Annotated in this window: 56 protein-coding genes (1 of these 56 cut by a window edge); 33 read left to right on the top strand and 23 right to left on the bottom strand. The window is 64.5% G+C overall.

Annotation, left to right across the window (positions count from 1 at the left end; all coding sequences use genetic code 11):
• The 5 genes from leuS to QSV36_RS03260 all read left to right on the top strand — a co-directional run.
• On the top strand, positions 1-136 hold the final stretch of the coding sequence (gene leuS, locus QSV36_RS03280; RefSeq protein ID WP_289129798.1) for a leucine--tRNA ligase. 2,471 nt of this gene lie to the left of the window's left edge; 136 of the gene's 2,607 nt are visible here — the last part of the coding sequence; the start codon falls outside the window, past its left edge; it ends in the stop codon at positions 134-136.
• 61 nt (positions 137-197) lie between these two features.
• The gene (locus QSV36_RS03275) at positions 198-803 is read left to right on the top strand and encodes an LPS-assembly lipoprotein LptE (protein WP_289129796.1); all 606 of its coding nucleotides are present in this window, start codon (positions 198-200) and stop codon (positions 801-803) included.
• A gap of 39 nt (positions 804-842) precedes the next feature.
• Positions 843-1,880 carry a DNA polymerase III subunit delta gene (gene holA / locus QSV36_RS03270; RefSeq protein WP_289129793.1) on the top strand — a complete coding sequence of 346 codons (1,038 nt, stop codon included), beginning with the start codon at positions 843-845 and terminating at the stop codon, positions 1,878-1,880.
• Positions 1,881-2,084: 204 nt separating this feature from the next.
• Positions 2,085-2,249: an alternative ribosome rescue factor ArfA gene (gene arfA / locus QSV36_RS03265; protein ID WP_016489355.1), complete on the top strand. Its 165-nt coding sequence runs from the start codon at positions 2,085-2,087 to the stop codon at positions 2,247-2,249.
• Between the two features lie 60 nt (positions 2,250-2,309).
• On the top strand, positions 2,310-3,626 hold the full coding sequence (locus QSV36_RS03260; RefSeq protein ID WP_289129789.1) for a lytic murein transglycosylase: 1,317 nt from the start codon (positions 2,310-2,312) through the stop codon (positions 3,624-3,626).
• Positions 3,627-3,659: 33 nt separating this feature from the next.
• Here QSV36_RS03260 and QSV36_RS03255 read toward each other — a convergent pair whose 3' ends face one another.
• The 13 genes from QSV36_RS03255 to QSV36_RS03195 form a co-directional block, all read right to left on the bottom strand.
• Positions 3,660-4,598, bottom strand: a complete 939-nt coding sequence (locus QSV36_RS03255) for a S66 peptidase family protein (RefSeq protein ID WP_289129787.1) — start codon at positions 4,596-4,598, stop codon at positions 3,660-3,662.
• Positions 4,599-4,730: 132 nt separating this feature from the next.
• On the bottom strand, positions 4,731-5,747 hold the full coding sequence (gene lipA / locus QSV36_RS03250) for a lipoyl synthase (protein WP_225779368.1): 1,017 nt from the start codon (positions 5,745-5,747) through the stop codon (positions 4,731-4,733).
• 2 nt (positions 5,748-5,749) lie between these two features.
• Positions 5,750-6,397, bottom strand: a complete 648-nt coding sequence (lipB, locus tag QSV36_RS03245) for a lipoyl(octanoyl) transferase LipB (protein ID WP_289129783.1) — start codon at positions 6,395-6,397, stop codon at positions 5,750-5,752.
• On the bottom strand, positions 6,397-6,672 hold the full coding sequence (locus tag QSV36_RS03240; protein ID WP_085625758.1) for a DUF493 domain-containing protein: 276 nt from the start codon (positions 6,670-6,672) through the stop codon (positions 6,397-6,399). Before QSV36_RS03240 ends, lipB begins: the two co-directional genes overlap by 1 nt.
• A 73-nt stretch (positions 6,673-6,745) precedes the next feature.
• On the bottom strand, positions 6,746-7,906 hold the full coding sequence (locus QSV36_RS03235) for a D-alanyl-D-alanine carboxypeptidase family protein (RefSeq protein WP_186672699.1): 1,161 nt from the start codon (positions 7,904-7,906) through the stop codon (positions 6,746-6,748).
• Between the two features lie 270 nt (positions 7,907-8,176).
• Positions 8,177-9,178, bottom strand: a complete 1,002-nt coding sequence (locus QSV36_RS03230) for a septal ring lytic transglycosylase RlpA family protein (RefSeq protein ID WP_289129773.1) — start codon at positions 9,176-9,178, stop codon at positions 8,177-8,179.
• A complete protein-coding gene (gene mltB / locus QSV36_RS03225) occupies positions 9,178-10,188 on the bottom strand; it encodes a lytic murein transglycosylase B (protein WP_289129771.1) in 1,011 nt (336 codons plus the stop codon). Before mltB ends, QSV36_RS03230 begins: the two co-directional genes overlap by 1 nt.
• 17 nt (positions 10,189-10,205) lie before the next feature.
• Entirely contained in the window at positions 10,206-11,309 is a 1,104-nt protein-coding gene (rodA, locus tag QSV36_RS03220) for a rod shape-determining protein RodA (protein WP_225780751.1), read from the bottom strand.
• 38 nt (positions 11,310-11,347) lie between these two features.
• Complete coding sequence (gene mrdA, locus QSV36_RS03215) at positions 11,348-13,237, bottom strand: penicillin-binding protein 2 (RefSeq protein WP_289129770.1); 1,890 nt, start codon at positions 13,235-13,237, stop codon at positions 11,348-11,350.
• A gap of 16 nt (positions 13,238-13,253) precedes the next feature.
• Positions 13,254-13,721 carry a 23S rRNA (pseudouridine(1915)-N(3))-methyltransferase RlmH gene (gene rlmH, locus QSV36_RS03210; RefSeq protein WP_003249722.1) on the bottom strand — a complete coding sequence of 156 codons (468 nt, stop codon included), beginning with the start codon at positions 13,719-13,721 and terminating at the stop codon, positions 13,254-13,256.
• Positions 13,722-13,731: 10 nt separating this feature from the next.
• Positions 13,732-14,151, bottom strand: a complete 420-nt coding sequence (rsfS, locus tag QSV36_RS03205) for a ribosome silencing factor (RefSeq protein ID WP_170032886.1) — start codon at positions 14,149-14,151, stop codon at positions 13,732-13,734.
• Between the two features lie 41 nt (positions 14,152-14,192).
• On the bottom strand, positions 14,193-14,885 hold the full coding sequence (nadD, locus tag QSV36_RS03200) for a nicotinate-nucleotide adenylyltransferase (RefSeq protein ID WP_289129765.1): 693 nt from the start codon (positions 14,883-14,885) through the stop codon (positions 14,193-14,195).
• Positions 14,854-16,125, bottom strand: a complete 1,272-nt coding sequence (locus QSV36_RS03195) for a glutamate-5-semialdehyde dehydrogenase (RefSeq protein WP_289129762.1) — start codon at positions 16,123-16,125, stop codon at positions 14,854-14,856. The genes nadD and QSV36_RS03195 overlap by 32 nt, the downstream gene beginning before the upstream one ends.
• Positions 16,126-16,373: 248 nt before the next feature.
• On the opposite strand from QSV36_RS03195, the gene QSV36_RS03190 reads away from it, so the two are divergent.
• Both QSV36_RS03190 and QSV36_RS03185 read left to right on the top strand, forming a co-directional pair.
• Positions 16,374-17,042, top strand: a complete 669-nt coding sequence (locus QSV36_RS03190; RefSeq protein ID WP_289129759.1) for a DNA-3-methyladenine glycosylase — start codon at positions 16,374-16,376, stop codon at positions 17,040-17,042.
• A 3-nt stretch (positions 17,043-17,045) separates the two neighbouring features.
• A complete protein-coding gene (locus QSV36_RS03185) occupies positions 17,046-18,362 on the top strand; it encodes a bifunctional DedA family/phosphatase PAP2 family protein (protein ID WP_289129756.1) in 1,317 nt (438 codons plus the stop codon).
• Between the two features lie 128 nt (positions 18,363-18,490).
• Here the strand turns inward: QSV36_RS03185 and QSV36_RS03180 are convergent, their stop codons facing one another.
• From QSV36_RS03180 to QSV36_RS03170, 3 genes are read right to left on the bottom strand one after another with little or no spacing between them, the layout of a single operon-like run.
• A complete protein-coding gene (locus tag QSV36_RS03180) occupies positions 18,491-19,081 on the bottom strand; it encodes an LON peptidase substrate-binding domain-containing protein (protein ID WP_289129753.1) in 591 nt (196 codons plus the stop codon).
• Between the two features lie 9 nt (positions 19,082-19,090).
• Positions 19,091-19,807, bottom strand: coding sequence for an LrgB family protein (locus QSV36_RS03175; RefSeq protein ID WP_289129751.1), 717 nt, complete (start codon positions 19,805-19,807; stop codon positions 19,091-19,093).
• Positions 19,804-20,166 carry a CidA/LrgA family protein gene (locus tag QSV36_RS03170; protein ID WP_289129750.1) on the bottom strand — a complete coding sequence of 121 codons (363 nt, stop codon included), beginning with the start codon at positions 20,164-20,166 and terminating at the stop codon, positions 19,804-19,806. The genes QSV36_RS03175 and QSV36_RS03170 overlap by 4 nt, the downstream gene beginning before the upstream one ends.
• Positions 20,167-20,310: 144 nt before the next feature.
• On the opposite strand from QSV36_RS03170, the gene QSV36_RS03165 reads away from it, so the two are divergent.
• From QSV36_RS03165 to tspR, 9 genes are all read left to right on the top strand, one after another.
• On the top strand, positions 20,311-20,766 hold the full coding sequence (locus QSV36_RS03165; RefSeq protein WP_289129748.1) for a MaoC family dehydratase: 456 nt from the start codon (positions 20,311-20,313) through the stop codon (positions 20,764-20,766).
• Positions 20,767-20,890: 124 nt separating this feature from the next.
• A complete protein-coding gene (prmA, locus tag QSV36_RS03160; RefSeq protein ID WP_289129746.1) occupies positions 20,891-21,769 on the top strand; it encodes a 50S ribosomal protein L11 methyltransferase in 879 nt (292 codons plus the stop codon).
• Positions 21,770-21,811: 42 nt separating this feature from the next.
• Positions 21,812-23,161, top strand: a complete 1,350-nt coding sequence (locus QSV36_RS03155) for a DUF3426 domain-containing protein (protein WP_289129744.1) — start codon at positions 21,812-21,814, stop codon at positions 23,159-23,161.
• 257 nt (positions 23,162-23,418) lie between these two features.
• Positions 23,419-24,432 carry a tRNA dihydrouridine synthase DusB gene (dusB, locus tag QSV36_RS03150; protein WP_289129742.1) on the top strand — a complete coding sequence of 338 codons (1,014 nt, stop codon included), beginning with the start codon at positions 23,419-23,421 and terminating at the stop codon, positions 24,430-24,432.
• On the top strand, positions 24,429-24,749 hold the full coding sequence (gene fis / locus QSV36_RS03145) for a DNA-binding transcriptional regulator Fis (protein WP_012274390.1): 321 nt from the start codon (positions 24,429-24,431) through the stop codon (positions 24,747-24,749). The genes dusB and fis overlap by 4 nt, the downstream gene beginning before the upstream one ends.
• An 81-nt stretch (positions 24,750-24,830) precedes the next feature.
• Complete coding sequence (purH, locus tag QSV36_RS03140; protein WP_289129740.1) at positions 24,831-26,438, top strand: bifunctional phosphoribosylaminoimidazolecarboxamide formyltransferase/IMP cyclohydrolase; 1,608 nt, start codon at positions 24,831-24,833, stop codon at positions 26,436-26,438.
• Between the two features lie 182 nt (positions 26,439-26,620).
• Positions 26,621-27,916 carry a phosphoribosylamine--glycine ligase gene (purD, locus tag QSV36_RS03135; RefSeq protein ID WP_289129738.1) on the top strand — a complete coding sequence of 432 codons (1,296 nt, stop codon included), beginning with the start codon at positions 26,621-26,623 and terminating at the stop codon, positions 27,914-27,916.
• 150 nt (positions 27,917-28,066) lie between these two features.
• On the top strand, positions 28,067-30,841 hold the full coding sequence (locus tag QSV36_RS03130; RefSeq protein WP_289129737.1) for a hybrid sensor histidine kinase/response regulator: 2,775 nt from the start codon (positions 28,067-28,069) through the stop codon (positions 30,839-30,841).
• Between the two features lie 157 nt (positions 30,842-30,998).
• Positions 30,999-31,592, top strand: coding sequence for a type III secretion system genes modulator TspR (gene tspR / locus QSV36_RS03125; protein ID WP_289129868.1), 594 nt, complete (start codon positions 30,999-31,001; stop codon positions 31,590-31,592).
• Here the strand turns inward: tspR and QSV36_RS03120 are convergent.
• From QSV36_RS03120 to cobG, 7 genes are all read right to left on the bottom strand, one after another.
• A complete protein-coding gene (locus QSV36_RS03120) occupies positions 31,589-32,212 on the bottom strand; it encodes a hypothetical protein (protein WP_289129736.1) in 624 nt (207 codons plus the stop codon). The two genes, tspR and QSV36_RS03120, sit on opposite strands and share 4 nt — an antisense overlap.
• Positions 32,209-32,883, bottom strand: coding sequence for a hypothetical protein (locus tag QSV36_RS03115; protein WP_289129734.1), 675 nt, complete (start codon positions 32,881-32,883; stop codon positions 32,209-32,211). The genes QSV36_RS03120 and QSV36_RS03115 overlap by 4 nt, the downstream gene beginning before the upstream one ends.
• A gap of 60 nt (positions 32,884-32,943) precedes the next feature.
• The gene (locus QSV36_RS03110) at positions 32,944-33,624 is read right to left on the bottom strand and encodes a hypothetical protein (protein ID WP_289129733.1); all 681 of its coding nucleotides are present in this window, start codon (positions 33,622-33,624) and stop codon (positions 32,944-32,946) included.
• Between the two features lie 93 nt (positions 33,625-33,717).
• The gene (cobJ, locus tag QSV36_RS03105) at positions 33,718-35,415 is read right to left on the bottom strand and encodes a precorrin-3B C(17)-methyltransferase (RefSeq protein ID WP_289129732.1); all 1,698 of its coding nucleotides are present in this window, start codon (positions 35,413-35,415) and stop codon (positions 33,718-33,720) included.
• Positions 35,403-36,137 (bottom strand): precorrin-2 C(20)-methyltransferase, encoded by a 735-nt coding sequence (locus QSV36_RS03100; RefSeq protein WP_289129730.1) that lies wholly within the window; start codon positions 36,135-36,137, stop codon positions 35,403-35,405. The genes cobJ and QSV36_RS03100 overlap by 13 nt, the downstream gene beginning before the upstream one ends.
• Positions 36,134-36,760: a precorrin-8X methylmutase gene (locus tag QSV36_RS03095; protein WP_289129727.1), complete on the bottom strand. Its 627-nt coding sequence runs from the start codon at positions 36,758-36,760 to the stop codon at positions 36,134-36,136. The genes QSV36_RS03100 and QSV36_RS03095 overlap by 4 nt, the downstream gene beginning before the upstream one ends.
• Complete coding sequence (gene cobG, locus QSV36_RS03090) at positions 36,753-38,084, bottom strand: precorrin-3B synthase (protein ID WP_289129865.1); 1,332 nt, start codon at positions 38,082-38,084, stop codon at positions 36,753-36,755. The genes QSV36_RS03095 and cobG overlap by 8 nt, the downstream gene beginning before the upstream one ends.
• 146 nt (positions 38,085-38,230) lie before the next feature.
• On the opposite strand from cobG, the gene cbiE reads away from it, so the two are divergent.
• The 17 genes from cbiE to QSV36_RS03005 all read left to right on the top strand — a co-directional run bounded on the left by cbiE (position 38,231) and on the right by QSV36_RS03005 (position 56,032).
• A complete protein-coding gene (gene cbiE, locus QSV36_RS03085) occupies positions 38,231-39,442 on the top strand; it encodes a precorrin-6y C5,15-methyltransferase (decarboxylating) subunit CbiE (RefSeq protein ID WP_289129725.1) in 1,212 nt (403 codons plus the stop codon).
• Positions 39,435-40,529, top strand: coding sequence for a cobalt-precorrin-5B (C(1))-methyltransferase (locus QSV36_RS03080; RefSeq protein ID WP_289129724.1), 1,095 nt, complete (start codon positions 39,435-39,437; stop codon positions 40,527-40,529). The genes cbiE and QSV36_RS03080 overlap by 8 nt, the downstream gene beginning before the upstream one ends.
• Entirely contained in the window at positions 40,526-41,245 is a 720-nt protein-coding gene (locus tag QSV36_RS03075; RefSeq protein ID WP_289129721.1) for a cobalt-precorrin-6A reductase, read from the top strand. The genes QSV36_RS03080 and QSV36_RS03075 overlap by 4 nt, the downstream gene beginning before the upstream one ends.
• Before the next feature lie 121 nt (positions 41,246-41,366).
• The gene (locus QSV36_RS03070) at positions 41,367-41,801 is read left to right on the top strand and encodes an NfeD family protein (RefSeq protein WP_289129718.1); all 435 of its coding nucleotides are present in this window, start codon (positions 41,367-41,369) and stop codon (positions 41,799-41,801) included.
• 26 nt (positions 41,802-41,827) lie between these two features.
• Entirely contained in the window at positions 41,828-42,682 is an 855-nt protein-coding gene (locus QSV36_RS03065) for an SPFH domain-containing protein (protein WP_225779396.1), read from the top strand.
• A gap of 404 nt (positions 42,683-43,086) precedes the next feature.
• Positions 43,087-43,476, top strand: a complete 390-nt coding sequence (locus tag QSV36_RS03060) for a DUF2946 domain-containing protein (RefSeq protein WP_289129713.1) — start codon at positions 43,087-43,089, stop codon at positions 43,474-43,476.
• A gap of 47 nt (positions 43,477-43,523) precedes the next feature.
• On the top strand, positions 43,524-44,009 hold the full coding sequence (locus tag QSV36_RS03055; protein ID WP_289129711.1) for a copper chaperone PCu(A)C: 486 nt from the start codon (positions 43,524-43,526) through the stop codon (positions 44,007-44,009).
• Positions 44,010-44,031: 22 nt separating this feature from the next.
• Positions 44,032-44,463 carry a DUF2946 domain-containing protein gene (locus QSV36_RS03050; protein ID WP_289129709.1) on the top strand — a complete coding sequence of 144 codons (432 nt, stop codon included), beginning with the start codon at positions 44,032-44,034 and terminating at the stop codon, positions 44,461-44,463.
• A gap of 67 nt (positions 44,464-44,530) precedes the next feature.
• Positions 44,531-46,597 carry a TonB-dependent copper receptor gene (locus QSV36_RS03045; RefSeq protein WP_289129707.1) on the top strand — a complete coding sequence of 689 codons (2,067 nt, stop codon included), beginning with the start codon at positions 44,531-44,533 and terminating at the stop codon, positions 46,595-46,597.
• 58 nt (positions 46,598-46,655) lie between these two features.
• Positions 46,656-48,023, top strand: a complete 1,368-nt coding sequence (locus tag QSV36_RS03040) for a PepSY-associated TM helix domain-containing protein (RefSeq protein ID WP_289129704.1) — start codon at positions 46,656-46,658, stop codon at positions 48,021-48,023.
• A gap of 212 nt (positions 48,024-48,235) precedes the next feature.
• Complete coding sequence (gene cycA, locus QSV36_RS03035; RefSeq protein WP_289129701.1) at positions 48,236-49,642, top strand: D-serine/D-alanine/glycine transporter; 1,407 nt, start codon at positions 48,236-48,238, stop codon at positions 49,640-49,642.
• A 189-nt stretch (positions 49,643-49,831) separates the two neighbouring features.
• The gene (urtA, locus tag QSV36_RS03030) at positions 49,832-51,097 is read left to right on the top strand and encodes an urea ABC transporter substrate-binding protein (protein WP_079229882.1); all 1,266 of its coding nucleotides are present in this window, start codon (positions 49,832-49,834) and stop codon (positions 51,095-51,097) included.
• Between the two features lie 122 nt (positions 51,098-51,219).
• The gene (gene urtB, locus QSV36_RS03025) at positions 51,220-52,707 is read left to right on the top strand and encodes an urea ABC transporter permease subunit UrtB (RefSeq protein WP_289129699.1); all 1,488 of its coding nucleotides are present in this window, start codon (positions 51,220-51,222) and stop codon (positions 52,705-52,707) included.
• Complete coding sequence (gene urtC / locus QSV36_RS03020) at positions 52,707-53,786, top strand: urea ABC transporter permease subunit UrtC (RefSeq protein WP_289129696.1); 1,080 nt, start codon at positions 52,707-52,709, stop codon at positions 53,784-53,786. The genes urtB and urtC overlap by 1 nt, the downstream gene beginning before the upstream one ends.
• Complete coding sequence (urtD, locus tag QSV36_RS03015) at positions 53,783-54,640, top strand: urea ABC transporter ATP-binding protein UrtD (RefSeq protein WP_289129694.1); 858 nt, start codon at positions 53,783-53,785, stop codon at positions 54,638-54,640. Before urtC ends, urtD begins: the two co-directional genes overlap by 4 nt.
• A 146-nt stretch (positions 54,641-54,786) precedes the next feature.
• Positions 54,787-55,485 carry an urea ABC transporter ATP-binding subunit UrtE gene (gene urtE / locus QSV36_RS03010; RefSeq protein WP_289129693.1) on the top strand — a complete coding sequence of 233 codons (699 nt, stop codon included), beginning with the start codon at positions 54,787-54,789 and terminating at the stop codon, positions 55,483-55,485.
• 31 nt (positions 55,486-55,516) lie between these two features.
• Positions 55,517-56,032, top strand: a complete 516-nt coding sequence (locus QSV36_RS03005) for a GNAT family N-acetyltransferase (protein ID WP_289129691.1) — start codon at positions 55,517-55,519, stop codon at positions 56,030-56,032.
• The last annotated feature ends 201 nt before the right edge of the window (positions 56,033-56,233 follow it).

Raw genomic sequence — 56,233 nt, 5'->3', positions numbered from 1 at the left:
GCCGGCCGCCGCCAGCCGTGAAGAGATCGAAGCGGCTGCGCGCAGCAACGAGAACGTCCTGCGCTTCATCGATGGCCTGACCATCCGCAAGGTCATCGTGGTACCGGGCAAGCTGGTCAACATCGTAGCCAACTGATGGCAACGCCCGCCCGCAGCCACTGCGGGCGGGCGGAACAGGCCCACAAGGGAGCAACAACATGATCAAACGCAATTTGCTGGTAATTGGCCTGGCGGTCATGCTCAGCGCCTGCGGTTTCCAGCTGCGCGGCACCGGCTCCACCGAGCTGAGCGTGAAGGAGATGGACGTCAGCGCACGCAACGCCTACGGCCCGACCGTGGTGCAGCTGCGTGAAACGCTGGAACGCAACGGCGTCAACGTGCACGCCGGCGCACCGTACCGCCTGGTGCTGACCAACGAGCAGGAGCGCGAGCGCTCGGCAACCTACAACAGCGGCAACCGTACCGCCGAGTACGAGCTGACCACCGTGCTGAACTACAGCATCCAGGGCCTGAACAACCTGGAGCTGACGAGCGACAAGCTGGAAGTGCGCAAGATCTACCTGCGTGACGGCTCGAACATCACCGGTTCGGAGCAGGAAGCCAACCGCGCCCGTGAAGAAATGCGCCGCGATCTGGTCAATGCGATGATGGCTCGCCTGCAGCTGCTGACTCCGTCGCAGCTGGACGAACTGCAGCGTCAAGCCGATGAGCGTGCCAAGGCCGAAGCCGCCGCGCTGGAGGCTGCCCGCCGCCAGCAGGCCGAAACGCCTCAGCAGTCGCCACTGGAAGTGCCGGGCAACTAAGCCCGAACGGGGTACCTTCGGGTACCCCGCCTGCTCGCCATGAAGCTCGCCCCCGCCCAACTCAACAAGCACCTGCAAGGCGCACTGGCACCGGTCTACGTGGTCAGTGGCGACGACCCGCTGCTGTGTCAGGAAGCCGCCGACGCCATCCGTAACGCTGCCCGCCAGCAGGGCTTCGACGAACGCCAGGTGTTCAGTGCCGACGCCAACTTCGACTGGGGCACCTTGCTTCAGGCCGGTGCCAGCCTGTCGCTGTTCGCCCAGCGGCGCCTGCTGGAACTGCGGCTACCCTCCGGCAAGCCCGGTGACAAGGGTGCCGCCGCGCTGATGGAATATTGCGCCAACCCCGCCGAGGACACCCTGCTGCTGGTCAGCCTGCCCAAGCTCGACGGCAGCGCGCAGAAGACCAAGTGGGGCAAGGCGTTGATAGAAGGCCCGCATTGTCAGTTCATCCAGATCTGGCCGGTGGATGTGCAGCAGCTGCCACAGTGGATCAACCAGCGCCTGCAACAGGCCGGCCTGTCGGCACAGCGTGACGCCGTCGACCTGATAGCTGCGCGCGTCGAAGGCAACCTGCTGGCGGCCGCGCAGGAAATCGAAAAGCTCAAGCTGCTGGCCGAGGGCAACCAGATTACCGTGGAGACCGTGCAAGCCGCTGTCGCCGACAGCGCCCGCTTCGATGTCTTCGGCCTGGTCGATGCCATTCTCAATGGCGAAGCTGCGCATGCCCTGCGCATGCTCGAAGGCTTGCGCGGTGAAGGCGTGGAGCCCCCAGTGATTCTCTGGGCGTTGGCCCGTGAACTCCGCCAACTGGCCGGCCTGGCCCAGCAGTTCAGCCAGGGCGTGCCGCTGGACAAGGCCTTCAGCCAGGCGCGCCCGCCGATCTGGGACAAACGCCGGCCGCTGGTCAGCAAAGCCCTGCAGCGCCTGTCGGCCCAGCGTTGGGCGCAGTTGCTGCAGGATGCCCAGCGTATCGATGCGCAGATCAAGGGGCAGGCCGAGGGCTCGCCGTGGACCGGCCTGGCGCGGCTGGCGCTGTTGATGGCTGGACAGCGGCTGGCACTTCCCCCGGAGTAACTGAGGCCGCTGTGGGAGCGGGCGTGCCCGCGAATCAGGCGACGCGGTGGATGCCACCGGCTTCGCCGGTGTTCGCGGACACGCCCGCTCCCACAGGGCTGCAAAGCAGCCCCAGCCTCTCGACCATATACACAATCAATTGGCCCCTGATTACCCAGGGCCCTACAGTGCGCGGCGAAACCCACCCAACCGGGGAACCCCGCCATGAGCAAAAAGCCGAAAAAGCACGGCCCCAACAAGGCCAAGTCCATCGTCGCCCAACCCCTGTTCCGCTGCCGCCAGGAACGACCGGACAAGGGCAAAGGCAGCTACCGCCGCGAAGCCTTCCAATCGAGAGATTGGGAGGCTTCCTACTTTTTGGCCGCATGAAAGCATCGCAAGCGCAGGCATGATATGGTCTTCACCTGACCTGCAATTCTGGATCTGTGCATGCTTCTCAGTCTTCTCCCCCGCTGGAAAACCCGTCAGCTGCTTGCGGCCTCCAGTTTCATCCTGCTCGTGGCCTGCGCAGAAAAGCCCACCGCCGCCGATGCCCTGCCGCTGGCCCCCGCCCAGCCCGCCCCGGTGGTAACCCTGCCTGGCACCACGCCCGACGTCAGCACTGAAATCCAGCCTCTGCAAACCTTCGCCCAATGGCAAGCCGGCTTCCGCCAGCAAGCCCTGCAAGCCGGTATCGCGCCGGATACCTTCGACCGCGCATTCCTTGGCATTACCCCCGACATGGACGTGATCAAGGCCGACCGCAGTCAGCCGGAGTTCACCCGCCCGGTGTGGGAATATCTCGAAGGCGCCCTGTCACCGCTGCGCGTACGCAACGGCAAGAAGCTGCTGGAACAGCATGCAGACCTGCTTGCGCTCATCGAACAGCGCTATGGCGTCGACCGCCAGGTACTGGTTGCCGTGTGGGGCATGGAAAGCAACTTCGGCCAGTTCCAGGGCAACAAGTCGGTCATCCGCTCGCTGGCTACCCTGGCCTATGAAGGGCGTCGCCCGCAATTTGCCCAGGACCAGCTGATCGCTGCACTGCAGATCATCCAGCATGGTGACATCCAGCCTGAGGCCATGCGTGGCTCGTGGGCCGGGGCCATGGGCCAGACCCAGTTCATCCCGACCACCTATAACACCCATGCCGTGGACTTCGACGGCGACGGCCGCCGTGACATCTGGAACAGCACCCCGGACGCCCTGGCATCGACCGCGCACTACCTGCAGAGCTCTGGCTGGAAGCGTGGCCAGCCTTGGGGCTTCGAAGTGCAGGTACCGCCAGGCTTCGATTACTGGCAAGCCGATGGCTCGCTACGCAAGCCGGTGAGCGACTGGCTGGCGCTGGGCGTGAAACTGCCTGCGGGCACCCAGCTGCCGGTGGGCAGCAACCAGCTGTCTGCCGCCCTGCTGCTGCCAGCGGGCGCGCGTGGGCCGGCATTCCTGGTGCTGGACAACTTCCGCGCCATCCTCAAGTACAACAACTCGTCGTCCTACGCGCTGGCGGTAAGCCTGCTGGGTGATCGCTTCACGGGCTGGGGTTTCATCGCCGGCAGCTGGCCGAAGGAAGACTTGCCACTGAGCCGCAGCGAGCGCATGGAGTTGCAGACCCTGCTGAACAGCAATGGGCATGAGGCGGGGAACCCTGACGGTATCATTGGCGCCAATACCCGCAAGGCGATCCGTAATGCCCAGCAGGGGCTGGGGTGGCCGGCGGATGGCTACCCGACCCACAAGCTGCTTGAGAGCCTGCGTCAGCAGTGAGGATCCTGGGGCCGCCGTGCGGCCCCGACAATCTCAAGCCCTGAACAGATCCTGCTCCAGTACCAACGTTTGCTCGACACTATCCAGCCGCACCCTGGCCCCCAGCGGCAAGCACACATTCGGATCACAGTGGCCACTGCGCCACCCGGCCAGCACCGGCACACCCAACGGCCCGAAGATATCCAGCAGCAACGGCGTCAGCGCCGCCGTGGTAATGCCGGCAAAATCCCCCGCCAGCACGCCCTTGATCCCTTCCAGCTTGCCCGCCAGGCGCAGTTGGGTCAGCAGACGGTCTACCCGGTACAACGGTTCGTTGACGTCCTCGATGAACAAGATACAGCCCTGTGTCTCCAGCTCGGCAACCGTCCCCAAGGTCGCCCCCAGCATCGACAGGTTGCCACCTAGCAGCGGCCCGCTGGCCACGCCCGGCAGCACGCTGGTCAAAGCGAAGTCCGCCGGGTGTGCGATCGGCGCGCCGCTGCGCAGCTGCCCGCCCAGTTGCGCCAGCAGCGAAGCCTCGGTCGGCTGCAGCTTGGCCCCCAGCAGGTCGGCATTGAGCATTGCGCCATGGAAGGTGAGCAGCCCGGTGCTGCGGTAGATGGCCGTGTGCAATGCGGTAATGTCGCTGTAGCCGATAAGCGGCTTGGGGTTGCGCCGGATCAGCTCGAAATCGAGCTGGTCGAGCAGGCGCATGCTGCCATAACCGCCACGCATGCACAGGATGGCGTCGATCGCCGGGTCGGCGAAAGCGTCATGCAGGTCTTGCAAGCGCTGCTGATCCGCGCCCGCCAGGTAGCCCTGCGCCTGGAGCGCACCCGGATAGATCCGGCAGCGGTAGCCACGATCGGCAAACCAGCGGGCGGCCTTCTGGGTATCCAGCCGGGCCGGGCCGGCGGGCGCGACGATGGCAAAGCAGGCGTCGCGCGGCAACGCCTTCGGTAAGCGAGGTTCGGTACGCTCAAGGCAATTCACATGCAACTCCTTGCAGGTCCAGGGGCCCTGATTCTGCTGGTGCGGACCGACCTCTGCCACCAGGAAACCCCATCAACAAAAATGCCGATGGCGCCTTTCGGCGCGCATCGGCATGTGTGGCCCAGCCGTTGATCAGAGCTTGATCTTGGCTTCGTGGGCTTGTTGGTCAGCGTGGTACGACGAACGCACCAGCGGCCCGGAAGCGACGTTCTTGAAGCCCATCTTGTACCCTTCCTCGGCGAACCAGGCGAAGGTGTCCGGGTGGACGAAACGCTGCACTGGCAGGTGGCTGCGCGATGGCTGCAGGTACTGGCCGAGGGTGAGCATGTCGATGTCATGTTCGCGCATGCGCTGCATTACCTCGATCACTTCGTCATCGGTCTCGCCCAGGCCCAGCATCAGGCCCGACTTGGTCGGAACGTGCGGCACCAGCTGCTTGAACTTCTGCAACAGGTCCAGCGACCAGTCGTAGTCCGACCCCGGACGCGCGGCCTTGTACAGCCGCGGTACGGTCTCGAGGTTGTGGTTGAACACATCCGGCGGCTCTTGCGCGGTGATTTCCAGGGCAACATCCATGCGGCCACGGTAGTCCGGTACCAGGGTTTCCAGCTGCACGCCCGGCGACAGCGCGCGGATTTCGCGAATGCAGTCAGCGAAGTGCTGGGCCCCGCCGTCGCGCAGGTCGTCGCGGTCCACCGAAGTGATCACCACATACTTCAGGCGCAGGTCGGCGATGGCGATGGCCAGGTTCTTCGGCTCATCCAGGTCCAGCGGCTTTGGCCGGCCATGGCCGACGTCGCAGAACGGGCAGCGGCGGGTGCAGATGTCGCCCATGATCATGAAGGTCGCGGTACCGCCGGAGAAGCACTCGCCCAGGTTCGGGCAGGATGCCTCTTCGCACACGCTATGCAGCTTGTGCTTGCGCAGCAGTTGCTTGATGCGGTCCACCTCGGGCGAGACCGGGATGCGCACGCGGATCCAGTCGGGCTTTTTCGGCAGCTCGTCGGTGGGGATGATCTTCACCGGGATGCGCGCCACCTTTTCGGCTCCACGCAACTTGACCCCGGCTTCCACCTTCTTCGGCGCTGGGCGCGCGGTGGCATCCTGGGTAGGTATCAGGTTCGGCACGGCTTCTTGCACAGTTGTCATATTCAGTCGATTCCGCCCGTGAGGGTCGTCTGCTCAGCGTAGTCGAGGTGCTTGACCAGCTGTCCGCGCAGCCTTGTCCTGACCTCGTCGAGTTCGATCGGACCTGCCAGGTCGCGCAGCTGGGTCATCGCCAGCCCCGCATAGCCGCAGGGGTTGATTCGGCGGAATGGCGCAAGGTCCATGTCCACGTTCAGGGCAAGGCCGTGGAACGAACGGCCATTGCGGATTCGCAGGCCGAGGGAGGCGATTTTCGCTCCATCGACATAGACGCCCGGGGCATCGGGCTTGGCCGCAGCCTGGATATCATAACTGGCGAGCAGGTCGATGAGGGTCTGCTCGATACGGCTGACCAGCTCACGCACGCCAAACCCCAGCCGACGCACGTCCAGCAGCAGATAGGCCACCAGTTGCCCGGGGCCATGGTAGGTCACCTGGCCGCCGCGATCGGTCTGCACCACCGGGATGTCACCCGGCACCAGCAGGTGCTCGGCCTTGCCGGCCTGGCCCTGGGTAAAGACTGCGGGGTGCTCGACCAGCCAGATTTCATCCTGGCTGTCCGGGCTGCGCTGCTCGGTGAAGCGCCGCATGGCCTCCAGCACCGGTTCATAGGGCTGCAGGCCAAGCTCGCGGAAACCGAGGCAAGCGGACATCAGAGCACCATTTTCACGATGCCGGTAGCGCGCAGGGCGCTGTTGATATCGTGCAGCTGGTTCTCGCTTTCGGCAACGATGTGCAATTGCACGGTGGTGTACTTGCCTTCCTTGCTCTGGCGCTCGGCCAGCGTGGAAAGGTCGACCTTGGCGTGCTTGCTGAGGATCTCGATCACCGTGTCACGGAAACCGACCACGGTATCGCCGATGACCTTGATCGGGTAATCGTCGCAAGGGAATTCGATCTTGTGCGACTTGACGTCTGGTTCGCTCATGGCGGAAACGGCCTCGTAAGCCGTGGCAACAACAACGCCCCCGCAGGATTCGCGGGGGCATGCAGGTCACGTATCAGTTGAACAACCCGTAGAAGAATAGACGGATGCTATCCCACATACGGCGGAAGAAACCACCTTCCTCGACGCCGTCAAGGGCGATCAGGTCGGCGCTGTGAACCACTTTCTCGTCCAGTTTGACTTCCACTTTGCCGATCACGTCACCTTTGGCAATCGGTGCAGTGAGTTGCGGGTTCATGGTCATCGAAGCCTGAAGGCGTTTCAATTGGCCTTTAGGCATGGTCATGGTCAGGTCTTCGGCCAGGCCAGCTTTGACTTCGCCAGTGGCGCCTTTCCAGACCGGTGCTTTGGTCAGCTCGGTGCCCTTCTGATAGAAGGTCTGGGTTTCGAAGAAGCGGAAGCCGTAGGTCAGCAGCTTCTGGGTCTCTGCCGCACGCGACTGCTCGCTGTTGGTGCCGAACACCACGGCGATCAGGCGCTGACCGTCGCGAACGGCCGAAGCCACCATGCAGTAGCCGGCTTCGTCGGTGTGGCCGGTCTTCAGGCCATCGACCGTCTTGTCACGCCACAGCAGCAGGTTGCGGTTCGGCTGCTTGATGTTGTTCCAGAAGAATTCCTTCTGCGAATAGATGGCGTAGTGGGCCGGGTCGACATTGATGATCGCGCGGGCCAGGGTCGCCATGTCATGTGCCGACGAGTAGTGGTCCGGGTGTGGCAGACCGGTCGGGTTCATGAAGTGGCTGTTGCTCATGCCCAGGTCGGCAGCCGTCTTGTTCATCATGTCGGCGAAGGCGTCTTCGCTGCCGGCGATGTGCTCGGCCAGGGCGACCGAGGCATCGTTGCCGGACTGAATGATGATGCCGTGCAGCAGGTCGCTGACGGTCACCTGGCTGCCCACCTTGATGAACATGCGCGAACCGCCGGTACGCCAGGCGTTCTCGCTGACGGTAACCGGATCGTTTTCACCGATCTGGCCGCGACGGATGTCGAGGGTGGCGATGTAGGCGGTCATCAGCTTGGTCAGGCTGGCCGGCGGCAGGCGCTCGTCACCGTTGTTCTCGACCAGCACGTTGCCGCTGGACGCGTCCATGAGTACGTAGGACTTGGCTGCCAGTTGCGGTGGTGCCGGCGTCATCTGCTCAGCCGCGAAGGCGGCCGGCGTGATCATCAGCAGTACGGGCAGGCAAAGTCGTTTGGCAAGGTTGGTGATGTTCATCCGTCTCTCGAAAATCGCTAATGGTCTGAATTTCCCTGGGCAAGATCATGTGCCCAGCGCCAGTCAGTCTAGTTTTGTGGCCATAGGCCTGGCCCGGCAAAATGCGGCGTTATGTCGCTGCGGGCAAAAGCCGACATTGTACATGCCTGCGCCCGGCAATTCATGACAAAACCGACAGTTTGGTGTTGCCTTCTTCGCGGGCACGCCCGCTCCCACAGGGTTTCGCATGCCCCTGTGGGAGCGGGCGTGCCCGCGAAGAAGGCAACGCGGTCAGTCAGCTGTGACCAGCTTGGCCTGCCCCAGGTTCGCCAGGCGGATGCTGTCCTGCGCCTGCTGGATCTCGCCCTGGCTGCTGATCGGCCCCAGGCGCACGCGGTGCAAGGTCTGCTGGTTGCGCACGATCGAGCTGATGAACACCGGCGCACTCACCATGCTGCTGAGCTTGGAGCGCAGCAGTTCGGCGGCGTCCGGGTTGGCGAAGGCGCCCACCTGCAGGAAGCTGCCGCCACTGTTGCCCGGCACGTTGTTGCCCCCCACCTGCACCGGCACCACCGGTGCCGCGTGCTGTTGCGGTGGCGGGGTCCATTGCTCGACGCGCCCGGTGCTGGCCGGGTTCGCCTGGGTCTGGGCCACTTGCGGCTCTTTCAGCACCATTGGCGGCGTCTGGCCACGCTGCGCCCACCATTGCTGCGGGTCGATGCCCTCGACACGCACATGCGCCGTGCCGATCTCGGCGTAACCGAGTTTTTTCGCCGCCGCGTAGGACAGGTCGATGATGCGATCGGAATAGAACGGCCCACGGTCATTCACCCGCAGGATCACGCTGCGGCCGTTGGCCAGGTTGGTTACCCGCACGTAGGCCGGCAGCGGCAGGGTCTTGTGCGCCGCACTCATGCCGTAAAGGTCGTAGAGCTCGCCGTTGGCGGTGTTCTGGCCGTGGAACTTGGTGCCATACCACGACGCAGTCCCCTCGGCGCGATAGTTGCGCGCGTCCTGCATCGGGTAGTAGGTCTTACCCAGCACCGTGTAGGGGTTGGCCTTGTAGTTGCCGGTATGCACGGTCGGCGTGGCATCGGGGATCTTGCTCACATCCACGTCCCACCACGGCGCGCCGTCCTTGTGCGCCCGGTTGATGTCCAGGCCGGGCTGGGTGCGCACTACATTACCGCTGCCTTGATGGGCCGGGCGATTGGATGAACAGCTGGCCAGCAGCACGCCAACGGTGATACAGGTCAGCAGCTTGAAAGCGTTGGTAGAGATGATTGCGCGCATTACTTGACGCCCCGTGCTTGAACCAGCTGTTCCGATAGCTGATGCACCGCCATGGCATACATCACGCTGCGGTTGTAGCGAGTGATCGCGTAGAAGTTCTTCAGGCCCATCCAGTATTCGGGGCCATTGTCGCCCTCGAGCCGGAAGGCGGTAACCGGCAGATCATCGCGCAACGAATCATGAACCGACCAGCCAAGCGCGCGCAACTCCCCTACCGTCTTCACCGGCTCGATGCCGGTGGTCAGGCCTTCGTCGGCCCGCCCGCCGTCGACCCAGGCGCGGCTGACCACGCCTTCGCCGGCCACCCAGCCGTGGCGCTTGAAATAGCTGGCAACGCTGCCGATAGCATCGTCCGGGTTGTTCCAGATATTGATGTGGCCGTCGCCGTCGAAGTCCACCGCAAAGTTGCGGAAGCTGCTCGGCATGAACTGTGGCAAGCCCATGGCGCCGGCGTAGGAGCCTTTGAGCGTCAACGGGTCGAGTTGCTCCTCACGTGACAGCAGCAGGAACTCGCGCAGCTCCTTGCGGAAGAACTCGGCCCGTGGCGGGTAATCGAAGCCCAGGGTCGACAGGGCGTCGATCACCCGGTAGTTGCCGGTGTTACGACCGAAGAAGGTTTCCACGCCAATGATCGCGACGATGTACTGCGCCGGCACGCCGTATTCCTGCTCGGCACGGGCCAGTGCCGCCTCGTGCTGGCGCCAGAAATCCACACCACGGGCGATGCGCGCGTCGGTGATGAACATCGGCCGGTAGTCCTTCCACGGCTTTACCCGTTCGGCCGGGCGCGAAATGGCATCGAGGATCGACTGCTTGCGTTGCACCTCACCGAATACAGCCATCAGCTGTTCAGGGGCAAAACCATAGTCACGGCTCAGTTCGCCAACGAACCGGGCCACCTGCGGCGAGTCCCGATAATCGCCGGCGTGGGCCAGCTGTACAGCGCCGAACAGGCCCACCGCGCCGATCCACGGCGCACAACGGGCAGCCCAGTTACGCACTGCTTGCATGAAATTCTTCACCTTATTCAAACCTGTGCGATCCATTTGCGGTGCGTGTGGATCGACATCAGAACGCCAAACGCTGACAGCAGCGTCACCAACGAAGTTCCGCCATAGCTGATGAAGGGCAGCGGCACGCCCACTACGGGCAGAAGGCCGCTGACCATCCCGATATTGACGAACACATATACAAAGAAGGTCATGGTCAGGCTGCCGGCCAGCAGCTTGCCAAACAGGGTCTGGGCCTGGGCAGTGATCATCAGGCCGCGGCCGATCAGCAGCAGGTAGACAATCAGCAACAGGCAGATGCCGACCAGGCCGAATTCCTCACCGAGCACGGCAATGATGAAGTCAGTGTGGCTTTCCGGCAGGAAGTCCAGGTGCGACTGGGTACCCAGCAGCCAGCCCTTGCCGAACACACCGCCCGAGCCGATCGCCGCCTTGGACTGGATGATGTTCCAGCCGGTACCCAACGGGTCGCTTTCCGGATCGAGGAAGGTCAGGACCCGCTGTTTCTGGTAGTCGTGCATGACGAAGAACCACATCGCCACCGCCACCGGGACCGCCGCTGCCAGCACGCTGAGGATCCAGCGCCAGCGCAGCCCGCCCATGAACAGCACGAAGGCACCGGAGGCGAGAATCAGCAGCGCGGTGCCCAGGTCGGGCTGGCGCACGATGAGGATGAACGGCACGCCAATCAGCACCAGGCTGATCGCCACGTGCTTGAGATGCGGCGGCAAGGTGCGCTTGGACAGGTACCAGGCGATGGTCGCCGGCATGATGATCTTCATGAACTCGGAGGGCTGGAAGCGAATCACCCCGGGGATGTTGATCCAGCGCGTGGCGCCCATGGCGTTGTGGCCCATCACGTCCACCACCACCAGCAGCATCACCCCGACCAGGTAGGCCAGCGGCACCCAGCGTGCCATGAACCGAGGCTCCAGTTGGGCAATGACGAACATCGAGGCGAGGCCGATGCCGAACGAGGTGGCCTGCTTGAGCAGCAGGTCCCAGTTCTTGCCACTGGCCGAGTACAACACGAACAGGCTGCCCGCCGCGAGAGTCAGCAGAATGACCAGCAGAGGGCCGTCGACATGGATGCGCTGCAGAAAGCTGGCGCGCCGACGCATCACATCCTCGCTGGAGAGCATGCGGTCGAAATTGTTCATCACAGGGCGGATTCCTGGGTAACGGTGGCGGGCGCGAACTCGGGCTTGAGCCGGCCGTTTTCGTCGAGCAGCCAGGCGTCCATCACCTGACGTACCACCGGTGCGGCGACGCCCGAGCCCGACTCACCGTTTTCGACCATCACCGATACCACGATCTTCGGATCGTCGGCCGGGGCAAAGGCGACGAACAGGGCATGGTCGCGGTGGCGCTCCTGGAGCTTGTTGCGGTCGTATTTCTCGCCCTGCTTGATCGCCACCACCTGGGCGGTACCACTCTTGCCGGCGATGCGGTACTGCGCACCGATGGCTGCCTTGCGCGCGGTACCGCGGGCGTTGTGCATCACCTGCTCCATGCCATGGGTGACCTTGGCCCAGTCGGACTTGTCACGCAGCACGATGTTGTCCATGGGGTTTTCGTCCACTGGCGGCTGGCCTTCGATGGTCTTGGCCAGGTGCGGGCGGTTCCACACCCCCTTGTTGGCGATCAGCGCGGTGGCCTGGGCCAGTTGCAGCGGCGTGGCCTGCATGTAGCCCTGGCCGATACCAAGAATCAGGGTTTCGCCGGGGAACCAGGCCTGACGGCGGGTGGCGCGCTTCCATTCACGCGACGGCATGAGCCCGGCGGATTCCTCGAACATGTCCAGGGAAACCCGCTGGCCGATGCCGAACTTGTTCATGTAGCTGGACAGCCGGTCGATGCCCATCTTGTGCGCCAGGTCGTAGAAGTAGGTGTCGTTGGAGCGCATGATCGCGGTATCCAGGTCGACCCAGCCATCGCCGGTGCGGTTCCAGTTACGGTACTTGTGGTCGTAGTTCGGCAGTTGGTAATAGCCCGGGTCGAACACCCGGCTACCGGCATTGACCACGCCACTGTCCAGGCCGGCAATGGCCACGGCCGGCTTGATTGTCGAACCCGGCGGGTACAGGCCGCGCAGCACGCGGTTGAACAGCGGCCGGTCGATCGAGTCGCGCAGCTCGGCATAGGCCTTGAAACCAATGCCGGTGACGAACAGGTTGGGGTCGAAGCTGGGCTGGCTGACCATCGCAAGCACTTCGCCAGTACGCGGATCAAGCGCCACCACTGCACCACGTCGGCCACCCAGGGCAGCCTCGGCGGCTTCCTGCAGCTTGATGTCGAGGCTCAGCACGATGTCCTTGCCCGGTTTCGGGTCGGTACGCTTGAGCACGCGCAACACGCGGCCACGGGCATTGGTCTCGACTTCCTCGTAGCCGACCTGGCCATGCAGGGCGTCTTCGTAGAACCGCTCGATGCCGGTCTTGCCAATGTGGTGGGTGCCGCTGTAGTTCACCGGGTCGAGCGTTTTCAGCTCCTTCTCGTTGATCCGCCCCACGTACCCCACCGAATGCGCAAAGTGCGCGCCCTGGGGGTAATGCCGCACCAGCTGGGCCACCACTTCCACACCCGGCAGGCGGAACTGGTTCACGGCCACGCGGGCGATCTGCTCTTCGTTGAGCTCGAACAGGATCGGCACCGGCTCGAACGGCCGGCGGCCCTGGCGCATGCGCTTTTCGAACAGGGCGCGGTCGTCGGCGGTCAGCTCCAGCACTTCGACTATGTTATCCAGCACTTCCTGCCAGTTACCCGCACGTTCGCGAGTTACGGACAGGCTGAAGCTGGGACGGTTGTCGGCAACGATCACCCCGTTCCGGTCGAAGATCAGCCCGCGGGTCGGCGGGATCGGCTGCACATGCACCCGGTTGTTCTCCGAGAGTGTCGAGTGGTAGTCGTACTGGATGATCTGCAGGTAATACAGCCGCGCGATCAGCACGCAGACAAGCAGGACGATCGCCACTGCGCCGACCACGACGCGGTTGCGCACCAGGCGGGCGTCTTTCTCGTGGTCCTTGAGACGGATCGGCTGCGACATCGGGCTGCTTACAGGTTCATTTGTGGTAAGGATGCCCGGACAACACGGTCCAGGCGCGGTAGATCTGCTCGCCGATGAGTATCCTTACCAACGGGTGCGGCAGGGTCAATGGCGACAGCGACCAGCGTTGCTCGGCGCGCGCGCAGACCTCAGGCGCCAGGCCCTCCGGGCCGCCCACCATCAAATTCACCGTGCGCGCGTCCAGGCGCCAGCGGTCCAGCTCGGTCGCCAGTTGCTCGGTACTCCAGGGCTTGCCATGGACTTCGAGGGTGACGATGCGCTCCCCCGGCTGAACCTTGCTCAGCATGGCCTCGCCCTCCTGACGAATCAGGCGGGCGACATCGGCATTCTTGCCACGGGTATTCAGCGGGATTTCCACCAGCTCCAGCGACAGCTCGGCGGGCAGGCGCTTGGCATACTCATGCCAGCCTTCCTCGACCCACTTCGGCATGCGCGAGCCGACCGCGATCAGGCGCAGACGCACAGCGCTTTCCTTATTCCCGGTCCTTGAGCTTTTCGGAGTACTCGTGGGCCTGGTCAGGGCTGTGGTGCTTGCCATCGGCGGCACGGCTTTGCTCGGCACCTTGCCACAGGCGTTCCAGGTCGTAGAACTGGCGGGCAGCGGCGGTCATCATGTGCACGATGACGTCGTTCAGGTCCAGCAACACCCAGTCGCTGTCGCCCTTGCCTTCCTCGCCCAGCGGCTGGGCGCCCTTGGCCTTGACTGCTTCGCGAACCTTTTCCAGCATCGCGTTGATCTGGCGGTTGGAGGTACCGGTGGCAATGATCATGTAATCGGTCAGGCTGTGCTTGTCGCGCACGTCGATGACCTGGATGTCCTGGGCCTTGACGTCTTCCAGCGCTGCCTTGGTCAGGGCGACCAGTTCTTCGCCGTGGATTTTCTGCTTGGTCATATAAAACTCGTTCAACTCGTTGGATGATGCCAGAGGCACCGTCAGTTAGGCGCACGATACAGTTCGTGCGCCTCGATGTAGGCCAGTACGGCGTCCGGCACCAGGAACCTCACCGACTTGCCGCTGGCCAGCAGCTGTCGGATCTGTGTAGCCGACACCGCAAGCGGCGTCTGCCAGACGAACGAAATGTTTCCCGCCGGGCCGGACATGGCGGTGGGATCGCTCTCCGAGCGCGCAGCCAGCAGGTTGCGCAGCTCGTCAGGGGGTTCTACGTCGGCATCCGGGCGTTGCAGTACCAGGATGTGACAGTGTTGCAGCAATTCTTCCCAGCGGTGCCAGGCGGGCAGGCCGCAAAAGGCATCCCAGCCCAGCACCAGGAACAGCTGGTCGTTGGCGGCGAGCTCGGCACGGATCGATTCCAGTGTATCGATGGTGTACGACGGCTTGTCGCGCGCCAGCTCACGGGCATCCACGCTCAGGCAGGGCACGCCCTGCACGGCGCCTTGCACCATGGCCAGGCGGTCCTCGGCGGCCACTTGCGGGGTGTCGCGGTGCGGCGGCCTGGCATTGGGCAACAGGCGCAGCTCGTCCAGCCCCATGAACTCGGCCACTTCCAGCGCGCTGCGCAAGTGGCCGATGTGCACCGGGTCGAAGGTGCCGCCGAGAATGCCGATGCGCCGGACTGCCTGGGCCTTGCTCAACTCAGCAGGACTCCTGGCCGCGCAGCTGGCCATCGCCGATCACCACGTACTTCTCGCAAGTCAGGCCTTCCAGGCCGACCGGGCCGCGGGCATGCAGCTTGTCGGTGGAAATACCGATCTCGGCACCCAGGCCGTACTCGAAGCCGTCGGCGAAGCAGGTCGGGGTATTGAGCATGACCGACGCCGAGTCGACTTCGGCCATGAACTGGCGCGCTTCGCCCTGGTGTTCGCTGATGATCGAATCGGTGTGGTGCGAGCCATAGTGGTTGATGTGCTCGATGGCTTGGTCCAGGCCGTCGACCACACGGATCGACAGGATCGCATCCAGGTATTCGGTGTGCCAGTCGGCCTCGGTGGCCGGCCGGGCGTCGATGATCGCCCGGGTGCGCTCGCAGCCACGCAGCTCTACGCCCTTCTCATGGAAGCGGCGGGCCATCTCCGGCAGGAAACGCTCGGCCACCTGCTGGTCGACCAGCAGGGTCTCCATGGCGCCACAGATGCCGTAGCGGTAGGTCTTGGCGTTGAACGCCACGCGCCAGGCCTTGTCCAGGTCGGCATGCTGGCTGACATAGATATGGCAGATGCCATCCAGGTGCTTGATCACCGGCACGCGGGCATCACGGCTGATGCGCTCGATCAGGCCTCGGCCACCGCGCGGCACGATGACGTCGACGTACTCCGGCATGCTGATCAGCGCACCCACGGCCTCGCGGTCGGTGGTCTCGACCACTTGCACCACCGCCGCCGGCAGGCCGGCTGCCGCCAGGCCACGCTGGATGCAGGTGGCAATCGCGCGGTTGGAGTGGATGGCTTCGGAGCCACCACGCAGGATGGTCGCGTTGCCCGACTTCAGGCACAGGCTGGCGGCATCGATGGTCACGTTCGGACGCGATTCGTAGATGATCCCGATCACCCCCAGCGGCGTGCGCATCTTGCCTACCTGAATACCCGATGGGCGGTAGCTCATGTCGCGGATGGCACCGACCGGGTCCGGCAGGCTGGCGACCTGGCGCAGGCCGGTGATCATGCCGTCGATACGCGCCGGGGTGAGTGCCAGACGGTCGAGCAGTGCCGGCTCCAGGCCGTTGGCGCGGCCGGCAGCCAGGTCCAGCTCGTTGGCGGCAGTCAGCTCGGCGCGGGCGGCATCCAGCGCGTCGGCGGCAGCCTGCAGGGCGCGGTTCTTCTGCGCGGTGCTGGCACGACCGATCACCCGGGAAGCCTCGCGGGCAGCGCGACCCAGGCGGATCATGTAGTCAAGAACGGACTCAGTCATGGGTTCGGTGTCTTGGCGAAGGGGAAATCGGCTGATTATAACTGCCGCGCAGGTATACGCCCAGCGGTGGGTGGCGGATGGTCGAAAATGGGCGGCAGTCTCCTGTAGAAAAGATGTAACCAGGGTTATCGAAAAATCTTCCACCTGTTACGGCAAAGCGGCCGGTGCTAGCGACATCGCATCCGATTCAGCCTCGATTAAGCCATTCATTGCTATCATCCCCGCCTTCCCAGCCGCGAACTGCCCGCATGCCAGTACTGCCCGACAGCTTTTTCGACCGCGACGCCCAGACCCTGGCCAAGGCCTTGCTGGGCAAAGTCATTCGTCACCGCCACGGCAACCTGTGGCTGGCCGCACGGATCATCGAGACCGAGGCCTACTACCTCACCGACAAAGGCAGCCACGCCTCGCTCGGCTACACCGAAAAGCGCAAGGCGCTGTTCCTCGATGGCGGGCATATCTACATGTACTACGCGCGTGGCGGCGACTCGCTGAACTTCAGTGCCCACGGGCCGGGCAACGCGGTGCTGATCAAGTCCGCCTATCCTTGGCAGGATACCGTCTCGGGGCCGAACAGCCTGGCGCAGATGCAACTGAACAATCCCAACGCCAGCGGCAACCTGCGCCCAGCCGAGCGCCTGTGCGCCGGGCAGACGCTGCTGTGCCGCGCCCTCGGCCTGAAAGTGCCGCAGTGGGACGCCCGGCGCTTCGACCCCGAACGCCTGTATGTGGAGGATTGCGGCATCGCCGTGCCGCGGGTCATCCAGACAGCCCGCCTGGGCATCCCGCATGGCCGCGACGAACATCTGCCCTACCGTTTCGTCGACGCCGAATACGCCCGTTTCTGCACGCGGAACCCGTTGCGTCGCGGCCAAGTCGAAGGCCGCGACTTCTTCATTCTCGAACAAGGAAGCTGAACCATGGGCCAATGGCTTGACAGCCTGACCGGCTGGCTCAGCGCCAACCCGCAGTGGCTTGGCCTGGCAATTTTCCTGGTGGCCTGCATCGAATGCCTGGCCATCGCCGGCATCATCGTGCCAGGCACCGTCCTGCTGTTCGCGGTCGCGGTGCTGGCCGGCAGCGGTGCCTTCGGCCTGGGCGAAACGCTGCTGCTGGGCTTTCTCGGTGGCCTGCTCGGCGACGCCATATCCTATGCAGTGGGCAAGCATTTCCACCAGAACATCCGCCGCCTGCCGTTGCTGCGCCACCATCCGGAATGGATTGGTAGCGCCGAAGCCTATTTCCAGCGCTACGGCATCGCCAGCCTGCTGGTAGGGCGCTTCATCGGGCCGCTGCGCCCCATGCTGCCGATGGTCGCCGGCATGTTCGACATGCCGCTGCCGCGCTTCATCGCCGTCAGCCTGGTGGCCGGCGCGGGCTGGTCGGTGGCCTACCTGCTGCCCGGCTGGGCCACGGGCGCAGCCATGCGCCTGCCATTGCCGGAAGGCTTCTGGCTGGATGCTGGCATCATCGCCGGCACCCTGGCAGTGATCATCGGCTTGAGCCTGAACACCAGCATTCGCGACCAACGCCACGGCACCCGGCTGATCGCCGGCATGAGTTTCGTCGCTCTGGCCGGGGTGTTCCTGGGCTGGCCCTACCTGCACGAATTCGACCAGGGCGTGATGACACTGGTGCAGGAGCACCGTAGCCAGGCTATCGATGGCGCCGTGGTAGTGGTGACCCGGCTGGGCGATTTCCGCACCCAGCTGGTCCTGGGCGGCCTGTTGACCGGTCTGCTCCTGCTAGCCCGGCAATGGCGTCATGCCCTGTTCGCCGCAGGCGCGCTGATGGGCACGGCGGTTGCCAACGGCACGCTGAAATGGTTGTTCGCCCGGGCCCGCCCTGAAGTACTCAGCGACCCCTTGACCAGCTACAGCATGCCCAGCGGGCACAGTTCGGCATCGTTTGCGTTCTTTCTGGTGCTGGCCGTGCTGGCCGGGCGCAGCCAGCCGCCACGGATGCGCCTGACCTGGGTCACGCTGGGCTGCATTCCGGCACTGGCGATCGCCCTGTCGCGGGTTTATCTGGGGGCGCACTGGCCGACCGACATTCTCGCCGGGGCCCTGCTGGCATGCTGCGTATGCGCGCTGAGCCTGGCCTTGGTGCAGCGGCAGCAGACCCTGCCGGCCTTGCCGCTGCGGGTGTGGTGGCTGGTACTACCGGCGTGCATCGCGTTGCTGGCGTTCTTTGCCATGCATGCATTGCCGCAGGCTTTGCTGCGGTATCAGTATTGATGTCGGCTTTATCGGCCTCTTCGCGGGTAAACCCGCTCCCACAGGTACTGCATCAAGCCTGAGAACGGCGCTATCTCTGTGGGAGCGGGTTTACCCGCGAAAAGGCCGGCACTGGCAACACACCACTATCAGGCAAACAATTCACCCTGAATCCGCTCCAGCAGCTTCTGGATTTCCCCCAACCGCTGCTGCGGCGAGTCGAGGGTCAGCAAATCCAGCTTGTCCTCTTCCATGAACGGCAACAGGTACGCCAACTGGTTGGCCAGCGCCTGTCGCCCGTCCACTGGGCGCGGCATGTCCAGGGCTTCGACCATCGGGTGCTCGCCCAGCGCTACCAGCAACGCCAGCAGGTCGTCGTCGGCTTCGAGCAACGGGCTGTCTGCCTGCTCCGGCAACCATTGCACCTGCCCCAACAGCAGCTGGTCCTTCTGCACCTCGGTGCTTTCCAGACTGAAGCGCCGCACACCTTCGACGCGAATACCCAACAAACCGTTATCCTGCTGCACGAAATCGCGGACCACCGCCTCGCAGCCGATCGAGGCCACCACCGGCGGCGCCTTGCCGACCTGTTCGCCTTCCAGGATGCACACCACGCCAAAACCTTCGCCCTGCTTCATGCAGCGGCCGATCATGTCCAGGTAGCGCGCCTCGAAAATCTGCAGATCGAGAAAGCAGCCAGGAAACAGCACGGTATTGAGCGGAAACAGCGGTAGCGTCATTACAAGTCCTCAAGCCACCAGGCTGACCGCCAGCGGCAGGAATACTGCCGTGGCCACCCCCATCAGGCTCATCGCCAGCGCGGCAAAGGCGCCGCATTCGTCACTTTCCTGCAGGGCCACCGAAGTGCCCACGGCATGCGCGGTCACCCCCAACGCCATGCCGCGCGCCTCGGGGCTGTGCACGCCGCAGCGGCTCAGCAGCGCCGGGCCGAAGATTGCCCCGATCACCCCGGTGATCAACACGAACACCGCCGCCAGGGCCGCCACCCCGCCAATCTGTTCGGCCACCAGCATGGCGATCGGCGAGGTCACCGACTTCGGCGCCATGGTCATGAGGATCATGTGTTCGGCACCGAACCACCAGCCCAGCACCAGACAGAACAGCGTGGCAAACAGGCCTCCGATTACCAGCGTAGTAAAGATGGGCCAGAACAGCTGCCGGATACGCCGCAGGTTCAGGTACAGCGGCACGGCCAGGGCCACGGTGGCAGGCCCGAGCAGGATGTTCATGATCTCCGTGCTCTTGCGGTATTCGCGGTAGTCGATGCCGAACAACAGCAACACACCGATCACCAGCAACATCGACACCAGCACCGGCTGCAGGAAGATCCAGCGGGTCTTCTCGTAGGCGGCGAGCACCACCTGATAGGCACCGAGGGTAATTCCGATACCGAACAAGGGGTGGTGTACCACCGCGTCGAGCGCACCCTGCCAGTCAAGCATCATGGCCGCTCCTCACGCTGCCCCTGGCGATGGATGAGTTTCTGCATCAGCACCCCGACAAACACCAGGGTCGCCAGACAGGAAAGCAGCAACGCCCCGACAATCGCCCAGAAATCGGCAGCGATAGCCCGGGCATACACCATCACCCCCACGGCTGGCGGCACCAGCAGCAGCGGCAGGTAGCGCAGCAGGCTGCTGGCCGCCTCGTTCAGCGGCTTGCCAACCTCACCGCGAGCCATGAGAAAGCACAGCAGCAACAACAGGCCGATGATCGGCCCCGGCAGAAATGGCACCAACAGGTGGTTGATCGCCGTGCCCAGCAGCTGGAACAACACCAGCCAGGTCAGACCACGCAACAGCATAAGCATCTCCCTCGTGCATGGCCGCCATTATAAGCATGTGGCCGCAATCTACCGATATTCGCCGAAAAGCAGTCAACTTGACTGAAACGGTTCGCCGTGCTGATCTTGTACTTCCGTACCAACTGACACTTTGGAGAGTTCGCGATGCCCCATGTACCGGTTACAGAGCTTTCGCAGTACGTTGGTAAGGAACTGGGCCGCTCGGCCTGGCTGAAGATCGACCAGCAGCGCATCAACCTGTTCGCCGAAGCCACGGGCGACTTCCAGCTCATCCATGTGGACCCGGTCAAGGCGGCGCAGACTCCGTTCGGCTGCACCATCGCCCACGGTTTCCTGACGTTGTCGCTGATTCCCAAGCTGATCGAGGACATCCTGGTCCTGCCCCAGGGGTTGAAGATGGTGGTGAACTATGGGCTGGACAGCGTGCGCTTCATCCAGCCGGTCAAGGTCGACAGCCAGGTGCGGCTGAAGGTGGAGCTGGCCGAGGTGCAGGAGAAGAAGCCGGGGCAATGGCTGCTCAAGGCGGTTGCCACCCTGGAGATCGATGGCGAAGCCAAGCCTGCCTACATAGCCGAGTCGCTGTCCCTCTGTTTTGTCTGATGAATTCTGGGGGCGCTACCCGCCCCCCTACCCAAGCCGATCCACAAATCCCCCGCACTCGCGTAAACTGCCAGCCTTCGCGCAGCCTGGGGCTGCCCCTGTCGATTTACCAAAGGTGCCCGCCATGCCCTGGCTGCAAGTACGCCTGGCCATCAGCCCGGAACAAGCCGAAACCTACGAAGACGCCCTGCTCGAAGTAGGCGCTGTCTCGGTCACGTTCATGGACGCCGAGGATCAACCGATCTTCGAGCCAGACCTCAACACCACCCCGTTGTGGTCGCACACCCACCTGCTCGCCCTGTTCGAGGCCGATGCCGAGCCCGAGCAGGTGTTTTCCCACCTGCGCCTGCTGACCGGTGCCGAGCTGCCCGAGCACCAGGCAGAGGTGATCGAGGACCAGGACTGGGAACGCAGCTGGATGGACAACTTCCAGCCGATGCGCTTCGGCCGCCGGCTGTGGATCGTGCCCAGCTGGCACGAAGCCCCGGAAAAGGACGCGGTGAACCTGCTGCTCGACCCGGGCCTGGCGTTCGGCACCGGCACCCACCCGACCACCGCCCTGTGCCTGGAATGGCTCGACGGCCAGCAGTTGGAAGGCACCCAGGTGCTGGACTTCGGCTGCGGCTCGGGCATCCTGGCCATCGCCGCGCTGCTGCTGGGCGCCCGCGAGGCGGTCGGTACCGACATCGATGTGCAGGCTATCGAGGCCTCGCGCGACAACGCCCAGCGCAACGGCATCGCCGATGAAAAGCTGGCGCTGTACCTGCCCGAGGACATGCCGGCGATGCAGGCTGACGTACTGGTCGCCAACATCCTCGCCGGCCCGCTGGTGTCGCTGGCGCCGCAGCTGTCCGGCCTGGTCCGCCCCGGGGGCCTGCTGGCGCTGTCGGGCATCCTGGCCGAACAGGGTGAAGAAGTGGCCGCGGCCTATGCCGCCGACTTCGAGCTGGACCCGATTGTCGTGCGCGACGGCTGGGTACGCATCAGTGGTCGCCGCCATTAAGCCGGCCTAGAATACTTTTCTGCACAGTTCCCGGATTGCCGCATGACCGACAGTTTCGTCACCCAGTGCCCGCATTGCCAGACTAGCTTTCGCGTCACTCACCACCAACTGAGCGTGGCTCGCGGCGTAGTGCGCTGCGGCCATTGCCTGCAGGTATTCAACGCTGCCAGGCAGTTGCTGGAGCAGAATCGCGCCAGCACGGCGAGTGCACCTGTGGTCGCGGAACCGGCGCCGAAAGTGCCTGACGAGCCGGTGGCCAAGCCAACCGTCTTGCCAGGCGCGGATGTCACCGAGCGCAGCAGTGCGCCAGATCAGGACTGGGCGCTTACGGCCCAGGCGCTGGACGCCCTCGACCTCGACAAGGAGCTGGAGCGCCTGGAGCGTCGCGGCCAGCCAGCAGCGGCGCGCCCCGCCGAGCAGGATGGCGGGCTGCAGGCAAGGCGCGACGAATTGCAGCCGGACGAGCACGCCGACGACCTGTTCGGCACGGCCACCGATGAACCCTTCGAACCACCACAGGCAGATGAGCCGGCCCCGGTGCTGCAGCCGCTGGAGCTGGATCCCGAACCTGCCCCGGGCGAGCGCACCGAGCCGACCCTGGGCGGCAACCTGGAGCTGGACCTCGACGATGAGCCGCCGGTACGCCATGCCGCCGACGATGACCACCCCGCCTTCGCCGAACCGCTGCGTGCCGACGATGACAACATCCCGGAAAAAGGCCTGAGCGCGCGCGACGATGAACCTCTGACGCTGAGCCTGTCGGCGCACGATGACGACACTGTCGAGCCGCTGCCCGGCGAACGCCTGGAACCAGGCTTGGCCGCCAAGCCAGAGCGCCAGACACGCAAGGAGCCGCTGGTCGACGTGGTCGACGACCCATTGCAGCTGGGCTGGGAGAAACCCGCACCGAACTGGGGCAAGCGCCTGCTGTGGGGCTTTCTGACCGTGCTCGCCGCCGGCTTGCTGGCGTTTCAGTACGTGTGGTTCCACTTCGACGAAATGGCCCGTCAGGACCAGTACCGGCCGCTCTTCCAGCAAATCTGCCCGTTGGTCGGCTGCGAAGTCCCGACTCGCGTCGATATCGCCCGGATCAAGAGCAGCAACCTGGTGGTGCGCAGCCACCCGGACTTCAAGGGCGCGTTGATCGTCGATGCGATCATCTACAACCGCGCGCCGTTCGCCCAGCCGTTCCCGCTGCTGGAGCTGCGCTTTGCCGACCTCAATGGCCAGCTGATCGCCAGCCGGCGCTTCAAGCCCAGCGAGTATCTCTCCGGGGAACTGGCCGGGCGTGGCGAAATGCCCAGCCAGACTCCGATCCATATTGCCCTGGACATCCTTGACCCCGGGCCGAAGGCAGTCAACTACAGCCTCAGTTTCCGTTCGCCGGAATGAACATCGTGCCGGTGGGGGCGCTTTGCGCCCCTTCGCGACGCAAAGCCGCCCCTACAGGAGAGCGCGTTCGCCTGTAGCCGCGGCCTCGTGTCGCGAGAGGGCTGCAAGGCAGCCCCAAACCCTGCCTCATACCAAATGGCATAAGCCGACAACTGTTCAGATTTTATCCAAACCCATCTTTATCCGGTCACCGAGAGCGGGTATCATGCCAACCCTTTTTCGAACTCCAAGATTCGGCCCCACAACAGGGATCACCTATGTCGGCGGTACGCATCGGCCAATACACACTACGTAACAACCTGATCCTCGCGCCCATGGCCGGGGTCACGGACCAGCCTTTCCGGACACTTTGCCAGCGCCTGGGCGCCGGCATGGTGGTGTCGGAAATGGTCTCCAGCGACATGAGCCTGTGGAACAGCCGCAAGTCGAGCCTGCGCCGCATCCATGAAGGTGATCCCGAGCCACGCTCGGTGCAGATCGCCGGCGGTGATGCGCAGATGATGGCAGCGGCGGCACGCGCCAACGTCGAAGCGGGTGCCCAGATCATCGATATCAACATGGGTTGCCCGGCAAAAAAAGTCTGCAACAAAGCTGCAGGCTCTGCTTTATTGAGAGATGAAGCCCTGGTCAGCGAGATCCTCCACGCCGTGGTCGGCGCAGTGGACGTTCCGGTGACCCTGAAGATTCGCACCGGTTGGGACCGGGCGAACAAGAACGGCCTGAACGTGGCGAAAATCGCCGAACAGGCCGGCATCCAGGCGCTGGCGGTACATGGCCGCACACGTGCCGACCTGTATACCGGCGAAGCCGAATACGACACCATCGCTGCCATCAAGCAGGCGGTGTCGATCCCGGTTTTTGCCAACGGCGATATCACTTCGCCAGAAAAGGCCCGGGCGGTACTGGACGCCACCGGCGTCGATGGCCTGCTGATTGGCCGGGCTGCCCAGGGGCGGCCGTGGATCTTTCGCGAGATCGAGCATTACCTGCGCACCGGCGAACACCTGCCGGCACCGCAGCTGGAGGAAGTGGAACGCATCCTGCTGGAACATCTGGCCGCGCTGCATGCCTTCTATGGCGATGTGATGGGCGTACGTATCGCCCGCAAGCACGTTGGCTGGTACCTGGCAACACGACCCGGCGGCAAGGAGTTTCGCGCCCGGTTCAACGCTTTGGAAGACACACAAGCGCAGTGCGCCAACGTTCGTGCGTTTTTCAGCGAACGTCGACAGAGCCTTGAGACAGAGGACGGACAAGGGGTGGCCGCATGACGATGATGACCGAGACATTTGTGAGTGGAACAACGCCCGTGAGCGACAACGCCAACCTGAAACAGCACCTGAACACGCCGAGCGAAGAGGGCCAGACCCTTCGCGACAGCGTCGAGAAGGCGCTGCACAACTACTTCGCCCACCTGGAAGGCGCGACCGTCACGGACGTGTACAACCTGGTGCTCTCCGAAGTCGAGGCGCCCCTGCTCGAAAGCGTGATGAACTACGTGAAGGGCAACCAGACCAAGGCCAGCGAGATGCTCGGGCTGAACCGAGGTACCCTGCGCAAGAAGCTCAAGCAGTACGACTTGTTGTAAGCCAGAATCCCAACCAGAAAAGGCGGCTCCCTGAACAGAGGCGCCTTTTTTGCTGACTCCACCGCGTTATTGGAACCCGAAATGACCGACCAGACTACCCGCCTGCCAGTCCGCCGCGCCCTGATCAGCGTCTCCGACAAGACCGGTATCCTCGAATTCGCCCGTGAGCTGCAGCAGCTCGGTGTCGAGATCCTGTCCACCGGCGGCACCTACAAGCTGCTCAAGGACAACGGCGTCAATGCGGTGGAAGTGGCCGACTACACCGGCTTCGCCGAAATGATGGATGGCCGGGTCAAGACCCTGCACCCGAAAATCCACGGCGGCATTCTCGGCCGTCGCGGCGTCGACGACGCCATCATGAACGAGCACGGCATCAAGCCGATCGACCTGGTGGCGGTCAACCTGTACCCGTTCGAGGCGACCATTTCCAAGCCTGGCTGTGACCTGCCGACCGCCATCGAGAACATCGACATCGGCGGCCCGACCATGGTCCGTTCGGCAGCCAAGAACCACAAGGACGTGGCCATCGTGGTCAACGCCAGCGACTATGCCAGCGTCATCGAAGGCCTCAAGGCCGGCGGCCTGACCTACGCCCAGCGCTTCGACCTGATGCTCAAGGCGTTCGAGCACACCGCTGCCTACGACGGCATGATCGCCAACTACATGGGCACCATCGACCAGGCCAAAGAGACCCTGAGCACCGAAGGCCGCAGCGAGTTCCCGCGCACCTTCAACAGCCAGTTCGTCAAGGCCCAGGAAATGCGCTACGGCGAGAACCCGCACCAGAGCGCGGCGTTCTACGTCGAAGCGAAGAAGGGTGAAGCCAGCGTTTCCACTGCCATCCAGTTGCAGGGCAAGGAGCTGTCGTTCAACAACGTGGCCGACACCGACGCTGCGCTGGAATGCGTGAAGAGCTTCGTCAAGCCGGCCTGCGTCATCGTCAAGCACGCCAACCCGTGCGGCGTTGCCGTGGTGCCTGAAGAAGAAGGCGGCATCCGCAAGGCCTACGACCTGGCCTACGCCACCGACACCGAGTCGGCATTCGGCGGCATCATCGCCTTCAACCGCGAACTGGATGGCGAAACCGCCAAAGCCATTGTCGACCGCCAGTTCGTCGAAGTGATCATCGCACCGAAAATCTCCCAGGCCGCCCGCGACGTGGTTGCTGCCAAGCAGAACGTACGCCTGCTGGAGTGCGGCGAGTGGCCAGCCGAGCGCGCTGCCGGTTGGGACTTCAAGCGCGTCAACGGTGGCCTGCTGGTGCAGAGCCGCGATATCGGCATGATCAGCGCTGATGACCTGAAGATCGTTACCAAGCGTGCGCCGACCGAGCAAGAGATCCACGACCTGGTATTCGCCTGGAAAGTGGCCAAGTTCGTCAAGTCCAACGCCATTGTCTACGCCAAGCAGCGCCAGACCATCGGCGTCGGTGCCGGCCAGATGAGCCGCGTCAACTCCGCTCGCATCGCAGCCATCAAGGCTGAGCATGCCGGCCTGCAGGTGCAGGGTGCCGTCATGGCATCGGACGCGTTCTTCCCGTTCCGTGATGGCATCGACAACGCAGCTAAAGTGGGTATCAGCGCCGTGATCCAGCCAGGTGGCTCGATGCGCGATGCCGAGGTGATTGCTGCCGCTGACGAAGCCGGCATCGCCATGGTCTTCACCGGTATGCGCCACTTCCGCCACTGATTTACGGCAATCGGCCGCACTGAAGCAGGCATCTGCTGCGTTGGGGCCGGTTTCGCTGATGCTCATTGCCAGAAGGCAACTCCGCTCATCGAAACCGGCCCCGCCTTGCATCTACCTGCTTCATTGCGACCTCGTACAGCGTGAGGTTTTGCCTCTCGCCCGAAAGAACTCGAGGTTTTGACATGAAAGTTTTGATCATCGGCAGCGGCGGTCGTGAGCACGCCCTGGCCTGGAAAGTCGCCCAGGACCCACGCGTCGAGAAAGTCTTCGTTGCCCCGGGCAACGCCGGCACCGCCACCGAAGCCAAGTGCGAGAATGTCGCCATCGACGTCACCGCGCTGGAACAACTGGCCGACTTCGCCGAAAAGAACGTGCAAATGACCATCGTCGGCCCGGAAGCGCCATTGGTGGCCGGTGTCGTCGACCTGTTCCGCAGCCGTGGCCTGGACTGCTTCGGCCCGACCAAGGGCGCGGCCCAGCTGGAAGGCTCCAAGGCCTTTACCAAGGATTTTCTGGCCCGGCACAAGATTCCGACCGCCGACTACCAGAACTTCACCGAAATCGAGCCAGCCCTGGCCTACCTGCGGGAAAAAGGCGCACCGATCGTGATCAAGGCCGATGGCCTGGCCGCCGGCAAAGGCGTGATCGTTGCCATGACCCTCGAGGAAGCCGAAGCCGCCGTACGCGACATGCTGGCCGGCAATGCCTTCGGTGACGCCGGTTCGCGCGTGGTGATCGAAGAGTTCCTCGACGGCGAGGAAGCCAGCTTCATCGTCATGGTCGATGGCCACAATGTGCTGCCAATGGCCACCAGCCAGGACCACAAGCGCGTCGGCGACAAGGACACCGGCCCGAACACCGGCGGCATGGGTGCCTACTCCCCTGCCCCGGTGGTCACCGCCGAGGTGCACCAGCGCGTGATGGACCAGGTGATCTGGCCGACCGTGCGTGGCATGGCCGCGGAAGGCAATGTCTACACCGGCTTCCTCTACGCCGGCCTGATGATCGACAAGGCGGGCAACCCCAAGGTCATCGAGTTCAACTGCCGCTTCGGCGACCCGGAAACCCAGCCGGTCATGCTGCGCCTGGAGTCGAGCCTGGTGCTGCTGGTCGAGGCGGCATTCGCCAAGGCGCTGGACAAGGTCGAAGCCCAGTGGGACCCACGCCCGAGCCTGGGCGTGGTGCTGGCTGCCGGCGGTTACCCGGGCGACTACGCCAAGGGTGACGTGATCAACGGCCTGGATGCAGCGGCGAAGATCGAAGGCAAGGTATTCCATGCCGGTACTTCGCTGAAAGACGGTCAGGTAGTCACCAACGGTGGCCGCGTGCTGTGCGCCACCGCCATGGGTGCCAGCGTGGCCGACGCCCAACAGCAGGCCTACCGCCTGGCCAAGGAAGTCAGCTGGAACGGCAGTTTCTACCGTACCGACATCGGCTACCGGGCAATCGCCCGCGAGCGCGGTGAGCACCAGCAATAAGCACTACCGGAGCGCCGTGACGCCCCGGGCGGTAAAAACCCGGGCGCACGGCACCCGGCTCGTCGACACGGCCCCGCCCGGGCCTTGCCTTCGACTTGGCGCGCCGCGCATAGTTAGCACCTGGCACCTAGGCTAAGAAGGGATTTCGTTGTGCGTCGGCTTCGGATTGCCTCAGCTCTGATCGTCAGCTTGCTGACCCTGCTCTGCATGTTCCCGGCTGCAGCCGAACATGATGGAGGCTGGACTGTGCTGCTTGACGAACAGGCCAACCTGCAGCTGAGTGACGTGCGCTCCGAGCGTTACCGCAACCAGTTCAGCCCGCTGGCCCTCACCGACCTGGATGCCGCGCCTGCGGACCAAGCCCTGTGGCTGCACTACCGCCTGGACCCCGCTGAACAGGAACAACTGCTGCGGGTTTTTGCCCCGGACCTGTCTGGCCTGGACCTTTACGCCCTTGAAGGCGACCAGTTTCTGCGTCAGCTGCACCATGGTCGCCAGGCTGGCAATGCCAGCCCGACCCTGCGTGGCAGCGACCATGTACTGCCCCTGCCCAACAGCAAGCAACCGCTGGACATTTACCTGCGCCTGGTCTCCGAGCATCAGCTGCGCCCGGCCATCAGCCTGGAGCCTGCGGCCGTGGCCGCTTCCGACCAACGCCAGCCTCTGCTGTTCGGCATGCTGTTTGGCGGCCTGGTGATGCTGATCATGCACAACCTGATCCGCTTCTTTTACAGCCGCTCCAGCACCGCCCTGATTCTGGCGCTCTACCATGGCCTGATGCTGCTCAGCGGCCTGATCCTGCTGAACCTCAGCGGCCCCTGGTGGCACGTCTGGCACAGTGCACAGACCCCTGCCGCCTATCTGACGCTGGTCCTGGCCGGTCTGGCGGGGCTTTATTTCACCCAGCATTTCTTCTCGCCGTGCAACTCGCCGCGGCTGAATCGCCTGCTACAGGGTGACATGCTGGTAGTTGGCGTCAGCGGGTTGGTACTGCTGTTCGTCGACACCTTGCCGCTGAACCTGATGACCTACGCCCTGATGGCCCTGGGCAGCATCAGCATGCTGCTGGTCAGCAGCTACCACTGGTACAAGGGGTATGCGCCCGCGCGGGTGTTCTGCCTGGCCATGGTGGTGTTCAACCTCGGTGGCCTGGTGCTGCTGCCAGCGCTGCTTGGCCTGACCCGCACCCCGACGCCCTGGCTGCTGTGCATCCTGCTGGGCTTGACCGTGGCCAGCGGCCTGCTGCTCAACCTGGCCGTCAGCGAACGCTTGCGGCGCATCAGCGAAGAGCGCTTCAGTGCCAGCCGCGCACTGGCCGCCAGCGATGCCGAGATCAACGCCAAGGCCGAATTCCTGGCCAAGATCAGCCACGAAATCCGCACCCCCATGAACGGGGTGCTGGGCATGACCGAGCTGCTGCTGGGCACACCGCTGTCAGTCAAGCAGCGCGACTATGTGCAGACCATTCACAGCGCCGGCAACGAGCTGCTCACGCTGATCAACGAGATTCTCGACATCTCCAAGCTGGAGTCCCGGCAGATCGAGCTGGATGACGTGCAGTTCGACCTCAACGCGCTGGTCGAGGACTGCCTGAACATCTTCCGCGCCAAGGCCGAGCAGCAGAACATCGAGCTGATCAGCTTCACCCAGCCACAAGTGCCAAGGGTGATCAGCGGCGACCCGACACGCCTGCGTCAGGCCTTGTCCAGCCTGCTGGAAAACGCCTTGAAGAACACCGACCAGGGCGAAATCCTCCTGGTGGTGGCACTGGACCAGCGGGGCGAGGTACCGCGCCTGCGCATTGCCGTGCAGGACAGCGGCGAGCCGATGCCCGCTGCCGACCGCGAAGCCTTGCTGCAAGCCGAACTGCACAGCCACCACTTCCTGTCCAGCAACAAGCTGGGCGGCCACCTCGGGCTGGTCATTGCCAAGCAGTTGATCGGCCTGATGCAAGGCGAGTTCGGCATCAAGAGCAGCAGCGGCATGGGCAATACCTTGTGGCTGGCGCTACCACTCGACCCTTCGCGCCTGGAGCAGCCACCCGCCGATCTCGACGGCCCGTTGCGTGACGCCCGCGTGCTGGTGGTGGACGACAACGATACCTGCCGCAAGGTGCTGGTACAGCAGTGCAGCGCCTGGGGCATGAACGTCAGTGCGGTGCCGTCGGGCAAGGAAGCCCTGGCCCTGCTGCGCACCAAGGCCCACCTGCGCGACTATTTCGATGCCGTGCTGCTCGACCAGAACATGCCAGGCATGACCGGCATGCAGCTGGCTGCGAAGATCAAGGAAGACCCGAGCCTGAACCACGACATCCTGGTGGTGATGCTCACCGGTATCAGCAACGCACCGAGCAAGGTCATTGCACGCAATGCCGGGGTCAAGCGGATCCTCGCCAAGCCGGTAGCCGGCTACACGCTGAAGACCACCCTCGCCGAAGAACTGGCCCAGCGCGGTCGCGAGCCTGCGGTGCCTGCCGGCCTGCCCGGAGCGGCGCAGACGCTGGACCTGCCGGGTGACTTCCGTGTGCTGGTCGCCGAGGACAACAGCATTTCCACCAAGGTAATCCGTGGCATGCTGGGCAAGCTCAACCTCGAGCCCGACACCGCCAGCAATGGCGAAGAAGCCTTGCAGGCAATGAAGGCGCAGCGTTATGACCTAGTGCTGATGGATTGCGAAATGCCGATACTCGACGGCTTCTCCGCCACCCAGCAGTTACGCGCCTGGGAAGCTGCCAACCAGCGCCAGCGTACCCCGGTCGTGGCACTGACCGCGCACATTCTTGCCGAACACAAGGAACGCGCACGCCTGGCGGGCATGGACGGGCACATGGCCAAGCCGGTGGAGTTGTCGCAACTGCGCGAGTTGATCCAGTACTGGGCCACCCATCGGGAAACCAGTGTGGACCCGGCCCATACCCCTAGCTGACACCCGATATGATTGCCGGCGCCTGCTGTCACGATCAGGCGATGTAGCGCCCCCTGGGTCTATGCTACAGGTTGAAAGCCGGGGGCTGCCGTGCAGCCCGATCGCGACACAAGCCCGCTCCCACACGCCCCCATTTTGCCAAGGATCAGTGCTCATGCTGCATGAGTTGTTCAGCGTCTACCTCAAAATGCTCGTGCTCTACAGCCCGTTCTTCGTGTTGTCGTGCTTCATCAGCCTGACCCGTGGCCACTCCAGCAAGGAGCGCAAGCAACTGGCCTGGAAGGTGGCCATTGCCGTGCTCATCGCCAGTGTCCTGCTTTACCTGTTCGGGCGGGCGATCTTCGGCATCTTCGGCATCACCGCCGACGCCTTCCGCATCGGCGCCGGCAGCGTGCTGTTCATCTCGGCCCTGGGCATGGCCCAAGGCAAGTCGGCAGTCCAGGCAGACAACGTGCAGCAGGACGTCACCATCGTGCCGCTGACCATCCCGCTGACGGTGGGCCCCGGTACCATTGGTGCGCTGCTGGTCATGGGTGTGGGCCACCCGCACTGGGACGACAAGGTGCTGGCCATCATCAGTATCGCCCTGGCCAGCTTCACCGTCGGCCTGGTGCTGTACCTCTCGCACCGCATCGAACGCATCCTCGGCGACCAGGGCCTGCAGATCGTCAGCCGGCTGATGGGGCTGTTCGTCTGCGCCCTCGCCGCACAGATCATCTTTACCGGTATCAAAGGCTACCTGGCGCCCTAGAAACCGTACTCCAGTATGCGCTGCAGGCAGACCTGAACCACACGGTCCTGCACCTTGGGCAGGAAACTCTGCTCGAAAGCCAGGACGTTGAAGCGAATCAGCTCCGCCCGCACGTTGGTGTGGCTGCGTTTGTGGCTGATGAAGCCCGTGCGGAACGCCTCGCGCTTGTCCGTTTCGTGGTACAGCACCATGTCGACCCGATTCGCTCCCGCGGGTGCGCAGGGCAGTAGCTGGAAATGCTGCCGCTCATAGGCATAGCGCTCAAGCGATTGCAGCGCTGACGGCTTGGCCAACAAACGCTGCATGGAACGGCTGCTTGCCGAGGCAAAATGCTCGCCGGCAGTTGCCGCGATGGTTGCCAGCACCTGGTCCGTCTGCCTGGCGCGGCTTTCCTCTGGCCAGTGCACCTGTTCGGCAGACACTGCGTCCCAGCCCATGAACTTGAGCTGGTTGCGGTAGTAGGTCAACCAGTCCTTGATCAAGCCTTCCTTGTATGCCGTCTCGGTAGCGCGCTCGGCCATGGCCAAGGCCAGTTTCACCTTGTTTCCCTGCACTGCGGAAACGCCTGGCAGGAACGAAACGATTCCCGCGCCGATCACGGCTGAACTGCTCTCATTCATGATGCGCTCCTGGCCATAGCATAAGGGTCAAGGCGATACCCTTTCTGTGCATCCTTGCTCTTCATCAGTGCCTGCAGTTCCTCTCGATGGGCTTGGAAGCGCCCGTTATCGAGTATCAGAGACACCCCGTTGAACTCGGCTTGGCCCTTGAATGCCTGCTCACCCAGCAACGAATCCTGCGGGATAGCAGCGATTGGCCTATCGAACTGCAAAGTGATACTGCAAAGTTCAAGCACCGGCCCCGGCTTGAGCAAACCAAGCTCGATCACCAGATCCGCCCCTTGCGCGGTGAACTTCAACAGGTGATCAAAACTCTCGATTGAAAGGCCCAGGCCCGCCTTTAAAGCAGCCCATACGGCCTCCTGCCGGATCGAACGCACCCTCAGCCATGCTTCCAGTGGCTGGATCTGCGTGCTACGCGAGGGTTGCCCCAGCTGTTTGCAGTCGTGAGTATTGGCCAGCTTGATCCAGCCCAGCTGGCGATATGCCTCTCGATAGGCGCGGTACCAGCCCTGATAGTCGTCAAAGCGTGAGCCGACGTTCCGGTTGGCCACCAACTGCGCATAGAGTATCGAGTCGAAAGCGGCCTGGCGCTGAATCTCGCCTATGCCTGTGGGGTACAGCAATGCCGTTCCGCCAATCAACATCAGTTGCTCAACTGCTTTATCCATATGTGTTGCCTCGTCATCCTGAAATGAATGAGGCGGCGTCACTACGACGCCGCCCAGCAGTCAGATGTCGTATTGCAGAACGTTCTCGACACTGCGCACGCCGAGTTTGTTTTCCACGGTTTCGCGGACTTTGTCGTAGACGAAGTTGTTGAGCGTGAGTACCGCCATGCCGGCGTAGTAGTTGGCTTTCTCCAGCTTCCACTGGATACCCAGGACATCGTCATCGAGTTTTGGCGCAGATGCCTGGATGCAGCTCACCACCAAAACCACATCGTTGTTTGTGGTTTCGACGCAGGCCGCCATACCGACCATGCCACGCGCCTTGTTCTTGCGTTTGTGGTCGATGATCTTGGTGTCATGTTCGACGGTGCTCAGCTTGTCGAACGCCATCTTTGCCAGCGCCCCCAGCTTGGTACCGCCCAACACCGCATTACCAGCCGCACCGATCGCTCGTACAGCGACAGCGCCTACGGTTACAGACAGTTCTGCCGAGGTTTCCAGCTCGAAGCTACGCCGCGGGATGGTGAAGCCGAGGTCACGCATGACATCGACGAACTTGTCGTACCATTCGCGGCTTTGCGTTTCGGCATCGAAAGCCTTGTCGGCCACCAGGGTGGCGAAATGGAAGGCGTTCTTTACATCATGACGGCTTTGCGCCGACATACCGGCGCCACAGGCCAGCAGGTTGCCTTCAACCAGAATGGCGGCGTCGCTGGTGGTGATTTGCTTTTCATCGGACATGCGGAAACTCCTTGGTGGTTACCCTCGGTTCAGGGGGCAACCACCTTAGCCAGCGCGCTGGCGATGCAGCGCACTGAAGGGTTTCCGCAGCAATCAGCTGGCCGAGGGGTACCAGCGTGGCGTGTACGCCCACACCCCGCCAGACAGGCGAGGAAACACGCAGGTTGTAGAGGAGCCGACCAGCACCATGGTGCGCATGTCGACCATTTCTGGCACCAGCTCGGCCAACGTGACTACCTTCAGCGTCTGCCCCGGCCTACCGATGTCGCGGCCAAGGACTACGGGCGTATTCCCCTCACGGTGCCGACGTACCACGTCCAGGGCCACACCGAGTTGATGCGGCCTGGCTTTGGAAATCGGGTTGTAGAACGCCAGCACCAGGTCGGCCTGCGCCGCCAGGTCCAAGCGCTTTTCAATGATCGACCAGGGCTTGAGGTTGTCCGACAGCGACATCACGCAGAAGTCATGCCCCAGTGGCGCCCCTGCCTGCGCGGCCGTCGCCAGCGAGGCCGATACCCCCGGCAGGATCTCGAGGTCAACGCGATGCCAGGCAGGGTCGCTGGACTCGTGCAGCGCTTCCAGTACCGCAGCCGCCATGGCGAAAACGCCCGGGTCGCCCGATGACACCACCACCACCGAACGGCCCTGGGCCGCCAGTTCGAAAGCATGCCGGGCGCGCTGCATCTCTTCGCGGTTGTCGGTGCAGTGCAGCACCTGATCGTCACGGAACGGGCCGGCCATGCGTACGTAGGTTTCGTAACCCAGCACATCTTCGGCCAGCGCCAACTCGGCCTTGACCGCCGGTACCATCAGTTCGGCAGCGCCCGGGCCCAGGCCGATCACCGCCAGGCGCCCACGACGACGGCCGAGTTGCGCCACCTCGACCGGTGCAGGTGCCACCGCGACGACTATGTCGGCCACCTCGATCAGTTGCGCATCTGGCAACGCTTCGGCCAGCATGCTGGCTACATCCTGCGGCTTGGCGGCAAAACGCAAGGCAACGCCCAACGCTCGCGCGGCCTCGTGCAGTGCGCTATCGGCCATGGCTTGTTCATCCGCCAGCACACAGGCCAGCGAAGGCTCCGCGATACCGGCCTGCTGCAAGGCGGCGCGAATGCTGTGCAGATCGCCGCCTGCCACACCGACTACCACCGAACGCGGGTGAATCAGCAGTTCGTTGCGGCTGGCTGGACGCGCCTGATGCCCCACATGGATGGTACGCCGGGCCTCGTCACTGGCAGGCAGCTGTGCCTGCTGCAACCACGGCGCATCTCCTTCGATGCGCACCGTTTCGCCAGCCAGCAGGTCGGAAACAAAGCGCTTGCCTTGCTCGATATCCGCCAGCGCATAGCCCTGCGGCGGGCTCAGCAGGCAGGTACCGAAACGCAGTTCGCCACTGGTGGTGATCGCCGCAGCAACGCCCAACGCTTCGCCGATTTCGCGCGCCATCCGGTTCACGCCAGCCAGGCCGCCGAGCAGCGGTACCACGGCGCTGCCGTCTTCAGCCACCGCCAGGACCGGTGGTTCCACGCCCTTCTCGCTGAGCAGGCTGGCCAGACTGCGGATCACGATCCCTGCGGCGCACAGGGCAATGATCGGCGTGTCCTGCAGGTACAGCGCACGCAGGGTGTCGCCGAACGCACTGTAGGAAAGGTCGGCGCCTTCGACCCGGCCTTCGAGGCCGTGGATCGACGCTTGTGGATAACATTGCCGGATACGCTGCGCCGTGGCCAGGCTGCCCTGGCCCAGAATGACGATCGCCGGAACCATGTGCGTGTTCAGCCCTGCCATTTTTCACCCGGCACGATGATCAGTGAGAAGTATGGCGACGACTGCGGGTCGACCTGGTCCAGCGGCACGATCTTCTGGTTGGCCATGGTCGCCCGCTCGACATACAGCGCGCGGCCGTCCAGGCCCAGTTCAGCCAGCACATCGCGCACTTTGGGGAAGTTGCGGCCAAGCTTCATGATCACCGCCGCATCGGCGTCGGCCAGGCGGCGCCGAAGCTCTTCGGCGGGCAACACGCCGGACAGCACCGACAGGCTCTGGTTGCGATACACCAGCGGCGCGCCCAGTACCGAGGCACCGCCGAGCATCGAACAGACGCCGGGAATCACTTCGGCCTCGTAACGCTGCGCCAAGCGGTCGTGCAAGTACATGTAGGAACCGTAGAAGAACGGGTCACCTTCGCAGATCACCGCCACGTCGCGGCCGGCATCCAGATGCTCGGCTACTTGTACGCTGGCCTCGTCATAGAAGTCGCTGATCACCTGTTCATAGGACAGCGGCGCCGGCAGGGCTTCGGTAGTGACCGGGTACACCAGCGGCAGCAGGGTCTGCTCGGGCTGCAGGTGCGCCTCGATGATGCCGAAGGCATTGCCGCGCTTGCCCTTGGCCACGAAATAGCCGACCACCGGCGCTTCACGCAGCAGGCGCAGGGCTTTCAGGGTAATCAGTTCAGGGTCGCCAGGGCCAACGCCCAGGCCGAGCAGACGTCCACGCGGCGCCATCATTCCACCTCCGTGGCCAGGGCGTTGACCGCAGCAGCGGCCATCGCGCTACCGCCCAGGCGGCCCTGCATGATCACGAACGGCACGCCACGGCTGTCAGCGGCGAGCATCGCCTTGGACTCGGCGGCGCCGACGAAGCCAACCGGGAAGCCGAGGATCAACGCCGGCCTGGGGGCGCCGGCGTCGAGCATTTCCAGCAGGTAGAACAACGCAGTGGGGGCATTGCCGATCACCACCACGCTGCCTTCCAGGTACGGCCGCCAAAGCTCCAGGGCCACGGCGGAGCGGGTATTGCCGGCGTCTTTCGCCAGGCCCGGCACGCTCGGGTCACGCAGGGTGCAGATCACTTTGTTGTCGGCAGGCAGGCGTGCCCGGGTGATGCCTTCGGCCACCATGTGCGCATCGCACAGGATCGGCGCCCCCCTCTGCAACGCTTCACGCCCGGCGCGGCCGGCACCTTCGGAGAACTGCAGGCCATCGATGGCTTCGACCATGCCGCAGGCGTGGATCACGCGCACGGCAAGCTTTTCGAGGTCTGCGGGAATCCGCTCGAGTCGGGCTTCCTCACGGATGATCCGGAAGGAATTGCGATAGATCTCCTGGCCATCGCGGATGTAGTCAATCATCAAGGTGCTCCGTCGGCAGGTCGAGCATGGCGCCTGCTTCATTCAAGGTAAGGTCGGTGGCGCGCAATGCGCCGAAGCCAGGCTGGCTTGCGTCACGCAAGTACAGGTCATAACGGCCGGGCGAGCGGGCCAGCAGGGTGGCCGGGGCAACATGGGCCACGGCGCAGGATCGGGGGCAACCGGACAAATGCACGCTGCCGGGCGCGCCCGGGCCGAGCAGTGCGGCCAGGGTCACGGCATCGGCCTTGGTTTCGCCAAGCGCCTTGGCGCAGCCACTGCTGCCGGTACAGGCGCGGATACGCGCAAGCGGCTCCTGGTCGTGGCACAGCAGACCCAAGGCGGACAGGGCGGCCTGGGCCTGGCTGACGGCATGCGCCTGGACATTGGTCAGCACCAGGCTCTGCCAGGGACTCAAGCGCAGGCTGCCATCGCCCAGTTCACGGGCGACACGGGCCGCCCCGCGCAGCATGGCCGGGGTCAGGCGGCCCTGCGGCGGGGCAACGCCCAAGGCCAGCCCCTGCGCCTGGGGCAGCACACCCAGCCACGAGGCGTTGTACGCTTCACGTCGCCAGCCAAGCACGGCGGCATCGCGGCGGATGGCCAGGCCAAGGCCGTCGATGAAGTCGCCTGGCGTACACGCTTCGAGCAACTGGCGCATGCGCGATTGGGCCGGGGTGGCCAGATCGAGGAAGCGCTCCAGCACGGCACGCACCAGTATCAGGCCCTGCTCCAGTGGCACCGCGCCGAGCACCTGGCCGTCAGCCGGGCAGCCCGCCAGGCCGAACGCCAGCCAGGCCTGCTGCTCCAGGTGCAGGGCCGACAGCCACAGGTCATGGGGATGTTCGAGCATGGCCAGGCGCTCGCCGGCATCCAGCTGCACGGCGAACTTGGCCGACAGCTGATGAAAGCGCGGGGTACCTTCCAGCAGGCCGAGGATCTGCCCGGCCAGCGGCCGAGCGTCCAGCAGCATGGCCGGATCGTGGCCAGCCAGCGGGCTGAGCATCAGGTTACGCACATCGTCGCCGGCGGCCTCACGCGGGCCCAGGCCGGCTGCGAGCAAAGTCTCGACCAGGCCGTGGGGGTCGCTGCCGATGCCGCGGATCTGCAGGTTGCCGCGATTGGTGGCCTCGATCACACCGCCGGCGAAACGCTCGGCTGCCATCGCCACCGCGTCGGCCTGGTCAGCCAATAACAGGCCGCCCGCCAGCTTGATGCGGCAAATACCGCCATCCCGGGCACTGACGATACGCCACAACCCCGGACAGGCCGAGGGGCGGGGCGCTACATGAGGGGTATGGGCCTGCGTCAATGGGGCATCCGGCAGTCTGTGAAAATGCGCTTGAGTGTAGAAGGCGCGGTATTATGCCTGCTTTGTCCGGCGGCATGAAAAGCCGGTGGTCGCGCATCATTCGAGTTTGCGCTGAAATTCTTGGGGCGCGCAGCGGCCTCCAAGATCCTCAAGAGGTATACATGACACCCTGGCTGACAGTAGTAGGCATCGGCGAAGACGGCTTCAGCGGCCTGGGCAAGCAGGCCCGGCGCGCGCTGCTGGGCGCGGCGCGGATCTTCGGCAGCCCGCGCCAGCTGGCCCTGCTGCCACGCTGCGTGGCCGGCGAGCGGTTGGGCTGGCCGAGCCCGTTCTCCCTCGCCCCGGTGCTGGCCCTGCGCGGCGAGCCGGTGTGCGTGCTGGCCAGCGGCGATCCGATGTTCTACGGCGTCGGCGCCAGCCTGGCGCGCCAAGTGCCTGATGCAGAAATGCACGTGCTGCCAATGCCTTCGTCCTGCGCCCTGGCCGCCGCCCGCCTGGGCTGGCCACTGCAGGATGTGCAGGTGCTGTCGCTGGTCGCCCGCCCGCTGTCTGCACTGAATGCCCAGCTACACGGTGGCGTGCGCCTGCTGGTGCTGAGCAACGACGGCGACAGCCCGGCGGCAATTGCCGCGCTGCTGCGCGAGCGTGGCTTCGGGCCAAGCCGGTTGCGGGTGTTCGAGCACCTGGGCGGGGCAGCGGAACGTGAATTGTCCGGCTCCGCCGAGGACTGGCCACATGCCCAGGTCGCTGCGCTCAACCTGGTGGCCATCGAATGCCGGGCTGCCCTCCACGCCCCTCGCCTGCACCGCCTCGCCGGGCTGCCGGACAACGCCTTCCGCCACGACGGCCAGCTGACCAAGCGCGATGTCCGCGCCATCACCCTCGCCCGCCTGGCGCCACAGCCCGGCGAACTATTGTGGGACGTCGGCGCGGGCTGCGGCTCGGTCGGTATCGAATGGATGCGCGCCCACCCCGCCTGTCGCGCCTTGGCCATCGAGGCCGACGAGGGTCGCCAGGGCTTTATCGAACACAACCGCGATGCACTGGGGGTCCCCGGCCTGCAACTGATTCGCGGCAAGGCCCCGGCAGCACTGCAAGGCCTGGAACAGCCCGATGCCATTTTCATCGGCGGCGGTGTCACCCGCGAGGGCGTGCTCGAGCTGTGCTGGGCAAGCCTGCGCCCCGGCGGCCGCCTGGTAGCCAACGCAGTGACCCTGCAGAGCGAATTGGCCCTGGCGCAGTTCCGCGAACGCCACGGCGGTGAGCTGACCCGCCTCCACGTCGCGCATGCCCAGCCACTGGGCGCCTTCGACACCTGGCGCCAGGCGCTGCCGATCACCCTGCTGGAGGTCGTGAAGCCCGCCGATGCGTGAAGAAACCCGCGAACAGCCTGCGCCCCTGCGCAGCGGCCTGACCACCGGTAGCTGCGCCACCGCCACCAGCCTGGCTGCCGCTCGCCTGCTGCTGAGCGGCACAGGCAGTGATGCCGTGCATATCACCCTGCCCAAGGGCAAGGTAGTGCAGATGCGCCTGGAGTTCTGCCGGCTGAACGGTGACAGCGCCGAGGCAGGCACGCTCAAAGATGCCGGCGACGACCCGGACGTGACCCACGGCGCCCTGCTCTACAGCCAGGTGCGCCTGCTGGACGAAGCGGGCATCCGCTTTGTCGCCGGCACCGGCGTGGGTACCGTGACCCGCCCGGGGCTGGTGCTGGCCGTGGGTGAGCCGGCCATCAACCCGGTGCCGCGGCGCATGATCAGCGAACACCTGCAAAGCCTGGCGGACGAATGCGGTTATACCGGTGGCTTCGAGGTCACCGTCAATGTGCAGGGCGGTGAACAGCTGGCGCTGAAAACCATGAACCCGCGCCTGGGAATCCTCGGCGGGTTGTCGATCCTCGGCACCAGCGGCATCGTCCGGCCGTTTTCCTGTGCGGCCTACATCGCCTCGATCCACCAGGGCATCGACGTCGCCCACACCAATGGCTACACGCACATTGCCGCCTGCACCGGCAACGCCAGCGAAGACACCATGCGCCGGGTCTACGGCCTGCCGGAAATCGCCCTGATCGAAATGGGTGACTTCGTCGGCGCGGTGCTCAAGCACCTGCGCAAGGTGCCGGTAGCGCGCCTGAGCCTGTGTGGCGGCTTCGGCAAGATCAGCAAGCTGGCCGCCGGGCACATGGACCTGCACAGCCGCCACTCCAGCATCGACTTGCCGCAACTGGCCGGCTGGGCTGCAGACAGTGGTGCTGACGAAGCGCTGCAGGCGGCAATCCGGGCCGCCAATACCAGCCAGCAGGCCCTGGCGCTGGCGCATGCCGCTGGCATTGCACTGGGCGATGCGGTGTGCGCCCATGCCCTGGCCTTCGCCCGCAGCGTCGTACCGGCCCAGGTGCAGGTGGAAGTGTTCGCCATCGACCGCCAGGGCGGCATCGTCGGCCGGGCGGGTGTGCAATGAACCGGCGCATCCTGCTGCTGGGCGGCATCACCGAAGCCTTGGCCCTGGCCCGCCGCCTCGGCCCGCAGCACGTCTACAGCCTGGCCGGCATCGGCCGGGTGCCGCAGGACCTGCAATGCCAGGTTCGGGTTGGCGGCTTTGGCGGTGCCGAGGGCCTGGCGGGCTACCTGCGCGAGGCGGCCATCAGCTTGCTGATCGATGCCACCCACCCCTACGCCGCGCAGATCAGCCGCAACGCCGCCATCGCGGCACGCAGTGCCGGTGTCGCCTGCTGGGCATTGCGCCGCCCGGCCTGGCAGGCACAGCCGGGGGACGACTGGCGCGAGGTCGACGACTGGGCCGGGTTGATCGACGCTCTCAAGCCGTTTCGCAGGCCGCTGTTCACCCTGGGGCGTGAGCCGCTGCAGCACCTGGCTGAAATTCCGCCCGGGCAGTTCTGGACCCTGCGCGCGCTGGAAGCGTGCCCTGGCAACGAGCGCTGTGAAGTGATTGGCGCGCGTGGGCCGTTCCATATCGACGCTGAGCGGGCCTTGTTCCAGCGTCGTGGCATCGACGTGCTGATCAGCAAGAACAGCGGCAGCGTGGCGACCGAGCCGAAGCTGGAGGTGGCGCGGGAGCTGGGCCTGCCGGTGCTGGTGCTGAAGCGCCCGGTGCTGCCTGGTGTAGACCGGGTATTCGAATCGCTGGCTGACCTGGCCGCAGCACTCGACCTGTAGCAGCGTCACTCTTCAGAAGAAATCCTACAGCCATTTCGGGCTTTTCTTTCAAGGCTTCGGGTGGCCCTCCGCCGCACTGTTGCCATAAACTCGCCTTCTCCCTCTGGAAGGCGCTACCCATATGGACATGCAATGGTGGATCTGGCTGGTCTTCGGCATCGCGCTGATGCTGCTCGAACTGGTTCTGCCGACGTTCTTCATCCTCTGGTTCGGTATTGGTGCCGTGCTGGTTTCGCTCATCTCGCTGGCTGCTCCCGGCCTGCAGCTGGACATGCAGGTGCTGCTTTGGGTGCTGCTTTCGTCAGTCACCACGGCGCTATGGTTCAAGCTGTTCCGGCGCAAGCCGGACGTGCGCTGGACAGCAGACAGCGTGATCGGTGAAGTCGGGCTGCTGACCGCTGCCGTCTCGGAGTTCCACAAAGGCCGGGTACGCTTCCAGAAGCCGGTACTCGGCAACGAAGAATGGACCTGCGTCGCCGACAGCGAGATCGCCGCCGGCGAGCGGGTACGCCTTACCGCCATCGAGGGGAATACCGCCCGGGTCATCCGGGCCTGAACCTGTATCAAAAGGAATTGCGCACCATGACCAGCCTCATCGTCGTCGCCGCCATCGCCCTGTTCGTCCTGATCACCGTGTTCAAGGGGGTGCGGATCGTGCCCCAGGGCGAGGAATGGATCGTCGAGCGCCTGGGCCGTTACCACAGCACGCTCAAGCCCGGCCTGAACATCGTCATCCCCTACATGGACGTGGTCGCCTACCGCCTGCCGACCAAGGACATCATCCTCGATGTGCAAGAGCAGGAAATCATCACCCGCGACAACGCGGTGATCGTCGCCAACGCCCTGTGCTTCGCCAAGGTGGTCGACCCGCAGAAGGCGTCCTACGGCGTGCAGAACTTCTCGTTCGCCGTCACCAGCCTGACCATGACCTCGCTGCGCGCCATCGTCGGTGCCATGGACCTGGACGAAGCGCTGTCCAGCCGCGAGCAGATCAAGGCGCGCCTGCGCGAGGCCATGTCCGAGCAGACCGAAGACTGGGGCGTAACCGTGCGTTCGGTGGAAATCCAGGACATCAAGCCGTCCGAGAACATGCAACTGGCCATGGAGCGCCAGGCGGCCGCGGAGCGTGAGCGCAAGGCCGACGTGACCCGCGCCGAAGGCGCCAAGCAGGCAGCGATCCTCGAGGCCGAAGCACGCCTGCAGGCGGCCAGGCTGGATGCCGAAGCGCAGGTCAGCCTGGCCGAGGCGTCGGCGCGGGCGATCACCCTGGTCAAGGACGCGGTGGGCAACGAGACCGTACCGGCCATGTACCTGCTGGGCGAACGTTATGTCGGGGCCATGGAGAACCTGGCGGGCAGCAGCAACGCCAAGGTGGTGGTGCTGCCAGCGGACCTGCAAGAGACCGTGCGCGGGTTGATGGGGCGTGGCAAGGCTTGAACATGCCGGGGCGCTTGGCGCCCCTTTCGCGACGCAAGGCCGCTGCCACAGGTGTAGTGTAAACTCGAAGCCAGCACAGTACCTGCATGAGCGGGTTTACCCGCGAAGCAGGCGACGCAGTGGATGGCACAGGCTTCGCCCGTGTTCGCGGGGCAAGCCCGCTCCCACAGGAATGGACTGCCCCCAAGAAGTTGGACACCAATCCAACCCTTGGGGGCAGTCCAGGAATAACGCCGGCTTTGGACATTTGAGCAAGACAGCTGCTCCCACCAGGACCGTACATGTTTGACCATGCGGCGATCCACTTCCCGAAACCAGCCGCCTGCGTCACTTCACCGCACCCCGTCATTTTTACCTATACTCGGTCGTACAATAGTCACCACGATTCCTGACCGGATCTCTCCATGCCCCCACGTCGGCACATCGCCTGGATAGCCTGCCTCGCAGTGCTGTTCAACCTGCTGGCCATGCCGCTGTCCTCTGCTGCGCCCAAGGGCCCGGCCGAGCAGCTGCTGTGGGGGGCCTTCTGTTCCAGCATGGCCAACAAGGCCAAGGTCGACGTCCAGGCCTTGGCCAAGATCGACCTCGGCCCGCAGAGCGACGATAGCGCCAGCCTGATGAATTGCTGGTGCTGCTCTGGCGCCGCGCCGCTGCTGGCCCTGCCCAGTTACCCGCCGCAGTTGCACAACCCGCCGATACGCTTCGCCGGGCTGCCGCCACCTGCTGCCGACAATCAACCCACGCCGCGCCAGCTCTGGCCGGCACTAAACCCCCGTGCCTCTCCGCTGGCCTGAGTTCATCACGCTGTCTGCCTGAACCTGAACAGAAACGGAGATTCACCATGCTCAAGCACGCCCTCGTCATGGTCGCCCTGCTGCTGCCCGGCGCCTTTGCCAATGCCCACGAATACAGCGTGGGCGACCTGCATATCGCCCATCCCTGGTCGCTGCAGTTGCCCCCCAACGCGCCCAACGTCGCGGCGTACTTCGTGGTCCACAACAATGGCCAGGCCGACGACCGCCTGCTCGCTGTCGACAGCCCGATCACTGATGATGCGCAACTGCACGAACATGCCATGAGTGCCAGCGGCGCGATGAAGATGCAGCAGGTACCCAGCGTGGTGGTACCCGCCGGCAAGGACCTGACCTTTGCCCCCAGCGCCTACCACGTGATGCTGATGCAGCCCACGGACCGTAGCCTGCTCACTGATGGCAAGCGCTTCCCGCTGACCCTGCACTTCGAAAAGGCCGGCGACATCACCGTTGAAGTGGCTGTGCAGAAGCAGGCGCCAGCGGACCCGCCGCAAGCCCACGAACACGCGCACTGACACACGCTGACAGGCACTCGCCATGAGCCTGCCGCGCCACAGCTCCAGCCGTACCACCCGCCCTGAACGCAGGCGCGCCGGTGGCGTATGGCTGAGCCTGTTCGCCATGTGGATGATCTTCATCGGCCCGCTGATTTCCCAGTCGATGCCGATGGACCACGCTGCCGGCATGAGCATGCCGATGGACATGCCGATGGCAGCCGGTCATCAGCATGCTGGCGACACCCATCACGGCCAGGCTGGCGATGGCCAGCTGCATGTGCTGTGGGAAAAATGCGGTTATTGCAGCCTGTTGTTCAACTGCCCAGCCCTGCCGCAGGCCTTCAGCCCGCTCTGCGCCGGTAGTGTCGTTCCCACCACCCAACTGCTTGCTCCCACGCGCCAGGGCCATGCCCGGCAGGCTGTATTCCCCGGCGCGCGCAGCCGCGCCCCGCCCTTCTCGATCAACGTCTGACCACACTTTTTCTTGCCCGAAGCCAGGAGGCTTCGTGCTGACTCATGACTGATCGACTGGAATCATTATGTCCGGCTGCACCCCTGTTTTTGCCTTGTCCCTGCGTGGGACCCTCGCCGCCGTATGCGGCTCGCTGCTCGCGCCCGTAGCACTGGCCGCAGAACCAGGCCATGAAGGCCATGCCCACGACGCACCTGAGCTGAGCCCGACGGTCATCACCGCCGTGGCCCCGAGTTCGCCGCTGACCGTGGTCACCAACCCCAAAGACCCGCGCCAGCCAGTGCCGGCCAGCGATGGCGCCGACTATCTGAAAACCATCCCGGGCTTTTCCGCCATCCGCGCTGGCGGTACCAACGGCGACCCGGTATTACGCGGCATGTTCGGCTCACGCCTGAACATCCTCACCAATGGCGGGCTGATGCTCGGCGCCTGCCCGAACCGTATGGACGCGCCCACCTCGTACATTTCACCGGAAACCTACGACCGCCTGACCGTGATCAAAGGCCCGCAAAGCGTGATCTGGGGGCCGGGCGGTTCGGCAGGCACGATCCTCTTCGAACGCGAGCCGGAGCGGTTCGGCAGCCTCGGCAGCCGGGTCAACGCCAGCCTGCTGGCCGGCTCCAACGGCCGCTTCGACAAGGTACTGGACGCCGCCGCCGGCAACCGCCAGGCCTATGCCCGCTTCATCGGCAACCAGTCGCGCTCGGATGACTACCACGACGGCAGCGACAACACCGTGCCATCCCGCTGGGACAAGTGGAACGGCGATGTTGCCCTCGGCTGGACACCCGACGAGGACACCTTGCTGGAACTCACCGCCGGCAAGGGCGACGGTGAGGCCCGCTATGCCGGGCGCGGCATGGACGGCTCGCAGTTCAAGCGCGAAAGCCTGGGGCTGCGCTTTGAAAAGTCCAACCTCGGCGAGGTGCTCGACAAGGTCGAGGCGCAGGTCTACTACAACTATGCCGACCACGTGATGGACAACTACAGCCTGCGCACGCCTTCGGGCAGCGGCATGATGAGCATGCCGATGGTCAGCAACGTCGATCGCCGCACCCTGGGCGCGCGCCTCAAGGCCACTTGGCGCTGGGCCGATGTGCAGCTGATCGGCGGCATCGACGCGCAGACCAACGAACATCGCAAACGCGGCGGCATGGGTGTTGACGCGCACAAGGGCCAGGCCTGGACCAAGGACGCCGACTTCCACAACTACGGCGTCTTTGGCGAACTGACCTGGTATGTCAGCGGTGAAGACCGCCTGATTACCGGTGCCCGTCTGGACCGCGCCTCGGCCCGCGACTTCCGCGCAAACAGCGCGACCAACGGTGACACCCGCGCCGACACCCTGCCGAGCGGTTTTGTCCGCTACGAGCACGACCTGGCAGCCATCCCGGCCACCACCTATGTCGGCCTTGGCCATGCCCAGCGTTTCCCCGACTACTGGGAGCTGTTCTCGCCCAAGCTGGCACCACCCGGTGCGGCCAACGCCTTCGACGGTATCAAGCCGGAGAAGACCACCCAGCTCGACTTCGGTATCCAGTACCGCACCGAACGCCTTGAGGCCTGGGCCTCGGGCTATGTCGGACAGATCCGCGACTACATCCTGTTCGACTATCGCAGCGGCATGATGGGCATGAGCACTTCGCAGGCACAGAACATCGACGCCCGCATCATGGGTGGCGAACTGGGGGCGGCCTACCAGCTGACCGACCACTGGAAGACCGACGCTACCTTGGCCTACGCCTGGGGCAAAAACAGCAGTGACGGTACGGCACTGCCGCAGATGCCGCCTCTTGAGAGCCGCCTGGGCCTGACCTACAGCCGCGATGCATGGAGCGTGGGGGCACTGTGGCGGCTGGTGGCGGCGCAGAACCGCATCGCCGAGAACCAGGGCAACGTGGTCGGCAAGGACTACGACAACAGCGCCGGATTCGGTGTGTTCTCGCTCAATGGTGCCTACAAGGTCAGCAACTACTTCAAGCTCAGCGCCGGGCTCGACAACCTGTTCGACAAGACCTACGCCGAGCACCTGAACCTGGCCGGCAACGCCGGGTTCGGCTACCCGGCCGCAGACCCACAACCGGTGGCCGAGCCAGGCCGGACGTTCTGGACCAAGGTCGATTTCAGCTTCTGACAACAACCGCGGGCGCAACCGGTGTTGCGCCCTTCAGCGGGTAAAACTGGAGGTTCCCATGAGAGGGACACGCGTCAATTTCTATAACCTGGCCTGGCGTTGGCACTTCTATGCCGGGCTGTTCGTGGCCCCGTTCATGATCCTGCTGGCGGTTACCGGGATCATCTACCTGTTCAAGCCGCAACTTGACCCGCTGCTGTACCGCGACCTGATGGTGGTCGAAGCCGGCCACCATCGGCAGGGCGCCGACACGATGCTGGCCGAAGTGCGCCAGGCCTATCCCAAGGGTCACGTCGGCCAGTACCTGCCGCCGCTGAACGCCGAACGTAGCGCGCAGTTCGTGGTGCATGACGGCGGGCGGGAACTGAACGTGTTCGTCGACCCTTACAGCGGCAGGATCCTTGGCGCGCAGGACGGCAAGCAGAACCTGCAGGCCATTGCCCGGGCCCTGCACGGTGAACTGATGGTCGGCACGCTCGGCGACCGGCTGGTGGAGCTGGCTGCGGGCTGGGGCATCGTACTGGTGGTGTCCGGCCTGTATCTGTGGTGGCCACGCGGGCGCAACGGCGCTGGCGTATTGTGGCCACGGCTATCGGCGCGCGGCCGTCTGTTGTGGCGCGACCTGCATGCAGTGACGGGCTTCTGGGGCTCGGCCTTGCTGTTGCTGATGCTGCTCAGCGGCATGACCTGGACCGGCCTGTGGGGCAAGCAATACGCCGATCTGTGGAACCGTTTTCCGGCGGCCATGTGGAACGACGTGCCGAAGTCCGACCAGCAGGCGGGCGAACTGAACAACGCGCACCGCCAGACGGTGCCTTGGGCAGTGGAGAACACGCCAATGCCGCAGTCCGGTGCGCACGCCGAACACGCCGGGCATCACATGATGTCGGAACAGCCCGCGACACCGCAGGTGAGCGTGCAACAGGTCGAGGACATCGCCGGCGCGCGCCAGGTCGAGCCGGGTTACAGCATTACCCTGCCGACCACAGCTGACGGTGTATTCACCATCGCGGTGTTTGCCGACGATCCACGCAACGACGCCACCCTGCATGTCGACCAGTACACCGGCAAGGTCCTGGCCGATGTGCGCTGGCAGGACTACAGCCCGGTGGCGCGGGCCACCGAGCTGGGGGTGATGCTGCATGAAGGCAAGATGTTCGGGGCGCTGAACCAGGCCATCATCCTGCTGGTGTGCCTGATGATCCTGCTGGGCTCGGTGAGCGGGCTGGTGATGTGGTGGAAGCGCCGGCCGGCCGGAGGGTTGGGGGTGCCGCCGCTGCGCCATGACCTGCCGCGCTGGAAGGCGGCAGTTGGTGTGATGGTGCTGCTGGGGGTGGTGTTCCCGCTGGTTGGGTTGTCGATGGTGGTGATGTGGCTTGTGGACCGCCTGGTGATGCGACGCCGTCGGGTATTGGCCAGCGCCTGACCCTGGCAGTGGTCTCACTGGCCTCTTCGCGGGGCAAGCCCGCTCCCACAAAGTCCGTAGCGCTACGAGCTCTGTGGGAGCGGGCTTGCCCCGCGAAGAGGCCAGTAAGCGCTCCACAAAGGTCGTGTCGATCTGTCGCGCCCCGAATTGGGACGCCCGTGTTAGCCTACTCGGCTTTCACAAAAAGACTGACCCTCAATGGAATGCAGCCAATGACCCGGACCTCTTCCCCTCCTGCTGAAGACCAGCACCTGCAACGCAACCTGACCAACCGGCACATCCAGCTGATCGCCATCGGCGGCGCCATCGGCACCGGCCTGTTCATGGGCTCGGGCAAGACCATCAGCCTGGCCGGGCCGTCGATCATCTTCGTCTACATGCTGATCGGCTTCATGCTGTTCTTCGTCATGCGCGCGATGGGCGAACTGCTGCTGTCGAACCTCAACTACAAGTCGTTCATCGACTTCTCCGCCGACCTGCTGGGCCCCTGGGCCGGCTATTTCACCGGCTGGACCTACTGGTTCTGCTGGGTAGTCACCGGCATCGCCGACGTGGTCGCCATCGCCGCCTACACCCAGTTCTGGTTCCCCGAGCTGCCACAGTGGATCCCGGCACTGGCCTGCGTGGGCGTACTGCTTTCGCTCAACCTGGTGACGGTGAAGATGTTCGGTGAGCTGGAGTTCTGGTTTGCCCTGGTCAAGATCGTCGCCATTCTCGGCCTGGTCGCGACCGGGCTGTACATGGTCATCAGCGGCTTCACATCGCCCAGCGGGCGCACTGCGCAACTGGCCAACCTGTGGAACGATGGCGGCATGTTCCCCAACGGCCTGATGGGCTTCTTCGCCGGGTTCCAGATCGCCGTGTTCGCCTTCGTCGGTATCGAGCTGGTGGGCACCACCGCCGCCGAAGCGAAGAACCCGGAACGCACCCTGCCACGGGCGATCAACTCGATCCCGGTGCGGATCATCATGTTCTACGTACTGGCCCTGATCGCGATCATGGCCGTGACCCCTTGGCGCGACGTGGTGCCGGGCAAGAGCCCGTTCGTCGAGCTGTTCGTGCTGGCTGGCCTGCCGGCTGCTGCCAGCATCATCAACTTCGTGGTGCTGACCTCGGCAGCCTCGTCGGCCAACGGCGGCGTGTTCTCCACCAGCCGCATGCTATATGGCCTGGCGCAGGAAGGTGATGCACCCGGGGCGTTCGAGAAACTGTCGAGCCGCTCGGTGCCGGCCAACGGGCTGTACTTCTCGTGCACCTGCCTGACGCTGGGTGCAGTGATGATCTACCTGGTGCCCAACGTGATCGAGGCATTCACCCTGATCACCACCGTTTCGGCGGTGTTGTTCATGTTCGTCTGGACCTTGATCCTGCTGTCGTACCTGCAGTACCGCAAGCACCGCGCGGCGCTGCACCAGGCGTCGAAATTCAGGATGCCCGGCGGGCGTTTCATGTGCTACGTGTGCCTGGTGTTCTTTGCCTTCATCCTGGTGCTGCTGAGCCTGGAGGCAGACACACGCTCGGCGTTGCTGGTGACGCCGATCTGGTTCGTGCTGCTGGCGGTGACCTACCAGTTCGTGCGCAGCAAGCGCCATCCGCGCACGGCGGTGCGTAACGGCTGATGGCGTCGGGGGCTGCGTTGCAGCCCCAATCCTGTGCACACCAGTCGCCCAGGCACCAAGCTGGATCCAACCCACGCCCCAACACCTCGCACATCCCCTCTATTGCGCACCTTCCGCCGTTAGGCACACCCCTTGCAACACCCCTCCCCGCCTGCCCAACACCCTAAAAAAACTCAGCGGAGAGAGCACATGAAGCGTCGCAGTCTGATCAAGGCCTTTACCCTCAGCGCATCTATCGCCGCGATGGGTCTGAGCTGGAGTATCCAGGCCGCCGAGACCATCAAGGTCGGCATCCTGCATTCGCTGTCCGGGACCATGGCGATTTCCGAGACCTCGCTCAAGGACATGGCGCTGATGACCATCGACGAGATCAACGCCAAGGGCGGTGTAAATGGCAAGCTGCTCGAACCGGTGGTGGTCGACCCCGCTTCCAACTGGCCGCTGTTCGCTGAAAAGAGCCGCCAGCTGCTCACCCAGGACAAGGTCGCGGTGGTGTTCGGCTGCTGGACCTCGGTGTCGCGCAAATCCGTGCTGCCGGTGTTCGAGGAACTCAACGGCCTGCTGTTCTACCCGGTGCAGTACGAAGGCGAAGAGATGTCGCCGAACGTGTTCTACACCGGCGCCGCGCCTAACCAGCAGGCCATCCCGGCCGTCGAGTACCTGATGAGTGAAGACGGCGGCAGCGCCAAGCGCTTCTTCCTGCTCGGCACGGACTACGTCTACCCGCGCACCACCAACAAGATCCTGCGCGCCTTCCTGCACAGCAAGGGCGTGGCCGACAAGGACATTGAAGAGGTCTACACCCCGTTCGGCCATGCCGATTACCAGACCATCGTCGCCAACATCAAGAAGTTCTCCGCCGGCGGCAAGACCGCGGTCATCTCCACCGTCAACGGCGACTCCAACGTACCGTTCTACAAGGAGCTGGCCAACCAGGGCCTGAAAGCCACCGACGTGCCCGTGGTGGCGTTCTCGGTTGGCGAGGAAGAGCTGCGCGGCATCGACACCAAGCCGCTGGTCGGCCACCTGGCGGCGTGGAACTACTTCGAGTCGGTGGATAACCCGGTCAACCAGAAGTTCGTCGCCGACTGGAAGGCCTACGCCAAGGCCAAGGGCTTGCCGGGTGCCGACAAGGCGGTGACCAACGACCCGATGGAGGCCACCTATGTCGGCATCCACATGTGGGCCCAGGCCGCCGAGAAGGCCAAGTCCACCGACGTCGACAAGGTGCGCGAGGCACTCGCCGGGCAGACCTTCAAGGCCCCCTCGGGCTTCACCCTGACCATGGACAAGACCAACCACCACCTGCACAAGCCGGTGATGATCGGCGAGATCCAGGATGACGGCCAGTTCAGCGTGGTGTGGGAAACCGAACAGCCGCTGCGGGCGCAGCCTTGGAGCCCGTTCATTCCGGGGAATGACAAGCGGCCTGACTATGCAGTGAAAGGTAACTGAGTGCATTGGGGCTGCTTTGCAGCCTATTCGCGGGCGCGCCCGCTCCCACAGGGCCCTCTGCTGTACCTGTGGGAGCGGGCATGCCCGCGAAGAATCCAACCCCGATTTCCAGGATTGCCCGCATGCTCAGACTGCTGCTCACCCTGCTCCTGCTACTACCCCTGGCCACCCAGGCCAACGAGGGCGAATTCTTCTTCAGCGCCAAACCCGCCGAACAGGCCCGCCTGCTCGAAACCTGGGCGGCGCAGCCGGATGCCGCGCGCCTGCCGTTGCTGCAGAACCTGCGCCAAGGCCGCATCGGCGCCGACGACACCCGTAAGGTGCGCCTGAACAACCGCCTGCGCGGCCTGATCGACAACGCCCTGGCCAGCCACCAGCTGCTCAGCGATGACAGCGCCACACGCCTGGCCGCCGCCCAACAGTTACAAAAGAGCGCGCAGCCGGCACAAATGGCATTCCTTGACCGACGCTTCGCCACTGAGCCGGACGCCGCCGTGCACGCCGCCCTCGGCCTGGCGCTGGCCAACCTGCAACTCGGCGCCAGCGAGCCGGCGGTACGCCTGGCTGCCGTGCGCCTGCTCGGCGAAACCGGCGCCCCCTTGGCGCGCACCCGCCTCGAAGCGCTGTTGCAAACGGGCGCGGAAACCGACCCGGGCGTGCGCACCGCCGCTGAAACCAGCCTGGCCCAGGTGCAGCGCAAGCTGTTGGTCGGCGAATTGCTCGGCCAGGCGTTCAGCGGCCTGTCACTGGGCTCGATCCTGCTGCTGGCGGCCCTGGGCCTGGCCATCACCTTCGGCCTGCTCGGGGTGATCAACATGGCCCACGGCGAAATGCTCATGCTCGGCGCCTACAGCACCTACATGGTCCAGGTGCTGCTGCAGCGCTACGCCCCCGGCGCCATCGAGTTCTACCCGCTGCTCGCCCTGCCGGTGGCCTTCGCTGTCAGCGCCGGGGTCGGCATGGCGCTGGAGCGCACGGTGATTCGCCATCTCTACGGCCGTCCCCTGGAAACCCTGCTGGCCACCTGGGGCATCAGCCTGATCCTGATCCAGGCCATCCGCCTGCTGTTCGGCGCACAGAACGTCGAAGTCAGCAACCCGGCCTGGCTTTCCGGTGGCATCCAGCTGCTGCCTAATCTGGTGCTGCCGTACAACCGCCTGGTGATCATCGGCTTTGCCCTCGCCGTGGTGCTGCTTACCTGGCTGCTGCTCAACCGCACGCGGCTGGGCCTGAACGTGCGTGCGGTCACCCAGAACCGCAACATGGCGGCGTGCTGCGGGGTGTCCACCGGGCGCGTCGACATGCTCGCCTTCGGCCTTGGCTCGGGCATCGCCGGGCTGGGCGGCGTAGCCCTGAGCCAGGTCGGCAACGTCGGCCCCGACCTCGGCCAGAGCTACATCATCGACTCGTTCCTGGTGGTGGTGCTGGGCGGTGTCGGCCAGCTGGCCGGCAGCCTGTGGGCAGCGTTCGGCCTTGGCATCGCCAACAAACTGCTGGAGCCGCAGATCGGTGCCGTGCTCGGCAAGATCCTCATCCTTGCGTTGATCATTCTGTTCATCCAGAAACGCCCGCAAGGCCTGTTCGCCCTCAAGGGACGGGTAATCGACTGATGAACCAGCCACTGCTTGTCACTGCTACGCAAAAGGCCGGGCCACGCCTGTCGCTGGCCATCGGCGTGCTCGTCGTCCTGCTGCTGGTGGCCTTGCCGCTGCTGTCGCTGTTGCCGGCGGAGCATGCCCTGCAGGTGTCGGCCTACACCTTGACCCTGGTCGGCAAGATCCTCTGCTATGCCATCGTGGCCCTGGCGCTGGACCTGGTCTGGGGCTATGCCGGGCTGCTGTCGCTGGGCCATGGCCTGTTCTTCGCCCTGGGCGGCTACGCCATGGGCATGTACCTGATGCGGCAGGCCGCCGGTGACGGCCTGCCGGGGTTCATGACCTTTCTTTCGTGGAGCGAACTGCCTTGGTACTGGGCCGGCACCCAGCATTTCGCCTGGGCCCTGTGCCTGGTAGTGCTGGCACCCGGGCTGCTGGCGCTGGTATTCGGCTGGTTCGCCTTCCGTTCACGCATCAAGGGTGTGTATTTCTCGATCATGACCCAGGCCCTGACCTTCGCCGGCATGCTGCTGTTCTTCCGCAACGAGACCGGCTTTGGTGGCAACAACGGTTTCACCAGCTTTCGCACCATCCTCGGTTTCGACATCGCCGCCCAGGGCACCCGGGCCGTGCTGTTCCTGCTCACCGTCGGCCTGTTGTTGGCCAGCCTGTACCTGTGCTGGGGCCTGACCCGCAGCAAGTTCGGCCGCCTGCTCACTGCGGTGCGCGATGCCGAGAACCGCCTGATGTTCTGCGGCTACGACCCGCGCGGTTTCAAGCTGCTGGTATGGGTGCTCAGTGCCGTGTTGTGCGGCCTGGCCGGTGCGCTGTACGTGCCGCAGGTAGGCATCATCAACCCTGGCGAAATGTCGCCGACCAATTCCATCGAAGCCGCCGTGTGGGTAGCCCTGGGTGGCCGCGGCACGCTGCTCGGCCCACTGCTCGGCGCCGGCCTGGTCAATGGCATGAAAAGCTGGTTCACCGTGGCCTTTCCGGAGTTCTGGCTGTTCTTCCTCGGCGCGCTGTTCATCCTGGTCACCCTGTACCTGCCCAAAGGTGTGGTGGGCCTGCTGAAGAAAAGGAGTCAGCCATGAGAGGCGTACCCCCGGTCCACCCGGAATTCATGCTCGAACCTGTGTTCGACACCCTCGGCAGCGGCCGCGATGCGATCGGCCTGGGCCAGAGCCGCAAGGCTGGCCTGGACATGCGCCATGGCACGGTGCTTAGCCTTGAAGACATCAGCGTCAGCTTCGACGGCTTCAAGGCCCTCAACGCGCTGAACCTGTACATCGGTGTCGGCGAACTGCGCTGCATCATCGGTCCCAACGGCGCCGGCAAGACCACGATGATGGACGTGATCACCGGCAAGACCCGGCCCGACACTGGCAGCGCCTTCTTCGGCGACACCCTCGACCTGACCCGCATGAGCGAATACCAGATCGCCCAGGCCGGCATCGGCCGCAAGTTCCAGAAACCCACGGTGTTCGAGGCACTGACGGTGTTCGAGAACCTGGAGCTGGCACTGAAGACCGACAAGTCGGTGTGGGCCAGCCTGACGGCGCGGCTCGGTGCTGAACAACGCCAGCGTATCGAGGAAGTGCTGGCCACCTTGCGCCTGCTGCCCCTGGCCCAGCGCCAGGCGGGCCTGCTGTCGCATGGGCAGAAGCAGTTCCTGGAGATCGGCATGCTGCTGGTGCAGGAGCCGCAACTGCTGTTGCTGGACGAGCCGGTAGCCGGCATGACCGACGCCGAGACCGAGTTCACCGCCGAGCTGTTCAAGGGCCTGGCCGGCAAGCATTCGCTGATGGTGGTGGAACATGACATGGGCTTTGTCGGCAGCATTGCCGACCATGTGACCGTGCTGCACCAGGGCAGTGTGCTGGCGGAAGGGTCGCTGGCGCAGGTGCAGGCGGATGAGCGGGTGGTCGAGGTGTACCTGGGCCGCTAGACCTTGCTGTCTGTGCCGACCTCTTCGCGGGTAAACCCGCTCCCACAGGTACGGCACAGGCCTGAAGAACTGCGCAGTTTTTGTGGGAGCGGGTTTACCCGCGAAAGGGCCGGCACAGGCACGGCAACAATTTCAGGATTACACACATGCTCAAGATCGACACCCTGCACCAGTACTACGGCGGCAGCCACATCCTGCGCGGCCTGTCCTTCGAAGCCAGGGTCGGTGAAGTCACCTGCCTGCTGGGCCGCAACGGCGTGGGCAAGACCACCCTGCTGCGTTGCCTGATGGGCCTGGTGCCCGCGCGCGACGGCAGCATCGAATGGGAAGGCAAACCGATCACCGCGTTCAAGCCCCAGCAACGGGTCCATGCCGGCATCGCCTACGTACCCCAGGGCCGCGAGATCTTTCCGCGCCTGAGCGTCGAGGAAAACCTGCTGATGGGCCTGTCGCGCTTCCCCGCTCGCGAAGCACGCGATGTGCCGGCGTTCATCTATGAACTGTTCCCGATACTCGAGCAGATGAAGCAACGCCGTGGCGGCGACCTGTCCGGCGGCCAGCAGCAACAGCTGGCCATCGGCCGAGCCCTGGCCAGCCGCCCGCGCCTGCTGATCCTCGATGAGCCGACCGAAGGCATCCAGCCCTCGGTGATCAAGGAAATCGGCACGGTCATCCGCCGCTTGGCCGAACGTGGCGACATGGCCATCCTGCTGGTGGAGCAGTTCTATGATTTCGCCGAGGCGCTGGCCGACCAATACCTGGTGATGGCCCGTGGCGAGATCATCCAGCGTGGCCGTGGCGAAAACATGCAGGCGGAAGGTGTGCGCGGGCTGGTAACCATTTAACCTGCGCACAACGAACCTGCGAGATGCTGCCATGATTCACCAAATCCGCGATGCCCTGCCTGCCGACGTGCCGGGCATCCTCGACATCTACAACGACGCGGTGCGCAACACCACGGCGATCTGGAACGAAACCCCGGTGGACCTGGGCAACCGCCAGGCCTGGTTCGAATCACGGGCGCAGCAGGGTTACCCGATCCTGGTAGCGGTGGACGACAGCGGCGTGCTCGGCTATGCCTCGTTTGGCGACTGGCGGCCATTCGAGGGCTTTCGCCATACCGTGGAACATTCGGTGTATGTCCGTGGCGATCAGCGTGGCAAGGGACTGGGGCCGGTGTTGATGGCGGCATTGATCGAGCGTGCGCGTGACTGCGGCAAGCATGTGATGGTGGCCGCCATCGAGAGTGGCAATGCGGCATCGGTGCGCATTCATGAGCGCCTGGGCTTCGTGGTGACCGGGCAGATGCCGCAGGTGGGGGTGAAATTTGGCCGCTGGCTGGACCTGACCTTCATGCAGCTGGTGCTGAACCCGGGCGCAAGTCCAAGCTGAAATGCAATCCCTGTGCGAGCGGGTTTACCCCGCGAAGCAGGCGACGCGGAGGATGGCACCGGCTGCGCCGGTGTTCGCGGGGCAAGCCCGCTCCTTGTATGTTGTGTCTGGCCTGGCGAGAGAGGTTATGCTCGTTCGGCTGAAGAAGCACTTCCGGGGAGGCCGACCGCTCCTGAAGGCGGGCTCGCCCTGACCTTGTAT

The sequence above is a fragment of the Pseudomonas sp. BCRC 81390 genome (assembly GCF_030341915.1).
GTDB lineage: Bacteria > Pseudomonadota > Gammaproteobacteria > Pseudomonadales > Pseudomonadaceae > Aquipseudomonas.
Note: the sequence above shows the minus strand (reverse complement) of the source record. Positions and strands in the feature narration are given on the sequence as shown.

Excerpts from the sequence above, each read along its gene's own strand:
- urtE (WP_289129693.1), top strand. The coding sequence starts at position 54,787 with ATGCTCAAGATCGACACCCTGCACCAGTACTACGGCGGCAGCCACATC.
- urtD (WP_289129694.1), top strand. The coding sequence starts at position 53,783 with ATGAGAGGCGTACCCCCGGTCCACCCGGAATTCATGCTCGAACCTGTG.
- QSV36_RS03100 (WP_289129730.1), bottom strand. The coding sequence starts at position 36,137 with ATGATGGCGCCGCGTGGACGTCTGCTCGGCCTGGGCGTTGGCCCTGGC.
- holA (WP_289129793.1), top strand. The coding sequence starts at position 843 with ATGAAGCTCGCCCCCGCCCAACTCAACAAGCACCTGCAAGGCGCACTG.
- QSV36_RS03050 (WP_289129709.1), top strand. The coding sequence starts at position 44,032 with ATGAGCCTGCCGCGCCACAGCTCCAGCCGTACCACCCGCCCTGAACGC.
- QSV36_RS03195 (WP_289129762.1), bottom strand. The coding sequence starts at position 16,125 with ATGACTGAGTCCGTTCTTGACTACATGATCCGCCTGGGTCGCGCTGCC.
- lipB (WP_289129783.1), bottom strand. The coding sequence starts at position 6,397 with ATGTCCGCTTGCCTCGGTTTCCGCGAGCTTGGCCTGCAGCCCTATGAA.
- rsfS (WP_170032886.1), bottom strand. The coding sequence starts at position 14,151 with ATGACCAAGCAGAAAATCCACGGCGAAGAACTGGTCGCCCTGACCAAG.
- cbiE (WP_289129725.1), top strand. The coding sequence starts at position 38,231 with ATGACACCCTGGCTGACAGTAGTAGGCATCGGCGAAGACGGCTTCAGC.
- QSV36_RS03170 (WP_289129750.1), bottom strand. The coding sequence starts at position 20,166 with ATGCTGTTGCGTGGTCTGACCTGGCTGGTGTTGTTCCAGCTGCTGGGC.
- cycA (WP_289129701.1), top strand. The coding sequence starts at position 48,236 with ATGACCCGGACCTCTTCCCCTCCTGCTGAAGACCAGCACCTGCAACGC.
- QSV36_RS03175 (WP_289129751.1), bottom strand. The coding sequence starts at position 19,807 with ATGATGCTTGACTGGCAGGGTGCGCTCGACGCGGTGGTACACCACCCC.
- QSV36_RS03080 (WP_289129724.1), top strand. The coding sequence starts at position 39,435 with ATGCGTGAAGAAACCCGCGAACAGCCTGCGCCCCTGCGCAGCGGCCTG.
- QSV36_RS03060 (WP_289129713.1), top strand. The coding sequence starts at position 43,087 with ATGCCCCCACGTCGGCACATCGCCTGGATAGCCTGCCTCGCAGTGCTG.
- urtC (WP_289129696.1), top strand. The coding sequence starts at position 52,707 with ATGAACCAGCCACTGCTTGTCACTGCTACGCAAAAGGCCGGGCCACGC.
- QSV36_RS03180 (WP_289129753.1), bottom strand. The coding sequence starts at position 19,081 with ATGACGCTACCGCTGTTTCCGCTCAATACCGTGCTGTTTCCTGGCTGC.
- QSV36_RS03045 (WP_289129707.1), top strand. The coding sequence starts at position 44,531 with ATGTCCGGCTGCACCCCTGTTTTTGCCTTGTCCCTGCGTGGGACCCTC.
- QSV36_RS03120 (WP_289129736.1), bottom strand. The coding sequence starts at position 32,212 with ATGAATGAGAGCAGTTCAGCCGTGATCGGCGCGGGAATCGTTTCGTTC.
- arfA (WP_016489355.1), top strand. The coding sequence starts at position 2,085 with ATGAGCAAAAAGCCGAAAAAGCACGGCCCCAACAAGGCCAAGTCCATC.
- QSV36_RS03110 (WP_289129733.1), bottom strand. The coding sequence starts at position 33,624 with ATGTCCGATGAAAAGCAAATCACCACCAGCGACGCCGCCATTCTGGTT.
- QSV36_RS03070 (WP_289129718.1), top strand. The coding sequence starts at position 41,367 with ATGGACATGCAATGGTGGATCTGGCTGGTCTTCGGCATCGCGCTGATG.
- fis (WP_012274390.1), top strand. The coding sequence starts at position 24,429 with ATGACGATGATGACCGAGACATTTGTGAGTGGAACAACGCCCGTGAGC.
- QSV36_RS03185 (WP_289129756.1), top strand. The coding sequence starts at position 17,046 with ATGGGCCAATGGCTTGACAGCCTGACCGGCTGGCTCAGCGCCAACCCG.
- rodA (WP_225780751.1), bottom strand. The coding sequence starts at position 11,309 with ATGCGTCGGCGCGCCAGCTTTCTGCAGCGCATCCATGTCGACGGCCCT.
- purH (WP_289129740.1), top strand. The coding sequence starts at position 24,831 with ATGACCGACCAGACTACCCGCCTGCCAGTCCGCCGCGCCCTGATCAGC.
- QSV36_RS03095 (WP_289129727.1), bottom strand. The coding sequence starts at position 36,760 with ATGATTGACTACATCCGCGATGGCCAGGAGATCTATCGCAATTCCTTC.
- QSV36_RS03065 (WP_225779396.1), top strand. The coding sequence starts at position 41,828 with ATGACCAGCCTCATCGTCGTCGCCGCCATCGCCCTGTTCGTCCTGATC.
- dusB (WP_289129742.1), top strand. The coding sequence starts at position 23,419 with ATGTCGGCGGTACGCATCGGCCAATACACACTACGTAACAACCTGATC.
- urtB (WP_289129699.1), top strand. The coding sequence starts at position 51,220 with ATGCTCAGACTGCTGCTCACCCTGCTCCTGCTACTACCCCTGGCCACC.
- QSV36_RS03005 (WP_289129691.1), top strand. The coding sequence starts at position 55,517 with ATGATTCACCAAATCCGCGATGCCCTGCCTGCCGACGTGCCGGGCATC.
- prmA (WP_289129746.1), top strand. The coding sequence starts at position 20,891 with ATGCCCTGGCTGCAAGTACGCCTGGCCATCAGCCCGGAACAAGCCGAA.
- mltB (WP_289129771.1), bottom strand. The coding sequence starts at position 10,188 with ATGCAAGCAGTGCGTAACTGGGCTGCCCGTTGTGCGCCGTGGATCGGC.
- cobJ (WP_289129732.1), bottom strand. The coding sequence starts at position 35,415 with ATGGCAGGGCTGAACACGCACATGGTTCCGGCGATCGTCATTCTGGGC.
- QSV36_RS03115 (WP_289129734.1), bottom strand. The coding sequence starts at position 32,883 with ATGGATAAAGCAGTTGAGCAACTGATGTTGATTGGCGGAACGGCATTG.
- lipA (WP_225779368.1), bottom strand. The coding sequence starts at position 5,747 with ATGACAACTGTGCAAGAAGCCGTGCCGAACCTGATACCTACCCAGGAT.
- urtA (WP_079229882.1), top strand. The coding sequence starts at position 49,832 with ATGAAGCGTCGCAGTCTGATCAAGGCCTTTACCCTCAGCGCATCTATC.
- QSV36_RS03260 (WP_289129789.1), top strand. The coding sequence starts at position 2,310 with ATGCTTCTCAGTCTTCTCCCCCGCTGGAAAACCCGTCAGCTGCTTGCG.
- QSV36_RS03040 (WP_289129704.1), top strand. The coding sequence starts at position 46,656 with ATGAGAGGGACACGCGTCAATTTCTATAACCTGGCCTGGCGTTGGCAC.
- QSV36_RS03155 (WP_289129744.1), top strand. The coding sequence starts at position 21,812 with ATGACCGACAGTTTCGTCACCCAGTGCCCGCATTGCCAGACTAGCTTT.
- QSV36_RS03165 (WP_289129748.1), top strand. The coding sequence starts at position 20,311 with ATGCCCCATGTACCGGTTACAGAGCTTTCGCAGTACGTTGGTAAGGAA.
- QSV36_RS03075 (WP_289129721.1), top strand. The coding sequence starts at position 40,526 with ATGAACCGGCGCATCCTGCTGCTGGGCGGCATCACCGAAGCCTTGGCC.
- QSV36_RS03240 (WP_085625758.1), bottom strand. The coding sequence starts at position 6,672 with ATGAGCGAACCAGACGTCAAGTCGCACAAGATCGAATTCCCTTGCGAC.
- QSV36_RS03190 (WP_289129759.1), top strand. The coding sequence starts at position 16,374 with ATGCCAGTACTGCCCGACAGCTTTTTCGACCGCGACGCCCAGACCCTG.
- purD (WP_289129738.1), top strand. The coding sequence starts at position 26,621 with ATGAAAGTTTTGATCATCGGCAGCGGCGGTCGTGAGCACGCCCTGGCC.
- QSV36_RS03230 (WP_289129773.1), bottom strand. The coding sequence starts at position 9,178 with ATGCGCGCAATCATCTCTACCAACGCTTTCAAGCTGCTGACCTGTATC.
- QSV36_RS03275 (WP_289129796.1), top strand. The coding sequence starts at position 198 with ATGATCAAACGCAATTTGCTGGTAATTGGCCTGGCGGTCATGCTCAGC.
- nadD (WP_289129765.1), bottom strand. The coding sequence starts at position 14,885 with ATGGCCAGCTGCGCGGCCAGGAGTCCTGCTGAGTTGAGCAAGGCCCAG.
- QSV36_RS03235 (WP_186672699.1), bottom strand. The coding sequence starts at position 7,906 with ATGAACATCACCAACCTTGCCAAACGACTTTGCCTGCCCGTACTGCTG.
- mrdA (WP_289129770.1), bottom strand. The coding sequence starts at position 13,237 with ATGTCGCAGCCGATCCGTCTCAAGGACCACGAGAAAGACGCCCGCCTG.
- QSV36_RS03055 (WP_289129711.1), top strand. The coding sequence starts at position 43,524 with ATGCTCAAGCACGCCCTCGTCATGGTCGCCCTGCTGCTGCCCGGCGCC.